The organism is Methanoculleus sp. UBA303, from assembly GCA_002501655.1.
Taxonomy (GTDB): domain Archaea; phylum Halobacteriota; class Methanomicrobia; order Methanomicrobiales; family Methanoculleaceae; genus Methanoculleus.
In genome coordinates this window covers 5,358-59,896 of record DANY01000048.1, presented here as the reverse complement: position 1 = coordinate 59,896, position 54,539 = coordinate 5,358, and the positions used below count along the sequence as shown (strand labels likewise).

Here is a 54,539-nt window from a genome sequence, read left to right as displayed (position 1 = left end):
AAGGTAGCCGGTGATTCCGTGGTGCCACGGATAATCGGTAGGGGCCGCGTCAACCGGCCCGTGCGAATAAGGACAACCTATGAACCGTCACCCTTCGCACAGATTAAAGTGCAGCCCTGTGCCTCGCAAGGGGCCCCAGCTGCAAGCCCCCTCCGTTAGGGGGGTAGTTGACAGGCTGCCTCAAATTGAACAATCATGGGGTGGACTCCTGGGCCTAATAGGGAACTTGAAAAGTGAATATTACAACCTCAGCGATATCTGTCTGCGGCATACAATCCTGTCAAAAATGTTATCTGAGGGCCCTATCGAGAAGCCCGTCGACATCATAACTCTTTATACTGAGAACGTTCCCGGCTCTATCCGTCATATCGGTTGAGGCCGCCACCACTCTCAGTCTCACCCCGGCCTTCTTCTCGACGCAGGCATCCACTTCCTCGGTGGATTTCAGCCTGTTGATGCTGACCCCGTACCTCTCCTCGAAATCTACCGTCCGTCGCATCATGACACAACCCCTGCAGCAAGCATCGATCCTTGCGTTGCACCTACCGATCTCACGCCGAGTCCGGGTTCAGGTTATATCATCGTATAATCGCTCATGCCATATACTTTTCGACATCCATCGAGTTTAACCGGATCGAGTGGGCATGGCCTCCCCGACCGACAGCCGGATGCTCCGAAACTCCCGTTGCCTCTCATCGGTTCCCCACATTCTCGCGGGCCGTTTCGTTCTCACAAAGGTAGTCGAATCTCAGGAACATCGGTCTTCGCGGCTTCACGTGAGTTAACAGATACAGATGGCAATACAGTCTCACGTCAACTATCCCCCCTAACGGAGGGGGCTTGCCACCGGGGTCTGGAGACCGCAAGGTTGCACTTTAATCTGTGCGAAGGGTGACGGTTCAAAAGTCGTCCTTATTCGCACCGATGAAATTGCAGCCCTGTGCCCCGCAAGGGGCCACGGCAGCAAGCCCCCTCCGATAGGTGGGGGTAGTTGACACCCTATAATGGCCTATAGGCATTGACATGTCCGCCACTACTGTCTGGATCACGCCGGAGAACAAGAGCCGCCTGGAGGGCCTGAAACGGCATCCGAAGGAGTCGTACAACGATGTTATCGGCCACCTGATCGATATGGCCGTTGACGACGAGCCCCTCTCGGAGGAGGCCATCCGGGGCATCGAGGAAGCAATGGAGGACATCCGATCAGGCCGGCTCTACTCTGAGGATGAGATCCGAAAGGAGTTTGGTGTGGAGGAATGACCTGCACGGTCACCTACACCGCCCGGGCCCGGCGGGACCTCCGCAGTCTTCCCGCCGAGGCGGCCCGCCAGGTCATCCGGTCCGTCGCCGGAATCCGGGAGAATCCCTACCAGCATGTCCGTAACCTGGGCGGGTTCCCCGGAACGCCGGTCTACCGGCTCAGGGTAGGCCAGTACCGGGTCATCCTCACGATCGAGGATGAACACCTTCTGATTCTTGTACTTGAAGTAGGACACCGGAGCAGCATCCACCGGTAGGAAGGCGGCCCTGCGGGCCGGGGGTGCCCGGCTGGCGATGGCCGCAACCGGTTGTACGGGAAGTTGCAACCGCCGCCCGGGGTGTGGCAGGGGGGGCGAGACCCTGGCGGATGGTTGGGCACCGCCGGAAGCCCCCCATACGAAGTGCGACAGTCAAAAAGAGAGATTATGGATTGCTTTACAGATATCGGGCAAAATCCTCAGGTTCGATCTTCGCCAACCGCAGGATGCCCCGAAGAGTACCGATCGTTAACTCCCTATGGAGCGGGACAACCGTTCCCACTTTCCCCTGCGGGGTCTGTTTCGAGAGCCGCACATGACTCCCGGATTGTCCGCTTACGGCGAATCTGTATTCTTTCGTGAGGATTTTTATCACGGTCTCGCCTGAGACCGGTTTAAGTCCCGGCACCCACGGCCACCTCAAACATCGTGATGATCGGCCTTCGTCCGTCTTCCAGTGGAAATTCTTCCAGGTACAACTCCGTTGCTTCCTTGAGGTTTGCTACTGCTTCTTCTACGGTCTTGCCCTGACTGACGGTGCCGACTTCCGGACACTCGGCTACGTAAACGTCTTCTTCCTTATACAGCACGGCCGTGAATACCCTCATGCTCTCACCGATACTGTGTGATATTACCCTTCAGGGTGATAATACTGATCGAATCTCGGCCCGGAATACTTCCATCAGGATGATGCCGGCCGGGCTCCGGGGGAACCCCTGCCCGCACGTCGGTAACCAGGCCGGGTTCCCCGGAACGCCCGCCTGCCGGCTCGGGGTCATCCTCACGATCAAGGGCGAACACCTTCCGGTTCCTGCACCCGGGGCAGCATCCGCCGGTAGGAAGGCGGCCCTGCGGGCCCGGGGGGGCCCGGCCGGCGATGGCCGCAACCGGTTGTACGGGAAGTTGCAACCGCCGCCCGGGGACTTCGTCGAATGCACTGATTCTCAATGAATAGTACAACCAGAGAGGATACGGATCGGATTTTGCACTGTTGTACAGAAGGTCGCATCGGGGGTACGCCCGGGCGCTCCTGAAGCAGCACCGGATCTCCGTCCGCATCCCCTTCGCCCGGCGGATAGGGTTCTCGAACACCGCGAACTGCAGGAACCCCGCGATGCTCTTTGACCTGATCAAGTGCCACGCGGCGCTCCGGTTCCTGCAGCGGGAACGGGAGGAGATGGGCGGCGAGGTCCGGATCGAGGCGAACCCGCCAGGACTTCGATGCGGCGGTCCGCTTTTATTCCGCGATCAACCGGGGCGGCGAGCGGGACTCGAAGATGACCGGGAACGGCGGCGGCGCTCCAGACCATCGCCCGGATGGGCTGGGAGCAGTTCACGGTCCGGATGCTGCTGCAGGCGACCGGATCGCCCGGGCGAGCGGATGGGCACGGGGACATGATGCCGGGTGTGGATAGTATCACAGAGTTTCGACAGAACAGGCGCCGCTCCTGCTCCGGGTGCGGATAAAGTGTGGATACATGGGTGCGGTAGAGCAGCGCACTGGACGATAACCCTCGCGCGAGAGGGAGCGGCGTCCGGGGGCGAGGGTGATGACCCGCACGCTCCTGACCGATTATAAAACCCGCGGCAGCCCCGGGCCGGCCCGTGGTCGTTTCAGGCCGACCGGATGCACAGCGAGCGCGACCTCTCCTGGGTTGCCGGCTGCGCCCGGATGGAGGCGCTGCTGCACCCTGGACGGTCGGTGAAAACCGATCTTCCCCCGTTCTCCGGGGAACTCCCGTGAGGGGAGGCGGTTCCGGATCTGTTGCGAACGAAAATATCGAAGATTCTGATTTATCGAGGAATTGGAAATATATCGACGTAGCACAGAGTTCGAGCGCGAAATGTCTTTGCACCCCTTTGCAACCGGATTTAGATGTTGCAAACGGCGGCCGGTTGTCCGGGGCCGGCGAGGGGTGACGCGGGAGAGCGTGATCGTTGCACGCCATGCGGAGAGTGCGGCCGAAGGCGAGTCGGCCGTACAATAGCCTCCGATGTCATGAAAGAACCTCTGTGTACGGGGAGATGGGGCGACTCAGAATCTTCTGCGTGCGGGACGGGGGTTATGCGGCGTTCTCGATCGTCTTCCTCAGCCCGGGTGCGAACGTCTCCGCCGGCATACCCGGGGGCCGCCCGCTCCTCCCGCCCCATGACTCGCACCCGGCGGTGCTCACGCTCCGCTCCCGGCGAACCATCGCGCCTGCAGCCCGGTTGTATGGGGAGTTGCGACTCCCGTCCGGGGCCTTGCGGTGCCCGGCCGCGCCTCCGGGAGAATCCCGCTCCGCACTCCCCAAAACCCGGCGCGTCCCTGACGTATATGCCGGGCGTGGCGAGCCCGTGTTTTTCCTGAAACGCCGATCCTGACCCGGTTTTTTGTTTCAACAACTCATTTATAGCACGAAAGATTCTTTCACGCAGGCGCGGGTGATGATATTAAATCGTTCGGGAAAGAATATCTACGACATCTTTATATATCTTGACAAAGGACCTAGTTTCGTTAATTCGTAGCCCCATCGGGGCCATGAGAACAGAGAGGTGTATGTAAGATGAACTTCAGAGAGAATGAAGACGCAGTATCACCGGTGATCGGGGTCATCCTCATGGTCGCGATCACGGTGATCCTCGCCGCGGTGATCGCGGCGTTTGTGTTTGGGATGGGATCGAACATCGGGACGACGAAGACGGTTGCGGTTACGGCCGGGCAGAATGGCGATAATGTCGTCCTGACCTATCATGGCGGTGCTGATGCAGCCACACTGGAGTACTTGAAGGCTACTGTAACGGAAAATGGTGGGAGCCAGGTAGTGACATATATCTACTCAGATAATAGCGAAACAGCTGCAACAAAAAACACACTCTCTGATGTGCGGTCAGCGGAGAAGAAAGATTTTCCCATAGGTGTCTCGATTAGCCTTTCGGGAGGGTCTCCTAAACAAGATCATGTCGTGGTCACCGGTTACTTCAAAGATGGTTCCGAACACGTCGTGCTCGACACTTACGTGTAAGCACTCCCCATGAACAACCATCTTTTTTTGAAGAAAGCGCTACTCATCACGTTCCTCTGCTGTCTTCTCTCCCTCACCATCGGTTATCCCATCCTCTACATCACCGACGAGTGGATCACCGCCGACCAGTTGAACCACCTCGTCACCGGGAACGACCTCCTCTTCGGCTACACTCCCTACGGCAGCGCCGGCTACGCCGCCTCCCACCACGACACCCTCTGCTACACCCTCGCCCTCCCGGTCGCCTCGCTCCCCGCCTACCACCTCTTCTCGCTCTTCGGCGATGACTTCCGCTTCGCCGTGCTCCTCCTCTGGTCCGCCCTCCTCCTCGCCGTGCTCCTCATGGTCGAGTTCTGGTATCCTCGATACGCCCGCTTCCGGGGGATCCCCTGGACCTGGGCCGGGATCATATCCTGGGGCGTGCTCTTCATCCTCAACGCGGCGCTCTACCGGCCGTTCTGGTTCGTGCGGGGGGTGCAGCCCTATGACGTGGGCGTCTACCCCGAGGTCGCCGCGATTGTCTTCACGAACAGCGTCGTCTTCGCCCTCCTCGCGGTCGTCGCGTTCCTCATCTTCCGCGAAGTCCTCGGGTCCGACCGCTGGGGGGTCTTCGGGCTCGCCGCGACGGTCTGCTGCTCCTCGTACCTCTTCTGGTCCGGGAACGCGAAGGACCACGCGCTCGTCGCCCTCCTCTTCGTCGTCGCGCTCTACTGCTTCACCCTCTACCTCTCCCGGGAGAACCCTCTCTACCTCTTTGCGTCGTTCGTCGCCGTCGGGTGGACAGCATGGGCGCGGCCGGAGCTCGGGCCGGCGCTCGCCGCCGGGTTCTTCCTCTTCGGGATCGCCGTCGCGGCAGGAAAAGGGCGGCGAGAGGTCGGCAAAACCGTCCTCGCCGCTGCCGGGGTCCCGCTCGGCGCCCTCCCGCTCATCGTGAACAACTGGGGACTCTCCGGCCACCCGCTCGTCCTCCCCTGGGTGGCGGGCTACGCCGCAGCCGGGGGGAAAGCACTCCCCTCCGGGTCGGAGAGCCTCTGGAGCACTCTGATCGGGCACTACACCCCCCCGCCCGGCGACCTCCTCTCCGGCCTCTACGGCGCCTTCTTCGACCCGGTCCGCGACGGCTCCGCCGCGTTCTTCCAGGTCTCGCCGCTCTCGTTCTTCGCCCTCCTCCTCGCCGGAGCGGCCGGCTACGCCCTCATCCGCCACAGATCGACCGGGATCCCCTCCCGGGACGCCCGGTTCCTTGCCTTCTTCGCCCTCGCCGCCGCCCTTGTGGTGCTCGCCTACGCCCGCTCCCTCCCGGGGATGTCAGCAAGCCCCGGGATCGTCCCCGACATGCGCTACCTCTCGCCGGCTTACCTCCCCCTGCTCGTCATCGGGGTCTACGCCCTGAAGCACGCCGGTCTCGACGGCGACGGGGTCGGGGAGGCGCTCAAGGTCCTCTTCTGGCTCGCAGTCGTCGACCTCCCGCTCATATTCATCATCCTCCAGGTCATCGCCGGCAACAACCCCGCCGGGCAGGTCACGTTCATCACGACCCTCACCTACCTCTTCCTCGCCGGAGCCGCGGTGCTCTACATTGCCGTGCTCGCAAAACGCGCTTCCCCCCGCCTCCTCGCCTATGCCGTCCCGGTGCTGATGCTCTTCCCGCTCGCCTGGGAAGTCATTGTCGACTTCCGGTTCGCCACCAGTTGCTGGGAGGGCTACCACTTCTGGATACCCGTGGTGCAGTACATCTGGTACATCCAGTATGCGATCTTCCCGCTCTGAAGGGCAGGAAGTTGACGTTTGCAGGTTCGTCGCAACCCAGGGTACGGCCCCACCCTCCACGGCCCGACGGGGTTTGCCGTCCCGTCGGGGTGCCGCTCATCCTCGCCGTCGCGGGGTACATCCTGGAGACCGAGGGCGCTGAGGATGAATGCGACGATTACGAGGGAGAGACGGGAAGTGAGGAGTGATGCGCTCCCCGCTTCTCCGTCGTGCCTTTGCGGGGGTGGAGTTTGAGCACCGGAGGTGCGAACGGCAGAGCAAAAAGACCCCCTGCGCAAAGCCGGGGGTGGTTCACGCGGTTTTACAACATCACCGTCGGGCTGAATAATTGCACGATAGGGTTAACAGTTGACCCCTGGAGTTAGAAACGCCCATACCACTTGTGCGCTCGCTCGATCGGCATCACGGCGATAACATGAACCTCCTGCTCTGCCTCATGGATGCGATAGAATGCCGTGAAGGTATGGCTTATATGAAGGCGATAGGTGTCTTCCCGTCCCTGAACATACAGACGTTCCTTATCGCTTCCGCCACCGGGGAACGGATCTTCTTGAAGCATCTTCAGTTTCTCCATGACGATCTGCCGGCTCTTCGGGCGGAAACTCCGGATACTCTCAAGGACCTTGCGGTTAATCAGTATCCGGAACGTCAAAATTCAGCTCCACGAAATCCCCCTCCGCCTCGATACGATCCATATCCTCGATGAACCGGCGCTTCTTCTCCAGTTCCACCATGTGGGAGAGGAGATCATCGAACGTCTGTCCCGGGCGCTTGAGATCGGAGATGTCCTCCCATACACCTTCTGAGACCGGTATCCGCTTGGTTGCAACCATGACAATACTGTAAGTGCTGGTCATATTTACAATGGTTGGTGAAGACTCTTCCGGCGTTCATCACGACCCTCACTTATCTCTTCCTCGCCGGTGTTGCGGTGCTCTACGTTGCCGTCTTCGCACCTAACGGTGCTCACGCTCCTGACCCGAAACCCTTCGGGTTTCTCCAGCTCCGGCCCTTCAGCCCATCGCACCCTGCGGCCAGTCGCTCCTCGCCCGCCGCGCCTCCCCCCGCCTCCTTGCCTACACGGTCCCGGTGGTGATGCTCTTCCCCCTCGCCTGGGAACTCGTCGTCGACTTCCGATTCGCCACCAGCTGCCGGGAGGGCTACCACTTCTGGATACCCGTGGTGCAGTACATCTGGTACATCCAGTATGCGATCTTCCCGTTCTAAGAGTGGAGCGGCCAGGGCCCTTCGGCCCATCGCATCCTGCGGACAGCCGTTCCTGCCGGAGCGTCGTCACTCGAAAACCCTCCGGGTTTTCTCGAACTCCGCCTGCCCTCGCAGCCTCGCGGTGCTCGCGCTCCGGCCCTTCGGCCCATCACACCCTGGCGGGGCACGCGTCGTTAATCGCAAAGATCGGACGAGCCAGACTCCGCCGCCGCACCAGAGCCCCTGGACGGAGGTGGCTCGATGCGCCGCGAACGGCCGGGGTTATTGCAGAAATGGGATAATAGTTCCTGAACGCGAAAAACACATGGTCTTACAGAGCGTTGCTATCCGTTACTGCTCGTCCTTATGGTAGAGATCGAGAAAGATCAGGAGATCCCTTCGCTCATCATAGCAGTATGACAACCGGAATGGAGGGATATATACCTCCCTCGTCTGCTTTCTGCCATATCTCATCGGTTTTCCGATCACCGGATCGTTGATGATCTTAAGGATCTGTTGTTTCACCCGGTCCTTTATTCTGCCGTCACGGATCTTCCTGATCGTTCTCTCAAAGGACGCGCCGTAGGCAACAGTCACCATGATTCAAGATCACGAACGAAATCGGCATGGTCCTTCTTGACAAATTTGCCCTCTTTAAACTCCTGGAGCGCCCGCTCTGTCCTTTCTGCAAAGAGAATATCCTCTTTCAGCTCCGGCTCCAGTTCATCAAGCGGTTTTACAATAAAGCGGTCCCCCTCCCTGACGATGAGCAGTTGTGTACCCTCAGGAAACCCCCTCCGCATGAATGCCGGAATGACAATCTGCCCCTTTGAACTCAGCCTGGTGATACCGATATCCATAGATCCTCGTAAGATACATCTTACCCAATCCCATATGAGGTTTTGCATGGCACCAGGCACACCCTTCAGGAACCCGTGAGCGGGCGCCTGCTCGCAGGGTTGGAGGGGCAGGCGTGTTCTCCCATCCCGGGGCTGCCCGCCCGCAAGTCGGCGGTCATCACAAGTTCGCCCAAAACAGTTTGCGAATTTTCGGTGTACCGTACAGGGCTTCCGCCACCCGGACCATAGCCGGGGTCAGAACGCGGACCTTCAGCCCGACAACGACCCCCCCTCCTCGCCGCGGCGACTGGCTACGCCCTTATCCGCCGCAGACCGACCGGGATCCCCTCCCGGGACGCCCGGCTCCTCGCCTTCTTCGCCCTCGCCGCCGCCCTCGTGGTCCTCGCCTACGCCCGCTCCCTCCCCGGCATGTCGGCAAGCCCCGGCATCGTCCCCGACATGCGCTACCTCTCGCCGGCTTACCTCCCCCTGCTCGTCATCGGGGTCTGTCTATGCCTTAAAACACGCCGGTCTCGACGGCGACGGGGTCCGTGAAGCCCTCCGGACACTCTTCTGGCTCGCGGTCATCGACCTCCCGCTCATCTTCGTCGTCCTCCAGGTCATCGCCGGCAACAACCCCGCCGGGCAGGTCACGCTCGTCACAACCCTCACCTATCTCTTCCTCATCGGGGCAGCGGTGCTCTATATCGCCGTCCTCGCCCGCCGCGCCTCCCCCCGCCTCCTCGCCTACACGATCCCGGTGCTGATGTTCTGCGGGCTCGCCTGGGAACTCGTCGTCGACTTCCGGTTCGGCATCATCAGAGGCTGGGAGGGCTACCACTTCTGGATACCCGTGGTGGAGTACATCTGGTACATCCAGTACACCATCTTCCCGCTCTGATGAGGAGAGCGGCCCGACGAAGAACGAGACGGCGGCGCCCGCCGCCAGCGCCCGGATGGGGCAGGAGACGTTCACCGCCCGGCAAGTTTCAGGCGGCCCCTCAATGGCTACGTCGACCGGGTGTGGCCTCCCCCCCTCGAATAATGCGAGGGAGGGGGTGCGGGGAACGACTTCCCCGCAGGGGAAGGAGTTAGAGCACCGCGAGGCTGCGGCGAATCCGTGGCGTTTCAACCCCCACGAAACACCGATCCTCTCAATCTCAGGTGGCAGATGTCGGACACCTCAAAACGGAAGATGTCCGATATGTCCGATAAATGTCCGATAAATGTCCATTATCTATCAGGCCCTGTCATCGTATCAGGCGTTCCAGGGAGGCAACCGGGCTAAAACTTTGGGGATGGGAAAGTCGTTCGCCTCACTCCCGGGCCAGCCAGGTGGTCAAACTTTATCTTCCTTCTGGCTAACACAATTATCCAATACATGATCCCGAATGAGGAACCTTCCGTCAAACCCCTCTTCTGCGACCAGCATCTGCCCGATGAGGTGATGGAAGTTGCCGAACCGGACTATCCAGGACAGTATCCATACACCTCCCTCGAGGAGTTCCTGTCACTGCACGAGGGGAGATACCTTGACTTCAAAGAGACAGTATCGGAATCGTTCTTTAAACTGCTCTCCGCCTTCTCGAATACCGAGGGCGGATTCGTCATACTTGGTGTCAACGACAAAACCCGCAGAGTGACAGGCTTTGGCTGCAGGGGAGAGAGACTGTCTGAACTCGCAAACCGGATCAGCGACGGCCTCGGCATACACCCGGTCATCGATGAGATACCCGCGGACGGCAGGACGATCCTCATCATCACGGTAAGCCCCCAGAAAAAGCCGATCTCCTACAGGGGAGTGATTACACCCGGGTCGGCGATACCGTCCGGGAGATCGATCCTGACGAACTCAGGAGAAAGTTTCTGGAAGACTCCAACTGGGAGGATCTCGTGGGCGGTTGTACCCTCGACGATATTGACGATGAGACAGTACGGGACTTCATGGATCTTATCAGGGGCCGTGCTGTAGGTACCGGGATACCCGACATAAAAGACAAAGAATCCATCCTCAGACGCCTTGGCCTGATCACCCCGGATGGAAATATCACCCATGCTGCATGCATTCTCTTCGGAAAGAATCCTCAATCCCGTTTCAAAAATACAGGGCTCAAGATCACCCGAATAAATAGTGAAACCGTACTCATCAACCCAAAAGACCTTTCCGGGAATCTCTTCCAGCTTCTGGAACTTGCAGAAAAGTATCTTCTTACATCGCAAGCGGTCATCTACGACCCGTCCAGCAACGCAATTGTCGACTCTTTCAGGAGAAAGGAGATTCCCGAGTATCCGAAGGCCGCGCTCCGCGAAGCACTTCTGAATATGCTCATCCACCGGGACTATTTCAATAGCAGAACCCCGAGTATCGTACGGATATACGACGATCGCATTCAGTTTCTGAACCCTGCCTGCTTCCCTGCAGACGTTACACTCGAAAAGATCCTCTCGCAGCATTACCCATACCATCGAAACCCGAAGATCGCGGATGTCTTTGCAAAAGCGGGATATATGGAAAAGTTCGGTACCGGTCTAGAAAGAATTCAAGCCGAGTTCGACCATGCAGGATATCCTCCACCGGAGTTTGATTACACGTCCCTTGGGTTCAGCCTCGTCCTCCGGAACGATCCGTACACCGGAGAGCGGTTTGATTCACTCGGGCTGAATGAGCGGCAGATCGCTGCCGTAAACTACCTGAAGAGACAGGGTTCCATTTCAAACCAGGAGTACCAAAAACTCAACAACGCGAAGAAGGCGACCGCAACACGGGATCTTAAGGCGATGGTTCAAAGCGGCATTCTTCGCAAAGAGGGAACAACCGGGCCAGGCGTGCGCTACTCGCTGATGTATGCAGAGATGGATAGCAAGAGATCATAGAAGGATCGCAATAGGATCAATGGGATCATAATGGGATCATATTAGGATCATAATGCCTGTCCTGAACACATTTGGACAAACGTTATGCCTTAGATACGCAAAATACCCTTTTTCCTCCATTTTGTAATGGGATCATGGCCTCCGCCGAGCACCCGCACGATCACCGCCACCACCCCGCCGGCCCCGACATGCGCTACCTCTCCCCGGCCTATCTCCCCATGCTCGTCATCGGGGTCTATGCCTTAAAACACGCCGGCCTCGACGGCGACAGGGTGCGGGGAGGCGCTCCGGACGCTCTTCTGGCTCGCAGTCATCGACCTCCCGCTCATATTCATCATCCTCCAGGTCGTCGCCGGCAACAACCCCGGCGAGCAGGTCGCGCTCGTCACGACCCTCACCTCCGTCTTCCTCGCCGGGGCCGCGGCGCTGTATGCCGCCGTCCTCGCCCGCCGCGCCTCCCCCCGCCTCCTCGCCTACGTGGTCCCGGTGCTGATGCTCTTCTCGCTCGTCTGGCTCGCGGTCGTCGACTTCCGGTTCGCCACCAGTTGCTGGGAGGGCTACCACTTCTGGATACCGGTGGTGGAGTACGTCTGGTACATCCAGTACACGGTCTTCCCGCTCTGAAGGATGAGATCCCGACGGCCGCGAGACCGGATCAACGAGGCGGCAACGGGACTCCCCTACTGGAAGACCCGGCGGCTCCTCATCTGCTCTCGCCTCCAGGAGAAGTGCCCTGCCGTCAGTGGGGTGGACTCGACGGTCATCGGCGACTCCGCCGGGACGACCGTCCGCCGGCATGAACTCCACTTCCGGTTCGACGCCGGGCGCTGCCGGGAGCGGGCGGCAGAACTCGCGATCCGGCTGGAGGACGACCCCGACGATAGGGGCAACGACCCGCATGTTTACACCTTTGCACCAGGTTTGCACCGGAATTCCGGGGAACGTGCAAACGAGGATACTGGCTGGAGTGGCGGTGATTCTTCTATCGGAGAGATATGTACAGATCAGAATGGTAATTTACACCATTTACCGGGAACGGAGAGTCTGCGTGCAGGAGCGAGTGACCCCCACTCCCGGTCTCTGTGAAATCCGCAGTGGTGCAAACATACAAACTATTCGGGAGGAGACCCTCCCGATCCGGGAACAGCCTGCAACCTGCAGTTTTCCGAGGTGTAAACCAAGGTGCAAAGGTGTGTAAACCGGTGTAACTGTGCAAACGAATACCCCGGTCAACCCCGAATCCCCAGGTTGCTCCGCGCAAGACCACGTCACCGTCCCCGCAACCGTTCCTTCCCGCGAAATGAGAAGGGCGCCCACCACCTCCAGAATACTTTTATTTGAACAGACGGTTAGTACTACTCATGACACCGGCTGTCACCATCGATGACCTCTATCTTGAAATCAAAAAGATACAGGAGACTATGGTCAGGCGGGAAGATCTTGACGCCCTTCTTGATACCGTTGAGATTCTCAGCAATCCCGAAACTATGGCGCAGATACGAATGAGCGAAGAAGACATCGCAGCCAGACGATATCGGGAGATATCTTCAATAGACGACCTGCTCGGCGAGCTGTCCTGATGGAATGGACGATCCGGAGGACCGATACATTTGTCGAGAGCCTCTCAAAGGTCAAAGGCAACAAAGAAGTAATAATCGAACTCGGAAAAAAACTTCAACGCCTGAAACAGGACCCCCTCAATACGGGCGGTTGGCTTTCGGGTGCATTACACGGGAAGAAAGCAACCAGGATTGCAAAGCGTTATCGACTGATATTTCTTCCCGACGAAAGAGAAAGAGCAGTGTACCTGATAGCAATTGATCACCGCCAGCACGTCTACAGGTTGCGGTGAAGACCTGCGGCATCACGGATATGCTCCATATAGTCGTCAGGCGTCCTGCCCCGGGTAAGATATCCGGTAATGCTCTCCGAAACATCCAGTGACGAAAACACCCTCACTGCATGAGTTTTTGCTATGAGAACAGGTTATCGCTCAACGTGATCCAGTCAGATTCAGTTCTACCCTGGAGCACTGCCTTGCTCCCCTCTCCTGTCCCCTTCGCGCCAACGCGAGAGCCCCCGTCTCCGTCCCCACAACCGCTGCCTCGCGCCCGAAAAAAGGCCCTGCCCGCAGATAACGATCGCTCGATACGTTAGACCGTCTTATCCAGCACTATCCACAACTCACCGTCAGCAAACGTCCCGACGACGATAGCCCTGACCGCCTCCTTCGAGGTATACGTCTTCGTCGCCCCGGCCCAGGTCTCAAGCTCGATATCCTTGTTCCCCTGGCCCACCCCGCCGATCCAGCAGCGGATCTCCGCTACCTTATCCATATTCATCCCGCCGTGGTTCGTGAACGTGATCACGTCCCCCGACCGCGTCGCCGTCACCACAAGGGTCTTGGACTCCTCGGGGAGTCCTATCCCGAAGACCATCGATCCCGCAATCGCTGCAAGGGCCACCACGACCGCCACCATGAGAAGGGCGCTCACCACCTCCGAGACCCCGCCGTCCCGGTCCTTACACGCCATAGAGGGGATAATCGCCAGTTTTGATATAAAAACCTTGCTCATATCGCACCGGCTGGCAGGGGTACTCCCCGTGCCGATAGAACCCCGGCCAGTGCAGGAAGGACCCCCGGCCCCACACCCGCCGGGAGAGCACCGCCCACCCGACCAGGACCGACATCTTCTATCTGAACCTGCCGTTTTACAACGAGCATTCTCTATCACGCTGCACGGTTAAATCATAAAATATATCATTGCTCTGACAAAAAATCCCCGCATTGATATCGTCAGGTGGTAATAGTGTCAAACTTCTGTCCGGAGTGTGGAAACAAACTCATCAGCCCGAACGCCGAGATCTGCCCGGGGTGCGGGGTCCGGCTCAGGGGGAGCACCGAAAAGAGCCCCGGCCTTGCAGCGCTCTGCGGCCTCCTCTTTACCGGTATGGGGCAGGTATACAACGGGGATGTCAACCGGGGATTTCTTTTCCTCGCTGGAGCTGTTGTCGGCGGTGCGTTCTTCATCATCCCCGGCCTGGCCGTGGCGATCTATGGCGTCTACGACGCATATACAACGGCAAAACGGATGAATGCGGGGGAGATCCCTTACCGGGAGACGAGTGCCCTCCATATGCTCCTGTTCCTGATAGCCTGGGTCTTCGGCGTCGTTGCGTTCCTCATCCTGACCCTGCTCGTGACCGCAACCCTGGTCGCAGTGTTGTTCTCCCTCTGACGGCCGGAGTGATGGAGCAACCAGCCCCCTTTTCTCCTCCGGGCCGTATAACCCGCCGCAGGCATAGAATCCTCCCCACCCATAGCCACGCTTTTATATCTTATAGCAATCCATAACTCATTATGCCCGAGGAGACAACCACGATCGAGATCACCAGATCCGACCGGGATCGGCTGAACCGCCTGCGCCGATACCCCAGAGAGCCATACCGGACCATAGTTCGCCGGCTGCTGGACCAGAGCGAAGACCCCGAGCCCCTGAGCCCTGAGACGATCGCCGACATCCAGGCATCGCTCGACGAGATCAGGCGGGGCGAGTTTGTGACGCACGAGGAGTTGAAGCGAGAGTTGGGGATCGAGTGAGATACTCGCTCATCTACTCGAAAAGAGCCCGGCGCAAATTAAAGCACCTCCCAAAGGAGGCTGCCGCCAGGATAATCAGAGCGCTTGAACTGCTGGCTGAAGAAGAATCTCCTCACCTGCAGGTGAAGCGCCTGACGAACTCACCGCTATTCTCCCTGCGCGTAGGGGTGTACCGGGTGATCCTGGCGTTTGAGCACCGGCAACTTGTTATTATGGCGGTCGATCTCGATCATCGAAAGAATGCCTATGATAACCTGTGAGATACCCCTGATGCTCATGCCCTCGAACCCGTGCCGGGATCCAGACAATCGAGGCCCCGCCATCGGAATAAGCAAGCGCCCGGGAGAAAACACTCAGGGCGCATCCCCCGGCTGGCTCTCGTAGCGGCCGGCGTGCTCGATCACCGCGAGTTCGAGCAGGTAAGGGTCGAGCCCGGCCGGTGCAACCCCTCTGACTGGAGGAGGGCGATCTACCGCTCGCGGGCGGCTGGGCATCGACGATCAGACTACTCTATTGCATCCCGCATTATCAGTGAAGTCGTCCCAAAAATGCTCAGCGATCGAAGATCTGCCTGGTGTAGAGCACTCTTACGCAGATTTCCGAAGAGATTGGCATTATACAGCGCCGAATTGCTGATACGGCTTCCCACTGGGTATCGCAACTCGGGGGAGGAACCGGGAGGGGGCGTCCCCCTCCCGGCTGAGGGATTTTGTGACGACCTCAGTGATACAATGGCGGTGGGTCACGCTCGTCACAACCCTCACCTACGCCTTCCTCGCCGGGGCCGCGGCGCTGTATGCCCCCGTTCTCGCCCGCCGTGCCTCCCCCCGCCTCCTCGCATATGCCGTCCCGGTGCTGATGCTCTTCTCGCTCGCCGATAAACGTACGGAAAACACCGCCTGCCATAACTACCTGAAGAGACAGGGTTCCATTTCAAACTCGAAGTATCCGGATCTCGCCCAGCGAGGACGACACCGTCCGGCCAGCAGTGCAAGCGCCTTCGGCGGACGCCGTCCCCGCCCTGGCGTGGAGAGGGGAATGGCAGTCCCCCACTCAATTTTTTCTCAGTGCCGGGGCGAATCTATGCCCCGGTAAACAACCCCTCTTCAGACAGAGATATGTAGATAAAAGCACCAGAGGATCATATACCGCAGAGGTGAGGTTGCCATGACCCGAGTAAAAGAGGAGATCATCAGTGAATTGAACGACCTCCCGCCCCGGACATACGGTGAGGTGCTTGATTTCATCCGGTACCTCAAGTCCCGGCGCCGGAAGGCTGCCCCGGACACCGCCCTCGCGAGCGAGCCCGCGCTCCGGAAAGACTGGCTCCGACCCGAGGAGGAAGAGGCTTGGAGCGATTTGTAAAGGGCGATGTTGTCGTTGTACCGTTTCCCTTCTCGGATCTGTCGACGGTGAAGCGGCGCCCGGCTCTTGTTGTCGCGGCACCTGGTGGGAACGATGTCATCCTCTGCCAGATCACAAGCCAGCAGATCCAGGATCGCTACGCCGTCGGCATCACCGACATGGAGTTTACAGAGGGAACACTCCGCAAACCAAGCAACATCCGGCCAAACCGGATCTTTTCGGCCAGTGTCGACCTGATTCTTTATCGCGCCGGCCATCTCAACGACCAGACCGTCACGTCGGTTATCGATGGGATCATCGGGATCCTGCAGGCGGAGTAACTTCCTGCCCCAACGTTCTGCCAGGATCCCGTAGTTTTTGCCTTCGCACCCCCTTCACGTTCAGCCCGCGTTCATCCCCTGAAGTACGCCGGTCTCGACGGCGACGGGGTCGGGGAGGCGGCGAAGACGTTATTCTGGCTCGCGGTCGTCGATTTCCGGTTCGCCACGAGCTGCTGGGAGGGCTACCACTTCTGGATACCCGTGGTGGAGTATATCTGGTACATCCAGTACACGATCTTCCCGCTCTGAGGGGCGGGAGGATCTCCGCGCCGAACCCCCCTGCACACAGACCCTGTCCCCCCTCGAAAGCGCTGAAACTGCATATCGGGTAACGGTACACTTTCACCAGGCTCGGCTCTCCCTTATAACCTCCCCTCATCGACTTCTTTTATGTGCGGGAACCGGCCAGGGGCCAATTGACCAACCCCCGTCCATTTCGGTAGCGTTGACCCGCCCGCACAGGGGAACAGCATGAGAGAAACGATCCAGAAAGCACGCAACCCGGCGGCAGAGCCTCCCCGGGGGAACCGGGCCGGTGGTAAAGCCAGATTGATAACGTTCTACAGCGAGGAAACAGAATGCAACGCAGAGACAGAATAGGCGGCAGCCCACGGGATGAAGCGTGCGCCAACATTGATTCACACGGGACTGCCGATAACTCTTCTCCCTCCAGGGCACCAAGAGCAGCTACCGAGGAGCGACATGCCGGCGTCATCCCGCTCTTCCTGATACCGCGGGTCGCGGCCGATGAGATCAACCGGTGCGGCCGTGCGGGATCGGGGGGGAGGAGCTGACGGCTTCTCCCCGGGATGTTCTCCGGAGCGGAGCGGGGGCACGGCACGTTGCGGCATTGCGGCAGATTTACCGCAGGATTCCAGCACCGGCTGCAACGATCAGACGGCCGGGAACGGCGCCGGATCTGCCAACATTTGTACAGATAGAGAGAGGCATCTCCCTCTCAGTACTGAAGTACAGCAGAACATACACACAGCCACCGATACCGGTTCCGGGGTGGGTGAGTGTGCGGGTGTGTGCGAGATCCCGAATGCCGAAACTGATCCCGGGATATGGGCATTACGGAACGGAAACTTCAATCCCAGGTCATTTAATCGTCATCTGATTGACGTCACCGGCTGCAACACGCTGAAAAGGGATGTAAGGCGAGGGTCTGCGCTGCAAGAGCCTTTATCGGGGATTCTCGATCACCGGGAGTTTCTCCGGGTAAAGGTCGAGCCCGGCCGGTGTGATATCTGCAATACGGCAAAAGCAGTCTGCCGCTCGCGGGAGGCACAGACGACGATCTGTGAGGGGCACTACGCCCGGCTGGTCCGGGAGGGAAACGGCCGGGAGGGGGTGCGGTGAACTCGTGGCGTTGCAGTCCTCCATGAACCGGAGTATTTCTTCAACGCCAGATGTCGGATACCCAAGGGGTAGAGGATATCCGATATGCCCAATAAATGTCTGATATCATACAGGATGTACTCCCGGCACATCAGGCCTGCCGTTGCGAGATGAAACCGCATTGTGAGGTAGCAGTTGACGCTGTCCGGTGAGAGTACCTGCTCTATCGGGGTGCTCATTCGGGCACATTTATTCATTATGGCAAATGTGCACATCAATAAATACCAGAACGATCCACAGAGATGCATGTCTTCTGCCACAAGCGATACCGGCAGCCAGATCAAGCGCATTCCCGTGAAAGAACCCACCTGGAGGGATCTGCACGACCTCAAAGAAGCCGGAGAGAGCTACGATGAGCTGCTCAGCCGGATGATCCGGCGCGAGCGTGACTATCGCGACTGGAAGATGGTTGTCGAGATCGAGGAGGCCGGCGAGTTCGTAGCCTTCGATCCGGACGAGATCCTGCGGGACGATTGAGGGGCTGGAGAGCAGGAGAGCGTGTTCACCATTCTGATCGAGAGGAAGGCACGGGAGTTCTTAAAGGGGCTCCCCCCAAAAACCCGACGCATCATCGTTGAAAAAATCCAGGACCTCGCGGATGACCCGTCTCCGGGAGGAAACAAGGAAAAACTTGAGTATCCCCATCCCCCTGCAGTCTACCGCCTCCATATCGGCAGATCCTTCACCGTCTTTTACATCATTGAGCACGAGGAGAACGTCGTCAAGATCGAGAAGATCGTGACGATCGAGAGGGCCCACAAGGAGTATTCACGCCGGTGAGGTCCGGCCCGGGACCGCGGCGCTCTCCTCCTCCGGAGCGACCGCCGGCCCTGCCGCGAAGAGTGTGGCAAGCGGTCTACTGGAGCAGAGAGAAGGTCGGGGAGGAGAACCCGCCCGAACAGTCGCCCTGCTCCCTCCAGCGGATGGGGTTCCGGAGGACTACAGCCCGAGGTTGGACTACCCGGGATGATCGTCGGGGCGCCGCCCGAGCGGCCAGTGATACTTCCGCTCTCCCTCGCTGATCGGGAGGTCGTTGATGCTCGCATAACGACGGCGCATAAGGCCGGCGTCGTCGAACTCCCAGTTCTCGTTTCCGTAGGAGCGGAACCAGTTCCCTGAGTCGTCGTGCCACTCATACGCGAACCGCACGGCGATACGCGCTTCGTGAAACGCCCAGACCTCTTTTATCAGGCGATAATCGAGTTCTTTTGCCCATTTCCGTCGCAAGAACTCGACAATCGCCTCCCGACCGTTCACGAACTCCGTTCTGTTGCGCCAGACGCTGTCAACGCTGTACGCGAGCGAAACCCTTTCGGGGTCACGGGAATTCCAGGCGTCCTCGGCCATACGAACTTTCTGCACCGCCGTTTCATACGTGAACGGCGGTAACGGGGGACGACTCTTCTCGGTCATACGGGTATCCATTCCCCATGTGTTTATAATGGTATAGCCGGCGTGACCGATGCGCATGACTACGGGCAGAGACCCGGGAAAGGTATACCCCGGCTTGCGGGAGACTATCCATGAAGACCGGTTCTGCCTCCAGGAGCAGGGTATGCGCCGCAGAAAGGGAGGAACGAAATGAGACTGCAAATCGTGCAGGACTTCGGAACCGGCGATATCGAGACGATCGAGATCTCGCCCGCAGCCCTGGCGATAGAGGTAGATCCCCGTATGGCCGGGGAGGTAGACCGGATCCTTATGATCTATTCGGTCCCGGGGAGGTTTGCCTGGATCACAGAACCGTTCCCCGGCAGATTCCGTCTCGATATAGATGAGTTCAGCGACCTTGACCGCATCGGCGAGGCCCTCTTTGAGATCGCGGAACTCGGGGGCGACGACCCCGCCGCCGTCCGTGCCCTCATCAGGGATCTTCACCGGCGGCGGGAGGAAGCGATCGAGCGGAAGGAGGCCGATTCCATCGATGACGAGATCGCTCTGGGGCTCTACGGCGACGACGAATACTTCTGATCGCACCGCTGTCCCTCCTGCGGCAGGGGGAACTGCCGGGAAAAACCGGCGGCCCATGCGCATACGGCATCCTCCCTGAAAACCACGCTGCTTGAGAACTTATATCAAAATCGAAGCGCCCCGGCCGGGATTCGAACCCGGGTCGAAAGCTCCGGAGGCTTTCAGGATATCCACTACCCTACCGAGACTGCCATATTATATTGTTGGGTATGGTATAAAAGGTCAGCGGAGAGAGGGGCCTGGCGCTCTCCTCGACTCGTAGAGATGCCATATCTTGCACGCCCCCTCGTGGCTGACCATGCAGGGGCCGACGGGGGTGCGCGGGGTGCAGGCCTTCCCGAAGAGCCGGCAGTCGGACGGCCGGGCGACGCCGCGCAGCACCTTATCGCAGATGCAGGCCGAGTGCTTATCCACGTGCCGGATAGCGACATCGTACTTCTTCTGCGCGTCATAGCCCTCGAACTCCGGCTTCAGGCGGAGGCCTGATGCCGGTATCACCGGGAATCCGCGCCACTCGACGTCGAACGGCTCGAAGACCTCGTACATGAGACGTTTCGCCTTGACGTTCCCCTCCCGGGTGACCACGCGCGGGTAGGCGTTCTCCACCCGGTGCGCACCCTCGCGGACCTGCTGCACCGCCATGAGGAGGCCGAGGAGGATATCCTCCGGCTCGAACCCCGCGACGACCTGGGGGACTCCAAACTGCTCGTACTCCACGTAGCCCATCACCGCACAGACGTGCCCCGGGAGGATGAACCCGTCAAGCGCCGCCTCCCCCTGGGCGAGAAGCCACGCCATCGCCGGCGGGACGAGCCGGTGGCACGAGAGGATCGAGAAGTTCTCCGGCGGACGGGAGAGGATCGTGGCGGCGACCGTCGGCGCGGTTGTCTCGAACCCGACCGATATGAAGACAACGTCCCGGTCAGGCTCCCGTCTCGCGATCTCCACCGCCTTGTGGACGCCCTGCACCACCCGGACGTCCCCGCCGCTCGACTCGAGTGACCCCTTCGACCCCGGGACGCGCAACAGGTCGCCATAGGTGGCGACCGTGCAGCCCCGCCCCACCAGGTCGAGCGCGGCATCGATCTCGCCCTGCGGCGTGATGCAGACCGGGCACCCCGGCCCCATCACGATCTTGAGGCCCTCAGGAAGGACGCTCCGGAGCCCGGCGCGGGCGATCGCCGCCTCGTGGGTTCCGCAGATGTGCATGAGCGTTATATCCCGGTCGACGAGAGCATGAAGCGTCGTGAGTATATCCTTACCAACCGCCATGGATCCTCATAGGTATCTCTCGCCGGTACGGCATATTCGTGCCGGTGGCGGGTACGGGCCGGGTTCAGGTCGCCCGGTAGAATACCCCTCTCTCCTCTCGCACCGGCTCGACTGCCCCCCTCTCCTCCAGGATCCGGAGATACTTCGTCACCTCGGCCGGCCGGAGGCCGGAGATCCGGGCGAGGTCGGTGACGGTGCAGGGGCGGCGCCGGAGCGTGGCGAGCAGGGTATCGGCGACTTCTCTCGCCTCCGGCACCATCGCCGGTTCATCCGGCGCCGCCCCGATCACCTCCGCGTTCCCGCCGAGGACCGCTGCGACCCGCTCAAGGGTCCGGGGCGATGCCGGTCTCACCCGGATATCGGTGCCGGGCCGATCGAGGGTGTTCACCTGGACGCGGTCGGGACCGATGGCAGCGACGGCGTCTCTCAGGAGGAGGAGTTCCTCTTCCGTGTCGTTCTGGCCCGGGACGATGAAAACCTCAAGCCAGACTTCGCCGGGAAACTCCCGGGAGAAGGCAGTGAGCCCCGCGAGGACCCGCCCGGCGGTGATGCCCGGAGAGGGGCGGTTGAGCTTCAGGAAGACCTCTTCGGAGATCGCATCGAGCGACGGCACGACAAGGTCCGCCAGCATCAGGGCGGCCCGGACAGCCGGGTCCGCGAGGAGCGCGCTTCCCGTCAGGACCGCGACGCGGTAGCGGGGGTAGCGGTCCTTGATGAAGGCTATAACCTCGCCGATCCCGGAGTGGAGCGTCGGTTCCCCGGAACCGGCGAACGTGACGTAGTCGAGGTCCGGCGCCGTCGCGAGGTAGTCGTCGACCTCCGCGATGACCCGGTCCGTCGGGACGTACTCGCGCCGCTCGCAGGTGAGGTTGGTCGTTTGCCCGCACTCGCAGTAGACGCAGTTGAATGTGCAGGTCTTCTGCGGCACCAGGTCGATCCCGAGCGATCTGCCCAGGCGCCGGGAGGGGACCGGGCCGAAGAGGTAACGGTATGCCATGGTGGTATCAGCAGGCAGGTTGGCGGTGAGGGCTCATCAGGGTTCACCCCGGGGCAACGGCGGGCGATCTGCTCTCACGTATCGCCGATCTTGAGCATCCTCTTGCAGAAATGGTCGACCGAGGTGAAGACCGCCTGGTTGACGCCGTCCGGGCAGGCAGGGGCATCACCGGCGGCGGTGACGAAGAGGAGCAGGTCGGAGTAGTAGTTCATCGAGGGGTATCTCCTGCGGAACTCGTCAAGGCAGAGGCCCGCCTGCCCCCGCCGTCCCCGGAGAAAGGCGTATGCGTAATCGATGAGGCAGAGGACGTGCCCCGGCATCTTCCTCTCTTCCGCAAGCGTCCGGAACTCGTTGAACTCTCCCTCCCGGGGGAGGTAGAGGGCGGTCCGGAGACCGTAGTAGACCGGCTCGGGGTCGTCGGGGAACCGTTGCAGCATATCGCGGATGAGGCCCAGGGCATCGGCGAGGTCGCCCTGGTCGAACTTGAGGTGGTAGGCCTCCCGGTAGAAGAGCATATCGGCGGGAAACCGTATGAGGCCGATCTGCAGCATCTTCACCAGCGCCACGTTATTGTTATCCCCTTTTGCCCGTGAAAGCCCGATCTCCAGGAACCAGCGGTTATCCGGCACCCATTCGGTCGCAAGGAAGATCATCACCCAGAACGGCTCGGCAAGCCACGGGTCCTGCTCGAGTTCCCCCCTGACCAGCCGCTGGAGTCCCGGCCGGAGCTGCCCGAGTTCCTCCAGATACTGGCGTGCGGCCTTCAGGTAGTTCCACCGTTCCGCGGCCGAGTAGCCGGGCTCGGCCGACCCTTCCTTATAGAGGATGTAGTAGCAGTAGGCGTGCCAGCACCCCACAACAGCGTCGTGCTTCCGGTACGGCTGGAGGTAGGTCGCCGCGCGAAGCGGCATACCGATCTTCATCAACTTGACGGCGGCTGCAAGATAGACACCGGCCTTCCGTTCTTTCTTCCGCTTCATACCGCAGGCGATATCGCAGACACGGCTGACAAACCTCGCGTCCTCTGCCCGCGAGCTCGCGTCGAAGACCCGGTAGACGATTGCATCGATGAACTCGTCATGCGGCTGGTCGGGGATGGGGACGCCTGCACGGTCGAGGATCGTGACGACTTTTCCGAAGAAGGAGGGGAAGTTCTCGTCGATGGCTTCGGCATTGGACTCGATGAAGGAGTAGAGCTCGGCCTTTGATCTCTCGAGCTGGTTTGAGATGACAACCTCCGGGATGAAGCCATCGGTCATATCAATCATATTGGAGGGATTTATCATAAACCATGCGGATTGGTTCTCCGCGCCGCCGGTGCAGGTCATGGGCATTCCCGCCCGGCCCTGACGGATCTTGCGTGCCGGATCGCCGGGGAAGGCCTTCTCCGGCACGGCGGGTGGGCGGATGGCACCGGTCACGGCCCCTGGTCCCCAACCGCGCCCGAAGGCGTATATTCCGAATCTATTTAACGTCCCGGCCGGAAGATCCTGTATGTTTGGCGTCTCCACCTACTGCCTTCACCGTGAGCCGCTCCCTGCGGCACTCGAGAGACTCGTTCCCATAACCGATTGCGTGGAGGTGATGGATGAGGGGCTGCACTACCTGGAGAGCGCAGAACCGCTTGAGAGTTACTCGTATCTCTACTTCATCCACGCGCCGTCCCGGGGAGTCAACATCGCAAGCATCCTTGAGCCCATCCGGCGGGCGAGCGTCGAGGTCCTGACGCAGACGTTCGCTATCGCCGCCGAGGTGGGGGCGGACGTGGTCATCCACCCGGGCTACTATGCGTGGAGCCAGGAGCGGGAGCGGGCTGCAGGGAGGTTCCGGCAGTCGCTCGGCGAGCTTACGGCGGCGGCCGACGACCTCTCGGTCACGTTCTTCGTCGAGAACATGGGGAACTGGGAGTACTTCTTCCTGCGCTCCTGCGAGGACCTGCCGCTCATCGACGGGATCGGGTTTGCGCTCGACGTCGGCCACGCGAACCTGAACGGGTGCCTGGACTGTTTCCTCACCCACCCGGCGGCGCACTTCCACCTGCACGACAACAGCGGCACCGAGGACACGCATTCACCGGTCGGCGCCGGGACGATCGATTTCGTGGCTGTTATGGATGCTGTCGCGAGGAGCAACGTCATCCCCATCGTCGAGGTCGAGACCCTCGACGGGGTGACCGCAAGCATAGCCGCTCTTGAGGCGATCGGTGCCGCGGCACGGGGTGGATAGGACCGGTCTTACCCCGTTCATCCCCGGGGATCAGCCGTAACCTTTTATAGGGTGAACCTCCAACATAATTGGTGCGTCAAGCCTCAGTGGCTCAGCTGGTAGAGCGCGTCCTTGGTAAGGACGAAGTCGCGAGTTCAAATCTCGCCTGAGGCTTAAAGAACCTGGGTTCCTAACCTTTTCCTGAAAAGAACTTCTGAAGTCTGGGATCTACGTGCTCCTCGATGCTGCCGCTATAGGCGTCAACGTGGTGGAACGCGAAAGCATATCCTTCTCCCGTCCTGCCCGGTTCATCCTGGTCGGCACCATGAACCCTGAGGGGGGAAACTGCGGCCGCAACTGCTGGACCGGTCGGGCTGCAGGTGACCGTGGAGGGGATCGAGGACCCCGCCGGGCGTGTGGCGGTCATCAGGGCAACCGCCCCGCACCAGTTGGTGCGCGACCACAACGGGATGGCAGTCGCCGTCCAGGAAGAGGATATCCGCGAGCGGGTCCGTGTGGGGAAGGTCTCCGTCGCGTGCGTCTTCGTGGTCGACGCCAGCGGTTCGATGGGAGCCACAAAGCGGATGGAGTCGGCCAAGGGCGCGGTCCTCTCGATGCTGCTGGACTCGTACCGGTACCGTGACCGTGTCGGTCTCGTGGCGTTTCGGGGGAGCAGCGCCGAGGTCCTCCTCCCGCTCTGCTCTAACTGGAATCCCGTCTCTTTATACCATTGCGAGCGAGGGGTCGGTCGGTATCGGCTGTCTGCGCTGGACACGCCTGCGGAACACCGATACATATCTTAGTTTCATGCCCTTTATTTACAGAACGCGAATAGATAGATAGACCGGTGAATACCCCCATGCACGAATCAGCACTCATCCGGTTCAGAAGCGAGATCCGGCACTTCTATGTTATTGCAATCGCGAACATTGTCTTTGCCGCACTTGTGATGGCGTTCGGCATCAGCGTGCTCATCGGGCAGGCGGTCTCCATCTACGAGACCTTCTCGACCGTGGCATACGTGATCTATTCGCCGGTAATTCTGTTCATCGCATTTGTTGCCGCCCTTACGGGCTTCACCTGGCTTCTCACCAGCGTCAGAATCTTTGAAGGGATCGAGACGATCAAGGATGACCTGGATGAGAAGGGAAGTAAGATCTCGGACGAGGCTCTCACCCGTCTCATCGTAAGTATGCTCTCTCATTACCGCGACAACCGCGCAACCATCCGCACCATGATCCTGGTCTGCACGCTCGGCGGCGTCAGTTCATTTGTCCTCGGGGTCCTCGGCAGCCTGGAACACCTGTCCGTCTCAACATACGGTATCGTCTTCACCCTCAACAACTACCTGGTCATCCCTTTCATGCTCCTCACGCTTGGGGTTGCCCTCGTCAGCCTTGCCTCCTCCTACTACTTCTCCCGGTTCGCAAGGGTCTGGGACGAAAGGCTTGACGAGATCGGGGAATCCGAGGCTCTCCTGAAAGAAACGCTGGAGCTGGATCGGCGATGAGCGGGCGCAGGACGGCGTTTGAGATCTACTGGGAGATCCTGGTCTTCTGCAGAACGCCGCAGTCGTTTACCGGCATCATCAACCGGTGCGACCTGAACTCAAAGACCGGCCAGGAGTATATCGGGTTTCTTGTGGAAAAAGGGTATCTCGTCGGAGTGGCCGAGGGGGATAAGACCCGGTACGTCTCCACCGAGAGGGCCGGGGAGTACATCGCACTCTTCAGCTCGCTGTACCAGAAGCTCTTCGATACCGCTCCGAGGTTCAAGTTGTAACATGTGGGGCCTTGGGGGATGCTTCACACTATCGAGTGTTACTCCATTGTCGCTGGAGGTCGATTGTATACTCTCGGGATCCGTTTTACAGTGCCTGAATCGCGGTGGGATCTCGCACTTCGCGTGAAGGTGCGAAGCAACGACGCTTAAGCCTGATCTAAACGACTGCCGCGTTGGAACCTTCCAGGGTGAAGCCGGTGTGTTCGGTCTAACTTATCGGTACTATTTATTATATAAATAAAAATAGATCGTAATACCGATGCAGGTACGTCGGGGAGCACGAAAGATGACGGTGAGAGAGGGAGGGATGTGTCGATAATCTCCACCGCGGTGAATGCCGTCCTGCTTGTCACGGTCGGGATCGTTCTTGCAAACATCCTTGCCGAGACCGGGATCTTCTCCCGTCTTTCTTCGTTCACCGGGCCGTTCTGCCGGGTCTCCGGCCTCTCCGACGCTTGCGTCCTCTCGATCGTCGCTATGGGGGTCAACGCCACGGCGGGGAAGTCGATGCTCGCCGAATACTACCATGACGGGACGGTGACGGAGCGGGAGGTGATCCCGGTCCTCATCATGGGCTCCTTCCCGGTGGTCCTCGGGGAGTCACTCTTCCGCGTCCAGCTCCCTGCGGCCCTGGTTCTCCTCGGCCCGGTCGTCGGGGGAATCTATACCGGGTTGAACCTCTTCTCAAGCGGCATCCAGGCACTCTTTGCCCTCCTCTACAGCCGCCGGTTCCTCGCGGTCCCTGCGCGCGCGCCGGCCCCGGTCCCTCCCGCACCGGCGACCGCTCTTGCGCTCAACCGCGAGGTCGCTATCTCCGGGTGCAGGAAGGCGGTCCCGACGCTTCGGCGGGTCGTCCCCGTCACCCTGGCTGCGCTGATTGTCTTCTCACTCCTCTCCGCCACGGGCGTCATGGACGGCGTCGCCGCCGCGTTCGACCCGCTCCTCAGGGCCATCGGCCTCCCGGGGGAGAGCGCCGCGGCGCTTGTGGCCCAGTTCGTCCACTTCTCGGCAGGCTACGCGATCGTTGCGTCCCTCCTCTCCGGCGGCATCCTCACGCTCGAGACGGCGCTCGTCACGCTCGTCCTCGGGAGCATGGTGGTCATCACCATGATCTACATCAAGTACTCGGTGCCGCTCTATCTCTCGCTCTTCGGCCGGCTCGGCGTCAAAATTGCGCTGGTCACGTACGCGGCAAGCATGGCCGCGAAGGTGGTCACGGTTGCGCTGGTGATGGTTCTGTTCTGAGGGGGTGCGGGGTTACCATGCCCGGGGGGTGCCGGGGAAAGCCTCCGGGCCGTTCGGAGGCTTTCCCGGAATCGGTCTCAGTACTTCATTATACGGATTTGTTGAGCCCCATCTGTACTGCCGGGTGAAGAACTATATGTTACCCACTGGAACGAGCTCTCCGCTGACAATGCAAGAACAGCGTGCGTCAGACGATCAAATCAAGAAAGAAGTCCCGATACTCATCTCCTGCCCCCGCAGGGCAATCTTCATCATCTCCTCGCTCCCAGGTACGATCAGGAGGGAGCAGAACCCGTATGGAAGCTCAGGTCCGCCGGGAGAAGAAGAGCATCTTCGTTGACAGGCTGGAAGAAGCACTCCCGCTGCTCCGGGAGCGGTTCGGCGTGGCGAAGATCGGCCTCTTCGGATCGACCGCCCGCGGCGAAGACCGGCCCGAGAGCGATGTGGATGTGCTGGTCGAGTTTGCACCCGGACAGACGACGTTCCGGAACTTCATGGAACTCGCGTTCTACCTTGAGGACCTCTTTTGCCGTCGGGTGGACCTCGTCACCGAGCAGGGGCTCAGCCGACATCTCCGATCGTATATCGAGAAGGAGGTCGTCTGGTGTGAGGCGTGACGATCTCTTTCTTCGGCACATCGCGGACGAGATTGCATTTCTCCGTGAAGTCGGCAGGGAACTGACGTATGAGAGGCTGCTTGCGGATCCGGTGCGGCAACGTGCAATCGTCCGCTCCATCGAGATCATCGGGGAAGCGACGAAGAACATCTCCGAACCCCTAAAAGAACAATACCCGGAGATTCCCTGGCGGCTGATTGCCGGTTCACGGGACAAGTTGATTCATGCTTATTTTGAGGTCGACTGGAGGATCGTCTGGAATATTCTCCAGAACGAGGTCACGGCCCTCGAACCACGAGTGCAGGCAATTCTTGCCGAACTCGACACACCGTCAGGGGATACCGAATAAGGGCCGCAGGACCCGGCCCGGACACCGTTGGTGGGGGCGAGCGCCTTGTTGATCTGGCGATACAGCCGCTTCTGCAAACCGATGCTGGAAAACTGCCGCTCAGAAAAAGGCAACCGGCGAGGCGGCGTTGCAGGCTGCATTGTACCACTCCATCGTGGCGAGCAGCATCCACCGTTCGTTGGGCCGTGAAAGTGTGTGGGAACATGGTGAGGGCCGATTCCTCCCTCGGCTTAAGCCGGGGGGCTCCTCGGTCCACGTTCCTGAAAGATTCCCCGGGATCGTTCCCGGGGCGAAGAAGAAGAGGGTGCGGGGTTACCGCTTCCTGAGGAAGTACCATCCCGCCGCCAGGCCCCCGGCGACCACCAGGCCCCCGGCCGCGATGAGCACCCACGGAATTTCGCCGTCTTTGGGCTGCTGCGAACCGGGTCCGGACGGGGTTTCACCGCCGGGAGTCGCGGCGGCCGGTGCGGCGGTCGCCTTCGCCGGGGGTGCGTCGGCCCACGTCAGGGCGAAGATGCTGAAGTGCGAGACCCGCGCTGTCACGGTCCGGGTTGCCGGGTCCACGGTTGCGGGCACCTCCTGCCACGCCTTCGACGCCGGGTCGTACCACATCACCTTCGGTGCGGCGCCGCCGATCTTCGCCCACTCCTCCGTGGAGAGGGTGTAGGTGAGGGTGACCGGCGGGTCGAAGGCGGCGCCCGCCGGTCCGCAGGTGAGGGCAAACCCGATTGTCGTCCCCCGGGGGGCCGGTGGCAGCCCGGCGGCGTCGGCGCGCGCTATGGTCACTTCGCCGAGCGGGTTTCCGTCTTTGTCGCGGGCACGCGTCCCCTCGCCGACAGTCAGCGAGCCGGCACCGTCGCCGGTCCTGACCGTCACCGGTGCGCTGACTTCGCCGGTCTCCGAGAGGGGGAGGGATGCCTGCCCGACGGACGTCACCGGTGCGGACTGGGTCGGGGCGGGGGTCGATGTTGACCCCTGCGACCCTCCACCGCCGCCGCCGTTACCGCCGTTGCCGGGCGTGGGCGTGCTCCCCCCGGCAACGGAGAGGTCCAGGCAGGTAGTGCTGTCCGGTGTGAAGGGTGCCGTCTCCCGCGCCGCCCGCCCGTTGACCAGGAAGGTGATCGTCTCCCCAGCATGGCCGTCGGTCGCACTGACCACCAGGCGACCTCCCTCATGCCGACTGGAACTGCCGTACTCCCCGGCTTTCGTCGTCACGATCGAACCGTATGTCGTCTCCCCGATCGTGGCAGTGATAGTGGTCCCGGCGGGTGCCGGGGCACCGTCGGTCGTCACACTGCCCCAGAAATCGTGAGGGAACGTGGGGGGGGAAGTCTCCGTCGCCGAGACCCCGGTCGCGAGGGCCAGGAGGAGGATCAGGGTCATTCCATGCTGGAATTTCATCGTCACGCCCCGATGGCGGCGAGGGTATCCGCGTCGTTCATGTAGAGCCAGTAGCCCCGGAAGGGGGAGAGCTCCCGCATCTCGCTGTGCCGGCCGGTATCGCCGCGGATGAACGAGACGTCGTAGGCCTGTTCGTTCGTCTTCCAGCCGAAGAGGGTCGCCCAGGCCGGCTCGGCCGTCCGGAGCGCGATGGCCGCGGGTGCGGGGACCGTGTCGGTGAACCCGATCGCGTTCCAGCCCGCATCGAGGTATTTTGTGGGCGGCGGAGAGTTCGAAGCGGCGGCGAAGGCCAGCGGGATCTCGTAGGTGCCGTTCGCAAAGATCCAGATCCCGTCGAGCGGTCGGAACGCCTCCTCCCGGCTCATCGCCTCCCACTGGTCAGTCCCGTTGTAATACAGCACCGGGCGCCCGTCGGTCTCCACGCCATCGAAGATCGCGATGGTGTCCTGGCCGGCGGCGAGCCGCTTCGGGGTCGAGACGAAGTTCCAGCCGGGCTGGAGGGTGATCGCCGACGTGTCAAGGTCGACGTGAACGGCAGCGATCTCTCCCGAGGCGACGGTCACGATCTCCTCTGCGTCCAGGTAGCCATCAAGGCTCACCCGGACGGTGTGGGTGCCGACCGGGACGTTCGTCAGCGTGGCGTTGGTGGTTTCCCCGGTCTCCGCGCCGTCGAGGACGATCCGGGCGCCGTCGGGCGACGAGGTGACGGCGATGATCCCGGCTGGCTCGGTCAGGGTGAAGTGGGCCACGGCGGTTCCGTCATCGACGACCGTCACGATCATTGAGGCGTCGGCGTAACCAGCCTTCTTCACGGTGACGGTGTGCTCGCCGGCCGCGACGTTCTCCAGGATGGCGTTGGTCGTCATGCCGGTGTCGATGCCGTCGAGCCAGATCGCCGCACCCGTGGGCGTCGAGGCGACGGTGATGCTGCCGCGGGCCTCGACGAGGTCCCGGTGGAGGGCTGCGGTCTCGCTATACGCGACGGTGACATCAGCTGTGGTGTCGGCGTAGCCGTCCTTCTTCAGGGTGACGGTGTGGGTGCCGACGGCGATCCCGTCGAGGGTTGCGTTGGTGACTTCGCCGGTATCAGCGCCGTCGATCAGGATCGCGGCGCCGGCGGGCGTCGAGGTCACGGTGAGGCTCCCGGTCAGGGTGGTCAGTTCAAGGATGACCTCCGCGGTCTCGCCGCTGACGACCGTGACCGGCGTCGAGGCGTCGGCGTAGCCGTCGAGTTTCACGGTGACGACGTGCTCGCCGGCCGGGACGTTCGTGAGGGTGCAGTCGGTGACTTCCCCGGTCTCCTCACCGTCGAGCCAGACCGTGGCGCCGGTCGGCGTCGAGGTGACCGCGATGCTGCCGGGTTCGGGGGCATACTCGACGATCAGGAAGGCTGCGGCAGCCTCCATGTAGTCGGCGCTGCTCTGGAACGCCGCGACGTTCTCGCCGGCGAGGAGCGAGGTCACATTGCGCTCGTCGACGCCGATCTGGCTCGTTCCCGTGTAGTTCCAGGCGTTCGTCCAGGTCTCGTCATTAAAGATCAGTTCACCCTCGTTCGGCCCGGCGCCGGGGGCGACGGTGACCAGGCGGGCGCCTGTGGCGTTCGCGGGGTCAAGGGTGAAGGGTGCATACGCCGTCGCCTCTTTGGGGGTGGTGCCCTGGGCCGTGCCGCCGTAGAGGAGGTCGAAGCCCTCGTTCATCAGCACCGTATGCGGGGCGGTGACGCCGTCGTCATAGACGACCGCGAGGAGCATCCCGCGGACCGAGACGTTCCCGCCGCCGGGGAAGGTGTTTGCGAGGACGGCGGCGTTGCCCTCAGGGCTGAAGGCGTCGGTGACGTTGTAGACGGTCATGCCGTAGGGATACGAGGTGCCCCATCTCTTCTCGTCTTCGTAGAAAGCGGCCTGCTCGACCGCTGCGCCGTTAAAGGTCAGGGCGACGTTCTCCGGGAAGACCGGGCCCTTGTCGTAGGTGTAGGGGACGTAGAGCCGGGCGCCGGCGATCGTGGCGCCTTCGGGGACTGTGAGATCGCTGGCGGTCCAGTTGACGGTGTAGTCGGCCCAGTTGGTGCCGGCGGAGAGGTAGGCGCCGTCACCGGCCGACCAGAGGAGGTCGCCGCGAACGTCGTAGGTTTTCGCGGTGGCGATGTCTTCGCCGTCGGTCCAGCGCTTGCCGCGGTAGCCGTTGTGGACGACGGTCTTCTCGATGCTGAGCAGGTTGTTCTCTTCGTTCGATTCGCCGATGAGACCGTCGGGATCGGCGACGGCGGTGATCGTCACGGCATCGCCGGCGTTGCGGATGGTCTCGTCGGTCCAGGTGACGGTGGTGTTTGCGCCCACGGCGAGGCCGTCGACCGCGACCGTGCCGGTTGCGCTACTGGCGTTGAATTCGACCGCGAACGCGCCGGCATCGGCGGTGCCGATGTTCGTGATCTTCGCGGTGTAGGTGTTTTCGGCTGCGGAGAAGACTTCACCGTTGTTAGAAGCGAGGGTGCTGACCGCGAGATCGGGGGCGTCCCCGCCGGAGGTCGTGTATTTTACGGCAAGTGTTGCAAGCGTGGTCTTGTACGATCCACCGTTCGGTACGTACGTGAAACTGCTGTCGCTGCCGGCGGTCAGGTCGTTCTTGACATCCCAGTTGTTCGTTCCAAAGTAATTCGTTGAATTTGCACCCGTATAGCCAGCCCCATTGAATGTATACAGGGCATCTTTGGAAGAGAGCATGACGTTTTGGAGGGTTGCATCCGTCCAGCCGGCGGTGAGCCCGCTGGTGGCAAAGGTTGAGGTAACCCCGCTCGCGCCGGATGCCTGGTAATCGTGTCCGTCATTCACCCAGTAGTGTACCACATCGCTGTCGCCATCATTGTAAGCAACCACGAGGACGACCTCTTTGATGCGGCCATCGAAGTTCGATGCCACCGGGGTTGAGACGACCTCTGCTTTCGGGCTCTGCGAACCGACGAGATCGGTCACGTCGTACCAGAGCAGGTAATCCGAATACTGGCGGTTCACATGATCGTTGACCGGGTAGACATTGGCTGTGTTGTCCCCGGCGGTGGCGAGGGCCTCGGTGCCGAGCGTATCGTATGTGCCGTCGCCGTTGCCGTCAAACCTGACGGTCGCGGTTCCTGTCCGGTTATCCTGACCTGAAGCCATGACAACCGTATACAGCCGTGCCCACTGGACATCGGTGTATGCCGGGAGGGTGAATGTTTGGGTAACTGTATTCGTTGTATACGAGATCCCGGAGCTGAATCCTTCGTATGCTCCCACGTAAAGATCGCCGGAAACCGTGCCATTCTGAACCGTGGCGAGGCGTTTTGCCCCTGCGGATGACGAGATGTACTGGGTCTTTGTTAGGGTATCAGCACCGTTGGCGTTGCTCACGGTGAGCCGGATGTCGTAGGCTCCTGCTTCAAAGGTGTATGTCGCGCTTCGGTCGGTAGAGAATGCAGTCCAGTTGTCACCTGTTCCGGACGGCCGCGACTCCCATGACCATGCGGTGGGGGTGTTGGTCGAGGCATCGGTGAAGGTGACGGAGAGCGGCGCTACGCCGATGGTCACGTTCGCTGCGAAGTTTGCAACCGGGGTGTCACCGCCGGATCCGCCTCCATACTCCACCACGAGGAAGGTCTGTGCCGCAACCATACACGGTGATTTCCAGGTATTGTCTCCCTGAATCGCCGCTTCGTTCCCGGTCGCGTTCAGGTACGCCGTCACCTCGCGCTCGTCGACGGCCACCTGCGGGTTGTCGGAGGCGCCGACTGCCCGCGGGCCGTAGTTCCATACTCCTGTTCCGATCTGCTCTCCGTTGAAGAAGAGGTTGCCTTCGGCGTCGTTGCCCCACGGGACGAACGTCGTCAGGTTCGCACGGACGACGCTCCCCGTATCGATGGTCGCGCCGGAGAACGGCACATACGCCGTCGCCTCGGCCATGCTCGTGCCATAGTTACCCTGGTCGGCGCCGAGGAGATCGAACTCTTCGTTGACGAAGATCTGCTTCCTGGTGGCGGAAGAGTCCTCGTAGATCACGGCGAGGGTAAACCCGGCCGGCGAGATCTTGGCGTTGGTGTCCGTCCGTGCGAAGAGAACTGTGTTGTTGACGTCCGTCTGGTAGAGGTCGGTCACGTTGTAGGTGAGCAGGCCGTAGTAATGGTCGGCATACGCCCCGAAGTTCGAGACATCGCTGTACCAGTTCACGTAGGGGACCCGGACACCGTTGAAGTCGATCGAGGTGTTTTCGGGCGCCGAGTAGGTGTTGTCCCAGCAGTAGGGCACGTAGAGCCAGGCGTCGTGAACCGTCGCGCCCGCCGGGAGCGGGAGGTCGCCCGCCGTCCAGGTCACGGTGTAGTTTGTCCAGCCCTCGCTGCCGAAACTGCCGGACATGTACTGGCTGTTGCCGAAGGAGTGGATGATGTCGCCGCGAAGGTCGTAGGTCCGCACCGTCGTGACGTTGCTGCCGCCCTCCCAGTACATCTTGCCCTTGTAGCCGTTGTAGAGGATCTTCTTATCGGCGAAACCGACCTTTACGTTGTTGGTCTCATCGGTCTCGGCGATGAGGTTGTCGGGGTCGACGATGGCGGTGTATCTCACCGTGCCGCCCTGGAGGTTGCGGATTGTCGGGTCGATGATGTTGATTATGGCGATCTGGGCGCCGCCCGCGATCGATTCGATGGTCGTGGTATTGACCGCGACGGTGCCGTTGGCGACGTCGCTTGCGTACAGGGCGATCACGATATCGGTCGCGACATCAGTCCCGGTGTTCTTGACGCTCCTGATCTGAACCTGGTTTGGTTCCCTCGCAAAGACCGCGCTGCCGGGTGTCGGGTTCACGACGCCGGCAATGGTGAGGTCGACCTGGGTGGCTGGGGTCACCGTCACCTCTGCGGTCCCGGTCACGCTCCCCGCAGCGGCGGCGACGGTTGTCGTCCCTGCCGCAAGGGCGGTGAAGTACCCGGTCTGGTTCACCGTGCCGACGGTCTCGTTGCCGCTCGACCAGGTGAAGGCGACGTTGGTCATCGCGTCGCCGTTCTGGTCTTTCGCGGTGGCTGTGAACTGCTGCTTATTACCGACTGCCAGGCTCGCCGTCGCGGGGGAGACCTCGATGGTCGTCAGGACAGGCGCGGCGCCGCCGGTGGAGTAGGTTACGTTCAGGTAGGGGCGTAGTGTGGCGTCGGAAGAGTCACGACTTGCCAGTTGAACCCTCTGTTCCGTGGAGGTAACTGATTCGTCGGGAGAAGCAAGTTTCCATCCATAATTTGGGGTATCTTCCGCATATGCCTGTAAATCCTGTGTGACGTTCCACGCAATCCAGACATTCGCTGCTGAACCAGGGTCAATTACGTCGGTCGGCTGCGTATCGTTGGAGGGTCCATTGCACCAGGTGACATTGGACTCGTTCCATGCTTCGGTCACGCGGTACGCGGCGACCTCCCTATCACCCTTCCTAGCGGTCATATAACCATAGAGTGTCGCCGATTCGATCGTCGCTCCCTCGGGAATCGAAGAGAGGTCGAAGTGAATAAGGCTCCTGTAGAGTGTTCCACCCGAGGTACCCCAGGGATCGCCGGATTGCCGAACAAAAAGACTCGTGGAATCACCATAACTCGTATTTCCTGGGAGAGAGCCCCATCGAATATACGCATCGGCGTCCGCCTGGAACGTCTCGGTGGTCGTTGCCGCCGCTACGGGCGCGGCGAGCGTGGTCATGCACAGCAGTGCAGCGATACAAACAATCAGCAATCTTCGTTGCATTTTCTATCAAGCTCCTTCTTCATCGTTTCATCTCGCCCGGCAGCACTGGCGCCCCTCCCCGGCGATCGGAGAGGGCGCCGATAGTCAAATTGGACGATCGGAAGATAGTATTTAGTAATATATAAATTGAGATCGTTCATACTGGATCATCACTTTAATAAAAAATGTATTAATTTAGGTACGTATTTTTGATATTCGTGCCACGCAAAGGCGAACCGTCCGGCCTATGGTCAGATCCCGCCGGGGGTGTGAGAGCCGGCAGTCCGCCGGTCCTCTGCGCGGCCGAAAAAAAGGGTGTGGCGGTCAGCCTTCCGGGTCGACCGCCGATTTCGCGTCTTTTGCCTCAATCCGGAACAGGTGTTCTGTCACGACATCGTCGTCGCGGAGGTGCGCGCTCACTCCTCCTCCTCCACTGTCAGCAGGGCGAGGGGGATCTTGAAGTAGCCGCTGTACGAGCCGGAGTCGGTGGAGTTCCGGTCAAACGTCATCGTACTGTCTCCGCCGGTGATGTAGTCGGTGACATTCCAACTCTGGTATCCTAAGTACGATCCCTGCTGCGGGTTGCTCCAGGGCAGGGCGTTGCCGTTAAAGGCGTAGTTCCCGTTGTAACTCGCCAGGTAGATGGCCGTGAGGTTCGCATCGACAGCCGTGATCCCCGATGTGCTGAAGTCAGTCTCTCCAATGTAGGAGTATCCTTCATCATCGGCAACGTAGGAGTCGGTGTCGTGGCCCTGGTTCACCCAGTAGTGGATCTGGTCAAAATCTCCGTCGTTATATGCCACTACCAGCGTGATCATCTTCACCCGGCCGTCGAACGGCTGGGTGCCATCCGGCTTGTGAGTCTGCACCCGTGCCGAAACACTTGATGAGTTGATGTCAGCGGTCACGTCATACCACATCAGGCAGTCGCTCGTCACCCGGTTGCAGTGGTCGTTGATCCAGATTGTCCCGTCCTCACCGCTGCCCCGCGGGAAGGTGTAGGTTGTGTTCACGATCTCGGTACCAAGTGTCTCGTATCCCGACCCGCCGTCGAACTCCACGGTCGTGTTCAGGGGGTAATTCGCTTGCATGTTCCCTATGTAGGTATCTACATAGAGCCGTGCCCAGGCGACGTTCCCGGAACTGCACGGGAGGGTGAAGTTTTTCACGATCGGGGCCGTATGTGCGTAGTCGAACCCGGGGTACGCGTCGAACCAGAGGCCGCCGGAGACCGTGCCGCTCGTCCCGTTCCCGGTGACGAGAGGGTCTCCGCCCAGGTACGGATCCGCCGACACCGGTGGTGTAAATGCGCACACCACCGTCAGTACCAGCATGCATGCCAGCATGCGCTGTATGTCTGTCTTCATTGTTCACTTCCAGGTTGTTTGTAGTTCCGGGAGTGTCCTGCCTCCCGGTAAGCAGTGGATGATCTCAGTATAACAAAAATCTTTTCATTTAACACTAGGTGCTAAAATAAATTGTTTCTATAATACCCGTCGGGCTGCTACGCCCGTGCTGCTACAGGCAGGAGCAAGCCATACGTAAGTTTCTCCTCTCTATCTCAGCCGGCATCGGGATCAGTCCTGGTACTGTTCGAAACACGGCAGTCAGGTAAGGGTTGCGTGTTCTGATAGCATCTTCGTGTCTCTCCCGGACGCGCCTCGGTCCCCTCCAGGCACACCCGGGTATACCCACCGGGGGGGCGGCGCTCCTTCATGGCAGGGGAGTTTCAGGACGACCTCGTGCGGAGAAGCCGCGTCCGAACCTCCTGGATGGGGTTATCCGGCAGGGTTCGTGGAGATGATCAGGAGCATTCTGCGGTTGGGACCGGAACTCTCGCTTCCGTGATTCCGTTTCCGGTGCAGCTACACTGAATGCCTGGACCCGCTCAACGGGGCCCCTGCAGGCGAACCTCTGCTGCCGGCGTTTGTATTCCTGCTTTATACAACTGCAGAGAGGCGTGAGCCCGAAATTTTTGGAATCGATGCGCAGCAAGTTCCGCACGAGAACAGTGAGAAAATATCCGGTCTTCTGGAACCAGGGGTTGGCCCTGCATCCAACCTGGAAGTGAACGGAGGAATGGCAGGGCCGAATATCAGGTTGGTAATCAGGGTAAATCATCCTGTCGGAACGGCCTGGCCCCGGAGAACCTGTCGGCGCGCCGGGAAAGACGACGAATATTCGGAGGATTCTCGCGTGCGGCTGAAACGGTCTTAGGATAGGGTTTCGGTGCACGCGGCTCTGTAGAATTCCTCCCATCAGAGGTCATATCCCCTGCGTTCTATTCCGGCAAAAAAGTGGATACCGGGGTTTTTCAGTCCCCTGAGAGGTCGGCATGGCATTCGGTGGTCACATGTGGCGAGACTATGACGTCTTCGATCGTCTTCGACCCGCTCTTTCCTACTACCTTCACCGGATAACTGCCGATATCAAGGTAGTGGAAGGTGTGGGGCGTCTGTTCTCCCGTATCCCGGCCGAAGAGGTAAATCTTGGCGCCCGCCGGGGTGCTTGAGACCTCAAGCGATCCCCAGGTATAGGGGTCGAGAGTGAACTTCACCGTGGCGTCCTTGCCGTGGTCCGTCAGCAGAACCTCCCGTTCCGCCGGGATATACCCCGGCTTTGAGATCGAGACCAGGTGTTTTCCTTCCGATATGTTGGTAACGACATACGGCGTGGCAAACCCGGTCTGGAACCCGTCGACCGATATCGTTGCCCCTGCCGGCACCGACGTCACGAGGAGACTGCAGGGTGCATCCGAGAAGACGGCGCTCACGGTGTCGTTCGACTCGACGGCGACGGGTAACCTGTAACTCCAGTAACTCTCGCCGTCGTAGACGGTGATATACGACCCCCCGATCCCACTGACCTCGACCTTCTTCGGGAACCGGTCGCCCAGGTACCTGCCGTTGATCGAGAAGGGTTTCTGCGCGTAGTCCTCCGACTCAAACGTGATCGAGCGCACCAACTCCGCGTTGCCGCTGGTGAACGTCACCCGGGCTATGGCGTTTTTCTCGATCCAGATCCGCTCTTTATCGGAGCTGAACGTGACCGTCTCTTTCTTCACCTTGATGGTGTGCAGCCCCTCCTTGAGCCCGTAGACGATGTCGGGAGTCTTCCGGTTCACCTTGCGGCCGTCGACGAGGATCTCCGCTCCCTCCGGGAACGAGTCGACGTAGACGCCGCCGTAGTGGTTCTGCTCCCAGGTCCGGAGCGGGCCCGGGGAAGCGAGACCCGGAATCTCGACAACGACCTCATCGTCGTGGTCGAGCAGGATTGTCCGTTCCGCCGGCTCGGCGCCGTCCATGCGCACCCGGACGGTATGGTTGCCGCCGGAGAGTCCCGTGAAGGCGGCCGGTGTCGTCCTGCCGGTGTACTCCCCGTCGAGGTCGATGAGCGCACCCGGGGGGTCGGAGAGCACCGAGAGGCCGAACCACATCGTGGTGATATCGACGGCCGGCGCCGCCGGCGCCGTGGGTGCGGGCTCGGCCCGGGCCAATCCGGGATCAGGCGCGGGCTCCGCCGCCGCCGGTCCCGGCTCCTCCTCGGCGAGGGTGAAGCCGAACAACCCGAAGAACCCAAGAATGGCATCAAAGACCCAGTCAAGTGGTCCTCCGGCCGCGGCGTCTCCGTCGGCCTCGCCATACCGGACCGCATAGACGCCCCCCTGCCAGATCTTTGCCGAGACACTGCCTTCCGCCGTGTCGGCCGTGGTTTTTAGCGGCTGCCAGGTGCCCGAAGAGCGGCCGTACCGGGCGATCACGCCTCCCGTATCGCGCACGGAGATGGTCAGCGTCAACGGCAGGTCGCTGATCATATCCTCGCTGCCGATCGCGTAGGCCGGCTCGGTATCCCCCGCGTCGTCGGGCCTGAGCCGTTGCAGCGTCAGCGCCGAGATCGGGCTCCCGGCACCGTCGGTGATCACTGCTCCCTCAGGGATATACAGCTGGACAGCCCCGCCGTCGGCGATGATGCGTGCAGCATCGATCCGACCACCCGTGACGTTCAGGGCGAACCGCGATCCAGTATCGCCGGAGGACGATGTCGTCGGCGTCCCGGGAGTGCTCGCCGTGGGCGTAGCGTTCGCCTCGTAGCCCGCCGGCGGGATGCCCTTCCTGACGACGAGGATGACGGCGCGGTTCTCCATATAATCCCCCTTCGTCGTGGTGATGAGGCTCTGGATCCCCGCCTCGTTCCCTGACTGCCGGAGGTATGGTCTCGCGTCCAGGTCGGCCACGCTGATCGCTGAAGAGCCGGCAGTGAGCAGGTTGAACCACTCACCGCTGTTGAAGAAGATCCGGTGCTCGTCGTCGTCCATCCCCGAACCTGCTGTGGTTACCAGGATGAGACGCGCCTCACCGGCTCCGGAGAGGTCGATAGACTCGTTGAAGATCGCTGTCGTGATACAGTCTTCAGACGTCGTGCCGAAGTCCGGGTTGGCATAGAGCGTATCCGATCCCTCCGCGATCCAGTAGGTCATCTCCGGTTCGGCAGGATCTTCGGTGACGACCAGGAGGCCGACGCCGTAGGCCGCAAAGACGTCGTCCTTCCTCCCGTCGTTTGTCACCGTCACGATGTGCTCTCCGGCGACGCCGCCCTTGATGCCGGTGACGTTGAACGCGTGGGTCTCGAGGAGATAGTTATAGATCCCCTCGTTCTTCCGGTCGTTATAGACATTGTCGGCTTTGATCTCGGCTCCATCGACTTTCAGGTTGATTCTGACCGGGGTGCCCTCCTTCCTCTTCTCGTCGTGCCCCCAGGTAGTGTAGATGTAAAGCCGCGCATACCCGATCGTGCCGTTTGCGGGGGCAGGGACGTTGATCGTAAACTCCTTGCCCTCACCGGCGTGGATGAGCCCGGTGTAACTGCTGAACTCGTAGTAGGTCAGGTTCCCGTGGACGGTTCCTGAGACGGCTACGTCCAGGTTCTTCCCGGTGTAGCCGTAGTCGGGGATCCCTCCGCCGTCGGAACCGCCGGACCCACCCCCGGACGTCGTGAGGTCGAAGTTAACGGAGGTGGTCTCGCCGTCGTTGACCGTAACCGTCCGGTAGTCTTCGTAGCCCTCCGCCCTCACCTCGACCGTGTAGTCGCCGATGACCAGGTTCTCCAGCGTCGCCGGGGTTACGACCGACCTGTTCACCCCGTTGAGGTAGACCCAGGCCCCGGGCGGCTCGCTCGTCACCTCGATGCTGCCCGTTATCGGTTCGAGATCGAAGTGGACCGTGGCGTTCGCGCCTCTGGTCACCGTGACCCACCGGTCGTCAGGTATCCGATAACGATCCAGCTCGACCCGGACCGAGTGGTCCCCGGCTGAGACGCCGGGGATCGTGGTGTTCGTCGTCCACTGGGTCACCTCGTCGTCGAGGAAGACCGCCGCGCCGGCGGGCGCCGAGGTCACCTGGATCGACCCGACCTCCTCCTCGGGATAGCGGACCGAGAGAAGAGCAAGCGGGATCTTGAAGAATGCACCCAGGAACCCTCCGCCGCTCCCGGTGACGCTGAGGTCCCGGGTGTAGGTGAGGGTACTCGTCGTCCCGGGTTCCAGGAGATCCGAAACGTCCCATGTCTGGTACCCCGAGTAGGCGCCCTGCGGCTCATTGGCATCGAGCGGTTCGGTGTTGAACGAGAACTCGCCGACCTGGCTTGCTATGTAGATGGCCGAGAACTCGGCCGCAAACTCGCGCTCGTCGTCTTCAGGGAGGTCCTCGGTCGAGAAGAGCGTCTCGCCCATGTAGGTCGCGCCGAGGTCCTCCTCGGTGTAGTAGGAGTGGACATCATGCCCCTGGTTCGCCCAGTAGTATACTTCGTCGCCGTCGCCGTCGTCGTAGGCGACGACAAGCGTGACGAGTTTGATTCGCCCGTCAAAGGTCCCCGTATAACCTTCCGGCTGCTCCGTCTTCACCTGGGTGACCGCATTCCTGCCGGTGATACGGTTGGTCACGTCGTACCACATCCAGTAGTCGCTCGTCACCCGGTTGCAGTGGTCATTCACCCAGACCGGCCCGTCCCCGCCATTAGCCGGGAAGGAGTACGACTTCCGGAGTTCCTCCACGCCGAGCGTCTGCATCCCCGACCCGCCATTGAACTTCACGGTCGCCCGGTGCTCGTAGTTGTTCTGCATGTGGCCGCAGTAGACAGCGACGTAGAGGCGCGCCCACTTGATCTTCGAGTAGGAAGGAAGTGAGTAGGTCTTCGTGACCTCATGCTCCTGCCCGACCCCCACGAACGAGTCATGCCACAGCCCGCCGGAGACGACGCCGCTTTCCACTGTCTCAAGCGGGATGCCGCCCACATACTGGTCAGCCGCCGCAGGTGCAGGCACGAGGGCCAGCAACAGGGCAAGAGAGAGGATAATTCCTGAAGTTACTGATCTTCTTCTCATACTTTCACACCCCCGTCCGTATCGCCGTCACCGGGTTGAGATGAGATGCTTTCAACGCCGGATAGAGGCCCGATACCAGGGAAAGGGCGATCGCGATCGCCATCCCGAGCACGAGGAGCCCGGGCGTGATCAGGGTAATCTCGGCGTCTGCGAACGTGGAGAACGTGTCGCCGAGCTGGGCGACGATGAACGGCTTGCCGAAGGTGTTGATCGCGCCCGAGAACGCGACGCCCAGGAGATCGCCGATCACACCCCCGATCAACCCGATGTAGAGGCACTCGGCAAGGACGAGGTAGACGACGTCGGCAGGGGAGGCCCCGATGGCCATGGTGATCCCGATCTCCCGCGTCCGCTCGAAGACCGACGTAACCATCGTGTTGACGATCATCAGCGCCCCCACGATCAGGGCGACCCCGGCAAAGAACGCCAGGATGAGGACGACAACGTCCATCAATCGGTTCACCGACTCGATCTGCTGGAACGCGCCCCGTGCGGTGAGGCCGAGCCCCTTGATGCCGTCCACCACACCAAAGACCGCGTCGGGGTGATCGACCCTGATCAGGACGCCGTCGAACGCCGCTTCGCCGCCGCGCAACTCCTGCGCGACCCCGCGGTCGATCAGCATCACCTGGTCGAACGCGTCGTCCCGCTCCTGGAGTACGCCGACAAGGGTGAAACCCACCTCTTCGTCGACCGGCATGCCGTCCTCGTCGTAGCGCCGGATCAGGATCGGGACAGTATCGCCGAGCCGGACACCCTCGTAGCGCTGGAGCGTCTCGGCGACGTCGTGCCCGAGCACCGCCTGCCGGGAGCCGGGAGCGAGGGATTCTCCTTTCAGGTACTTCGGCCTGATCGCGTCCCCGATCCCGCCGGGATCGACGCCCACGACCTCAAGGTAGGTCTGCCGTTTTGTGGCGTAGGCCTCCCTGACCACCGCCGAGGATGCCGCGACATGGGGGATGGCATCGAGTTCGCCGATCTTTGCCGGTGTGATGAGCTGGATCGCGCCGCCGCGGATATCAGCGGTCGCCTCGATGAGCGTGAGGTCGGACTGCTCCTTGATCGCCTCCACCGCCTGGTAGCGGATGCCTTCGCCCAGGGAGACGGTCCCGACGACCGCCGCAACCCCGATAGCGATGCCGAGGGCGGTGAGGAAGACACGCATCCGTTTCCGCGCGACCTGGTGGGCCGCGGCCATCAGATAATCGATCAGCCTTCCGACGATCACGATACCACGCTCCCGTCAAGGAGTTCGATGGTGCGGTCCGTCCGCTTCCCGAGTTCGCGCTCATGGGTGACGATCAGAAACGTCGTCTCCCGTTCCCGGTTTACCCGCCGCATCAGGTCAAAGATCTCGTCGCGTGTCCTTGAGTCGAGGTTCCCCGTCGGTTCGTCGGCCAGGACGATGAGGGGGTCTCCGACGAGGGCGCGGGCGATCGCCACCCGCTGCTGCTCGCCGCCGCTCATCTCCCTCGGGTAGTGGTGTGCCCGGTCCGCGAGACCGACGGTCGCAAGGAGATCGGCGGCCCGCTCTCTCCTCGCGGCCTTCTCGTGATAATTGAAGAGGAGGGGGTACTCCACGTTCTCCTGCGCCGTCAGCGCCGGGATGAGGTTGAAACTCTGGAAGATAAACCCGATGGCCTCCCTCCGGAGCGCGATGAGCGCTTTTCGGTCGCCGAAATCGACATTCCTGCCGTCGATCCGGACCTCCCCGGAGGTCGGGGCGTCCAGACCGCCGAGGATGTTCAGGAGCGTGCTCTTCCCGCTGCCGCTCCTCCCGAGGAGGGCGACGAACTCGCCCTTCCCGATGGCGAAGTTCACGTCCAAAAGAGCAGTCACCTGGTCGTTATATGCCTTGTTCAAGTGCATTGCTTCAATGATCGTCTCCATCTTCTTACCTCCGTTCGGCCCAGAGAACGGCGTTCGACAGGACAAGGTAGTCTTTCTCGTCCTGGACCTGCGCAAAATTCTTATCGGACCGCAGATAGGGCAGTACGTCCCGCCGGTCGATCCCGACCTGTTTCGTCTCGTCGGAGTCAAAGACGTTCACCCACTCCTTCCCGTTCGATCCCGGGAATATCGCCGAGAGGATCGCTTCAAAGAACGAGGGCATGCTGCTCGTCCCTTCGCGGTTGAAGAAGAGCCGGTTGATCACGGGGATGTTCTCCCGGGTATAGCCGCCCGAAGGGGCGACGAGGAAGAGCTCGGCAGACGCAAGACCGGACCGGCTGATCGTCCCGGGAAAATCGATCCTGCTTGACGCCATGGCAGGGGTGATCCCGTAACTGCTGTAGATGAGGTCGGCCCCCTCGCTCACCCAGGCGATCGCCTCCGGCGATCCCGGGCTCTCGTAGACAGCGAGCAGCCCGATCCCCTGGACGACAAAGGTTCGGTTGTCGGTGGCGTTGTTCTCGAGGATGACGGTAAAGGAGTTCTTCCCCCGGGCGAGATCCGTCGTCGTAAAGGCGTCCATACCAGAGAAGAAGTCGTTCTTGCTGACGAACCCCTTGGAGTCCGCGTAACGGGCGGTCTCCGTGAGGTGCTCACTCGTATCCGTACGGACGAGCGAGAGCGCCGGGTAGATCGCCTGCTGGTCGAGTTTGCTCCAGGCCCAGTAGACGTAGAGGCGCTGGTGCCGGATGGTTGCATCCTCCGGGATGTCGAGGTCGAACGAGACCGCATACCGGTCCCCGGGGTTGAGCGCGCCGCTATAGGTGCTGTTCCCAACCGTATAGACGTACCCCCCCCGGAACTCGTCGTGAAACACGGTCGAGAGCGGTTTATCCCCGGCATAGGTGGCTGCCGCGGGCACTGCCAGAAGAAGTCCGAGGACGATGATCAGCCCGGCAGCAACAGTCCTACGGGAAGACATACTCGCCCTCCGCCGCGTTGTTTGCCCGGTTTGAGTCTTTGATCGCGCCCTTCTCGTCCGCGACCACCCTGAGCCGGTGCTTCCCGGGCGTCGTGTAGAGCGGGACGTCGATCGTGACCGTTGCCCCGGCGCCGATCCCGTCGACGTGCTTTACCGCCGCCTTATCGCCGTCAAGGTAGATGGCAAGGTCGAAGGCGCCGACGTCGCTCCCCCCGCCGTTCCTGACCGTGATCGGGATGGTGTAGTCGGAAAACCCTGCGGCGGCCGCCGGCGGCGCCACCAGCGGGCATGCGGCGACGATGACCGCGCCCGCGACCAGAGCGATCGCTATCTTCCCGCCGGGCGGGCGCATCGCGGCAAGGAGCGCGGCGAGAGAGAGCCCTGCAACCAGGGCAACGAGCGGGGCTGGCGACTGTTGCGGCGATGCGGCATGCGCCTCAGCCCCGGCCCTGACCGGTGCCCCGATGGCGACGGAGAGGTCGGGGATCGTGCCGACCGTCAACTCTACCGACGCCTCGTTGTCCACCGGATCAGCGTCGCCGGTGGCATCGACCCGGACCGAGATTGTGTGCCGCCCCTCGGCGAGAGTGACGCCGGTCTCGACCTGCTGGACCCCGGACCTTGCCGGTTCGACCTGGACCGTCCTGACGGCTCTTCCGTCGACCGAGAAGACCACCGCGATCTTCCCGTCGGGCCGTGCGCCGTGGTTCCTCACCGTCGCCTGAATGGTTGCTTCTTCGCCGGCGTAGGCTCCCGTCGCCACAGGCGCGTCGACAGAGAAGTCGGGCGCGGGCGAGGCGCCGGGCCGTCGCACGGTGAGGATGACGGAGCAGGGGTGGATGTAGTCCTCACCCTCGGGCTTTGACCCGGTGGTGCTGATCTCACCGTCGCCGTCGAGGTCTCTTCCCCGCTCGAAGACAACGTGGTTAGTATCTTTCAGGAGGCGGCCGAGATCGAACGTCTCGACGTCGACGTAGCGGGCCTCGACCCCGGCACCGCCGTTCGCGTCGCCGATGCACTCGTTCCCGATGTCCCGCGCACCTTCGGGATAGAGCGAGAGGTCGGTCACCGGGACGCCCAGGTCTTCGCCGTTGAAGAGAACATAATCCGGCTGCCCCTTTGTCGAGGCAAGGAGGACCACGGTCAGGTCGGCGGCGGCGTTCTCTGCTAGAGGTGCCTTCTCAAAGGTTATCTCGCACGTGTCGTGGCGCGTGGGGTTTGTGCCGGCCCACCCCTCGCCGTGGAGGTTCTCGTTTCCTTCGGCGATCCAGTACCGGGTGACCGGTTTGCCGGCGTCCTCGACGACGGCCACAACGAAGATGCCGTAGGAGCGCCCGTCGATCCTGCTCTCGGGCTGTCCCCTGCTGGTCGTCAGTTTGATGGTGTTCTTGCCACCCCGGAGCTGGTCGGTGCAGTCGTGTGCGACCCAGTAGACGCCGTACCCTGAGACGTAGGTCTCCTCATTCCGGTCGTCTTTCCCGAAGAGATCCCGGCGGGCCGGGACACCGTTGTTGACGCTGATCTCCTCCCACCCGGTGTAGCGCTCGGTGCCGCCCCAGATGCCCGTGTAGACCCGCGCCCAGACTGGTTTTGCCGGGAGTGAGAATGTGCATTCGATAGGGGGGGCGGTGAGCCCGTAGGTCCCGAAGGTGAGCACGTCTCCCTGCACCTCGCCCTGGGCCGCTACGCGGAGCGGGATGCCTTCGAAGTCGTAGATTGCTGAAACTGGTGCTGTGATGAAGACAAGTGCGATAAGTACACATAACCAAGAGATATTTCGGAATATGTTCATACTATTCATCAGATAGTATCACTCAGTATTAAGACTTTTTATTTTTTTGTGAATAATAAGGGGCGAAAATTCTCTCTTCCCCGGAAATATGGGGCCGGATTGTTTGCAAGCCCCGATCCCCTGGCGCTCTGGCCGGCGTTCGTTAGCGTCCTTGAATTTTGTATGAATCATATCAGAGCCGGAGCCTGGAACGTTCGCGCTCCCGGGCACAGCTTCCCGGCGTCTGTCGTCCTTAGGGGGGTCGGACCTCCACATGATACCCACCACGGCCCGGTGTACCGGGACAGGCCCGGGGGAAAACCGGGTCCGATCCCTGCACCCGGCGCACCGATCTCACCGGTGAAGCCTGAGGTCGCATCCTATGGCCGGTTTGTGCGTTCTGCTTGACATCCGCTCCCGGACTCATGTGCGATTCGAGTTTGGGACCGGGAGGTGCCGCCCGCCATTCTGTTGGATCTCCCCTCCTGGTCCAGGTCTCAGGGCAACCTCGAACACCCCCGGCGGAGACAGGCCCCTGTCAACGCTCCTGGAGAGCCCCGCGGGAATTCACAATTTATATTGGTTTGTTCACACTCCTTTGGTTTAATTTCTCAATACCTTCGAATAAGTAACACAAATAAAAACATATTTACCACCACACGATAAAAATCCCTGCAATGCTACCGAAGAGAGCAGTACTCCTGTGCATCCTGGTCTTTGTGCTCGCGGCCCCCGCAGCGGCCGGGAGCATCGAGAGAATCGTCACGCCCTCAGGGAACGGTCTTGATATAACCCTCACGCTGACGGACATCCCCGTCGGGGGCATCGTCGAGACACTCCCCGACGGCTGCACGTGGACGGAGGCGGACCACCCGGAAAACCGCACCCGGGTCTCCGGGCAGCAGGTCGCCTTCGCCGTCATCGGCGAAGAGACGATCCGTTACCGGGTCCAGGGGCCGCCGGACGTCGCGGAAGCGTTTGCCGGCACATGGGAAGACCTGCTGACCGGTGAGTCGGGCACCGTGGGGGCCGGCGAGCCCCGGAACCCCGGACCTGGCGCTGCGACGGCGCCCGGCACACCCGGTTTCGGGTGTGCAGCCGCGATCGCCGCGCTTGCCGCTGCATACCGCTGGAGGTGCGGCCGGTGACCCGGCGCCTGCTCCTGCTCGCCTGCTCTCTCTGCCTCCTCGCAGGGATGGCGCAGGGGGTCCCGTGCGACCGTGACGGCGACGATACCCTGACGGCACCGGAACTCGCGACCGCAATCCTCGATTCGCTGGACGCCCGGTTCATGGGGGGAACGGTTGAAGCCCCGTCGCCCGTCGACCTCCGGGACGCCGCGTTCATCTATGAGCACTGGGACGGCCGGACGCTCACGATCACCGATTCATCAGGGCGGACGACGACGCTTTCCCGTCCGCTCCGGAGGATCGCGCTCTTCAACAGCGACACCCTCGAGATGATGCGGTCGCTTGGGCTCGAGCCCGATCGGGTCGTGGGCGTGAGCAAGTACGTCCTCGAGGACCCGGTCTTCTACCCCGAGTACCAGGGCACGGCGAACCTGGGCTCGACCTGGGCCCCCGACTATGAGCAGGCGGCCAGCATCCGCCCCGATGCGGTCTTCCTCTACGCCACCCTCTCCGAGAGTTCGTGTGCCGATATCGAAAAGACACTCCGGTCCATCGACCCCGGGATCCGCTTCTTCCGGTTCGACAGTTACCGCCCAGCGACCTACGCCGAAGAGGCACGGACGCTCGGGCTCCTCCTCGGGAAAGAAGAGGAGGCCCGGCGGTTCCTTTCGTTCCACAGGAACGTTACAGGTACCGTGGCAGGGGTGGTCGATGCGATCCCGGCCGAGGACCGGGTATCGGTCTACCTGGAGAGCTGGCACGACTACAAGAGCGCCGGAAAGGGCTCCGGCTACGACGAGAAGATCGAGCTTGCCGGCGGCAGGAACATCTTCGGCGAGAACCCGGTCGAGTACCCGGTGGTCGACCCCGAGGCGGTCATCAGCAGGAACCCGGACGTCATCGTGAAGATCGTGGGCGCCGGCGAACTGGCGTTCGGCGGCTACGGCGACGACGACCGGTCATCCTTCGAGACGGTCTGCCGCACAATCGGGAACCGCCCGGTCTGGGACAGGATCAGCGCGGTCAGGGACGGCCGGGTGCACATCATCCACTCCGACGTCATCGGGGGCCCCGAATACTTCATCGGCACCGCCTACCTCGCAAAGTGGTTCTACCCCGACCTCTTCACTGACCTCGACCCCCGCGCCGTCCACCAGCAGTACCTGGAGGAGTTCCAGCACCTCGACTACGACCTTGATGAACACGGAACATTCGTCTACCCGGCATGATGACCGATTTCGGCAGGGAGGAATACGCGCGGCTCGCCGAGAAGCGGGCGCTCTTCATCACGGGCCTCATCGTGATACTCATAGCGCTCGCCGGGGTCGCCGTGACGATCGGGTCGGCCGGCCTCTCGGTCGCTGACTCCTACATCGCGATCCTCGCCGGGCTCTTCCCCGGTGCGGTCGACCTGCCTGACCGGATGGTCGAGTCCAACGCCGTCGGGATCGTCTGGGGCTGGCGGCTGCACCGCGTCCTCTTCGCGGTCGCGGCAGGATTCGGGCTTGCGATCGCCGGCGCGGTGATGCAGGGCGTCCTCAGAAACCCGCTTGCAAGCCCGTTCACGCTCGGGATCGCCTCCGCCGCCTCATGCGGGGCATCGATCGCCATCGTCCTCGGTGCCGGCCTCCTCTCCGGCGGCCTCCTCGTCATCGGCAATGCGTTTCTCTTTGCCATGCTCGCCGCGGCCGCCATCTACGGCATGGCCCGCCTGCGGGGCATGGGGAGCGAGACGATGATCCTTGCCGGCATCGCGCTCATGTACCTCTTCTCGGCCATCACCTCGCTCCTCCAGTATCTGGGGACCGCCGACAAGGTGCAGGCGGTCGTCTTCTGGATGTTCGGGTCGCTGGACAGGTCCTCATGGCCGAAACTCGGTATCGTGACGGTCGTCCTTGCTGCCGTCGTCCCGGTTCTTCTCTGGCGCGCATGGGACCTCAACGCCCTCGCCGAAGGCGACGAGACGGCGAAGAGCCTCGGTGTGCCGGTGGAGCGGTCCATGGCCGGGTTCATGCTCGCCGCATCGCTCGTAACAGCGGTGATCATCTGCTTCACCGGCACCATCGGGTTCATCGGCCTCGTGGCGCCCCACATCACCAGGATGGTGATCGGGACCGACCACCGCACCCTCCTCCCCGCGTCCGGGCTCGTGGGTGCCGTCCTCCTCCTCGGCGCCGACTGCCTCGCCCGCACCGCTATTCCCGGGACCATCGTCCCGGTCGGGATCATGACGGCGTTCCTCGGCATACCGTTCTTCATCTACCTCTTCATGCAGAGGAGGGATGCCTGATGCCGCTCCTCTGTGCACGAGGGGTCTCGTTCTCGTACCGCGACCGCCGGGTGCTCGAGGACGTCTCGTTTACCCTCGATGCGGGCGAGGTGCTCGGGCTCGTCGGGCCGAACGGTTCGGGGAAGACGACGCTGATCCGGTGCCTGGGCCGGCTCCTCGACCCGGAAGGCGCCGTCCTCCTTGACGGGCGCGATACGCGCTCGATGAGCCGACCCGAGATCGCGCGGACGGTCGCCTACGTCCCGCAGAACGGCGGTATCTCCAGTTCAGCGACGGTCTTTGAGACCGTCCTGATGGGCAGGCGACCGCACCTGCGCTGGAGCGTCTCCGAAGAAGATAAACAGAAGGTCTCGGAGGCGCTCTCTCTCCTCGGCATCGGTGACTTTGCGTCCCGCAGGACCGACCGCCTCTCGGGAGGGGAGCGGCAGCGGGTGCTCGTCGCGCGTGCGCTTGCGCAGGACGCCCGGATCCTTCTCCTCGACGAGCCGACGAGCGCGCTTGATATGCGCAACCGGATCGAGGTGATGGCCCTCCTCGCCCGGCTCGCAGAAGAACACCGGCTTGCGGTGGTAGCGGCGATCCACGACCTGAATCTTGCCGCCCGCTACTGTCACCGGCTCCTGATCTTAAAGGACGGCCGGGTGCTCGGGAGAGGGACGCCGTCTTCCCTCCTGACCTCCGGGATGGTGCGTGCGGTCTACAGTATCGAGGCGGTCATAAAAGACGAGATGGGGGTGCCCTACGTGGTCCCCCTCCGGCCGTCAGAGAATGACAACCTGGTGAAGATTCTATGAAGATAACTATAGTTGCCTGGGGCAGCGAACTGCTGCAGTTTTCCGGTGCAGCGCGGGAGGCGGGGATCGACCTCTCCGCGTGGCAGGTACATGAACTGATAGATGATTCAGAGAAGCGGAAGCGGTGCATTGAGTCGTGCCGGGGATCAGACGTTGTCCTGGTCCACCCCTCGAACGACTCGGTCTGGGACGAAATCCTCGGCGGCCTCGCGGAGGGCATCCCGGTTATATCGTTCGGCTACACCGATGCCTGGTGGTCGGCCTCGACCGTCCCGCTCGCCGTCGTCTCCACCGTGAGCGCCTACTTCCTCTACGGCGGGCCTGAGAACATCAGGAACCTGATCCGCTACGTCCAGGCCGAAGTGGCCGGGATAGACGTCGCCTACGCCCCCCCACAGGGGACCCGCTGGGAGGGGATCTACCACCCGGACGCGGGTCGCGTCTTCGATGACACCGACGCTTACCTCGCGTGGTATCCGTCCCGGCACCCCGTCCGCGTCGGGCTCCTCTTCTCCCGGACGCACTGGGTGAACGGTGACCTTGCCGTCGAGGATGCCCTGATCCAGGAACTCGAGAAGTATTATGATGTCCTCCCGGTCTTCTGCTTCGGGGTCCCGGATAAGGAGATCGGGGCACGGTCCGACCGGGAGGTGATAGAGACCTTCTTTACAGCCCCGATCTCCGCGCTCATCGACGCGCGAACGTTCACGCCGCCCCGTGACACCGATGCCTTCACCGAGACGCTCGTGAAACTCGGCGTGCCGGTCTTCCACCCCCTGATCCTCTACCACCGGACTGAAGCGGAGTGGATGAGCGATACAGACGGGATGCGCGGGAGCGACGTCTCCTGGTACGTTGCGATGCCCGAGTTCCTGGGCGGGATCGAGATGGTGCCGATCGGTGCCGCGGAGAGCCGCGACCGGGCGGGCACCGAGGGCGAGCGGCACGTCCCCATAGACGAGCGAGTGGAGAAGTTTGTGGGCCGGGTCAGGAGGTGGATCGACCTTGCGCTAAAACCCGCCGCCGAGAGGCGGGTGGCCTTCATCCTCCACAACAAGCCCTGTGCATCGGTCGAGGCGACGGTCGGGGCCGGGGCGCATCTCGATACGCTGGAGAGCGTTGCCCGGGTCCTCGAGGCGATGCGCGACCGGGGGTATGCGGTCGAGTGCCCGGGGAGCGGGAGAGACCTGATCGAGACCATCATGAACAAAAAAGCGATCAGCGACTTCCGCTGGACGTCGGTTGAGGAGATCGTCCGGAGGGGGGGCGCCCTTGCGCTGGTTGAGCCGGAGGAGTATGCCGCCTGGTTTGAGACCCTGCCTCCCGGTGTCCGGACCAGCATCTGCAAGGCGTGGGGGCGGCCGCCGGGTGAAGAGGTGGATGGGGTCCCGCCGGCGATGGTCTACGAGGGGAAGATCGTCGTCACCGGGGTGCGCTTTGGAAACGCCATCGTCTGCGTCCAGCCGAAACGCGGGTGCGCCGGCCCGCGGTGCGACGGCGAGGTCTGCCGGATCCTCCACGACCCAGGCGTTTCGCCGACTCACCAGTACCTCGCGACATACCGCTACATCGAGGAGACGTTCGGTGCGGACGTGATCGTCCACGTCGGCACACACGGGAACTTCGAGTTCCTCCCCGGGAAGTCAGTTGCCCTCTCTGATACCTGTTTCCCCGATATCGCCATCGGGACCGTCCCCCATCTCTACATCTACAACGCCGACAACCCGCCGGAGGGGACGATCGCCAAGCGGCGGAGTTACGCGACCCTGGTCGACCATATGCAGACGGTGATGACCTCAAGCGACCTCTACGCCGGACTGAAGGAACTCGAAGAGCAGATCGCGGACTACAACCGGGCGAAGGGTGTTGACCGGGCGAGGGCGCACGCGCTCGAGCATACCATCGCCGATCTCCTCGTGCAGACCGGGATCGCCGACGAGATGGGGTTTCGCGCCATGCACGAAGACGGGACGCCGTTCGAGGAGGTGGTCGCCGCTGCCCATACCGCCGTAACCCGGATCGCCGATACCCGGATCCCCGATGGGATGCATATCTTCGGCGAGGTGCCGGAGGGCGAGCGCCGGGTGGAGTTCATCCATGCTATCATGCGCTACAACGGTGAGGTGAGGGGCGCGGTGCTCCGGATGACGGGGCATGACGCCTCGACTGCGGACGACGCCCTGCTGCGGGACGCCGAAGCCGCGGCAAAGAGCCTGATCGCCACGATCCTGGAGGGGGAGCCTCCTGACCGGGCGGCTGAGCGGGTTCTGGGTGATCGCCTCCGCCGGCTCGACCTGGAGGCACTTCAGAAGATCCAGGATGGCGTCCTCGACCTTGCAGCCAGGATAGACGACTCTGATGAGATCGGGAGCCTGCTTTCTGGTTGTGCGGGGGGCTACGTCCCGCCGGGCCCCTCCGGGCTGATCACGCGGGGCAAGCCCGAGGTGCTCCCCACCGGGCGAAACTTCTACTCGCTCGACCCCTTCCGTATCCCCACCCGGGCCGCGTGGCGGATCGGGACGCGGCTTGCGGAGAGTGTTATCCAGAAATACATCGAGGAACACAGGGCGATCCCGGAGAACATCGGTATGTACTGGATGGCATCCGACGTTATGTGGGCCGACGGCGAGCAGCTCGCGCAGGTCTTCTCCCTCATCGGGGTCGAACCGGTCTGGACCGATGGGAGAGTCAGGTCCTGTCGCGTGATCCCGCTCGAAGAACTCGGGCGGCCGCGGATCGACGTCACCATCAGGATGAGCGGGATCCTCCGGGACTGCTTCTACTCCTGTATCGAACTCCTGGACGACGCTATCCGGGAGGTCGCCGGGCTGGACGAGCCCCCTGATATGAACTTCATACGGAAGCACGCCCTCCAGGGGAGCGGGACGGCCCGCATCTTCGGGAGCAGGCCGGGCACCTACGGCAACGGCGTCAGTCTGGCGGTCTACGCGTCGGCCTGGAAGGAGGAGGCTGACCTTGCAGAGGTCTTTCTCCGGTGGAACAGTTACGCCTATGGACGGGACAACTTCGGTGAAGAGTCCCCGGAGACCTTCTCCGCGCAGCTTGCCACCGTCGACCTCACCTTCAACAAGACGGTGACCGACGAGTACGACCTCCTTGGGTGCTGCTGCTACTTCGGGGCACACGGCGGGCTGACCGGGGCGGTGAGGGCGCTCTCGAACCGGGACGTGCCCGCCTACTACGGCGATACCCGTGACCGGGACCGCGTGGAGGTCAGGACGCTTGCAGAGGAGATACGGCGGGTCGTCAGGGCGAAACTCCTCAACCCGAAATGGATCGAGGGGATGAAGCGGCACGGCTACAAGGGTGCCGGGGACATATCCCGGCAGGTGGGAACCGTCTACGGGTGGGAGGCGACGACACAGGAGGTGGATGACCGGATCTTCGACGACATCACCCGCACGTTCGTCCTGGATGCGGAGATGCGGCAGTTCTTCGCGGACGAGAACCCCTGGGCGCTCGAGGAGATCGGGAGGAGGCTACTTGAGGCGCACGAACGCGGTCTCTGGGACGCTGACCCGGACGTCCTCGAGGGGCTGCGGGCGGCCTACCTGGAGATGGAGGGCTGGATCGAGGACCGTATGGGAGATGCCGGCGGCGACGTCCAGGGCGGCGCGGTCCGCGTGGTGACCGTGGGGGATGTAAAAGCACTACGGGGAGCACGGGAGAAGGAATGAGCGGCGTGAAGACGGCGGATGGCGACACCTGTTAACGCGTCGCGCTCTATCATGCCACCGGTAAATCGCCTTCATGCGGCACGTTCCCGCTTTTCCCTCATTTCTGTTTTCGCAGTCTGAGTAGACATACCGTGAGAAG

Annotated in this window: 61 protein-coding genes and 2 tRNA genes; 39 read left to right on the top strand and 24 right to left on the bottom strand. The window is 61.8% G+C overall.

Features of this window, described 5'->3' with window-relative positions:
- Window positions 1-289: 289 nt before the first annotated feature.
- Entirely contained in the window at window positions 290-502 is a 213-nt protein-coding gene (locus BP846_RS12175) for a hypothetical protein (protein WP_292395794.1), read from the bottom strand.
- Window positions 503-1,023: 521 nt separating this feature from the next.
- Between BP846_RS12175 and BP846_RS12170 the strand changes: the two genes are divergently transcribed.
- Both BP846_RS12170 and BP846_RS12165 read left to right on the top strand, forming a co-directional pair.
- On the top strand, window positions 1,024-1,260 hold the full coding sequence (locus BP846_RS12170; RefSeq protein WP_292395791.1) for a DUF7557 family protein: 237 nt from the start codon (window positions 1,024-1,026) through the stop codon (window positions 1,258-1,260).
- On the top strand, window positions 1,257-1,517 hold the full coding sequence (locus tag BP846_RS12165) for a type II toxin-antitoxin system RelE family toxin (protein WP_292395788.1): 261 nt from the start codon (window positions 1,257-1,259) through the stop codon (window positions 1,515-1,517). The genes BP846_RS12170 and BP846_RS12165 overlap by 4 nt, the downstream gene beginning before the upstream one ends.
- 178 nt (window positions 1,518-1,695) lie before the next feature.
- Here BP846_RS12165 and BP846_RS12160 read toward each other — a convergent pair whose 3' ends face one another.
- Together BP846_RS12160 and BP846_RS12155 are read right to left on the bottom strand one after the other, a co-directional pair.
- Window positions 1,696-1,893 carry a type II toxin-antitoxin system HicA family toxin gene (locus BP846_RS12160; RefSeq protein WP_292395798.1) on the bottom strand — a complete coding sequence of 66 codons (198 nt, stop codon included), beginning with the start codon at window positions 1,891-1,893 and terminating at the stop codon, window positions 1,696-1,698.
- Window positions 1,894-1,912: 19 nt separating this feature from the next.
- Window positions 1,913-2,125: a type II toxin-antitoxin system HicB family antitoxin gene (locus BP846_RS12155; protein ID WP_292395786.1), complete on the bottom strand. Its 213-nt coding sequence runs from the start codon at window positions 2,123-2,125 to the stop codon at window positions 1,913-1,915.
- 79 nt (window positions 2,126-2,204) lie between these two features.
- Between BP846_RS12155 and BP846_RS12150 the strand changes: the two genes are divergently transcribed.
- The 6 genes from BP846_RS12150 (at window position 2,205) to BP846_RS12125 (ending at window position 6,480) form a co-directional block, all read left to right on the top strand.
- Entirely contained in the window at window positions 2,205-2,468 is a 264-nt protein-coding gene (locus tag BP846_RS12150; RefSeq protein WP_292395783.1) for a hypothetical protein, read from the top strand.
- A gap of 40 nt (window positions 2,469-2,508) precedes the next feature.
- Entirely contained in the window at window positions 2,509-2,916 is a 408-nt protein-coding gene (locus BP846_RS12145; protein ID WP_292395780.1) for a hypothetical protein, read from the top strand.
- A gap of 626 nt (window positions 2,917-3,542) precedes the next feature.
- Complete coding sequence (locus BP846_RS12140) at window positions 3,543-3,881, top strand: hypothetical protein (RefSeq protein WP_292395777.1); 339 nt, start codon at window positions 3,543-3,545, stop codon at window positions 3,879-3,881.
- 182 nt (window positions 3,882-4,063) lie between these two features.
- On the top strand, window positions 4,064-4,522 hold the full coding sequence (locus tag BP846_RS12135; RefSeq protein ID WP_292395774.1) for a type IV pilin N-terminal domain-containing protein: 459 nt from the start codon (window positions 4,064-4,066) through the stop codon (window positions 4,520-4,522).
- Between the two features lie 27 nt (window positions 4,523-4,549).
- Window positions 4,550-6,292 carry a hypothetical protein gene (locus BP846_RS12130; protein WP_292395772.1) on the top strand — a complete coding sequence of 581 codons (1,743 nt, stop codon included), beginning with the start codon at window positions 4,550-4,552 and terminating at the stop codon, window positions 6,290-6,292.
- A gap of 11 nt (window positions 6,293-6,303) precedes the next feature.
- Window positions 6,304-6,480: a hypothetical protein gene (locus BP846_RS12125; RefSeq protein ID WP_292395769.1), complete on the top strand. Its 177-nt coding sequence runs from the start codon at window positions 6,304-6,306 to the stop codon at window positions 6,478-6,480.
- A 173-nt stretch (window positions 6,481-6,653) separates the two neighbouring features.
- On the opposite strand, the gene BP846_RS12120 is transcribed toward BP846_RS12125, so the two are convergent.
- Both BP846_RS12120 and BP846_RS12115 read right to left on the bottom strand, forming a co-directional pair.
- Window positions 6,654-6,944 (bottom strand): type II toxin-antitoxin system RelE/ParE family toxin, encoded by a 291-nt coding sequence (locus tag BP846_RS12120; RefSeq protein ID WP_292395765.1) that lies wholly within the window; start codon window positions 6,942-6,944, stop codon window positions 6,654-6,656.
- A complete protein-coding gene (locus BP846_RS12115; protein ID WP_292395763.1) occupies window positions 6,922-7,125 on the bottom strand; it encodes a hypothetical protein in 204 nt (67 codons plus the stop codon). The genes BP846_RS12120 and BP846_RS12115 overlap by 23 nt, the downstream gene beginning before the upstream one ends.
- A 262-nt stretch (window positions 7,126-7,387) precedes the next feature.
- Here BP846_RS12115 and BP846_RS12110 point away from each other — a divergent pair, with 262 nt between their 5' ends.
- Complete coding sequence (locus BP846_RS12110) at window positions 7,388-7,519, top strand: hypothetical protein (protein ID WP_292395761.1); 132 nt, start codon at window positions 7,388-7,390, stop codon at window positions 7,517-7,519.
- Between the two features lie 330 nt (window positions 7,520-7,849).
- Here the strand turns inward: BP846_RS12110 and BP846_RS12105 are convergent, their stop codons facing one another.
- From BP846_RS12105 to BP846_RS12095, 3 genes are all read right to left on the bottom strand, one after another.
- Window positions 7,850-8,098, bottom strand: a complete 249-nt coding sequence (locus BP846_RS12105; protein ID WP_292395758.1) for a type II toxin-antitoxin system RelE family toxin — start codon at window positions 8,096-8,098, stop codon at window positions 7,850-7,852.
- A complete protein-coding gene (locus BP846_RS12100; RefSeq protein ID WP_074370364.1) occupies window positions 8,092-8,358 on the bottom strand; it encodes an AbrB/MazE/SpoVT family DNA-binding domain-containing protein in 267 nt (88 codons plus the stop codon). The genes BP846_RS12105 and BP846_RS12100 overlap by 7 nt, the downstream gene beginning before the upstream one ends.
- 489 nt (window positions 8,359-8,847) lie before the next feature.
- On the bottom strand, window positions 8,848-9,009 hold the full coding sequence (locus BP846_RS12095) for a hypothetical protein (RefSeq protein WP_292395753.1): 162 nt from the start codon (window positions 9,007-9,009) through the stop codon (window positions 8,848-8,850).
- Window positions 9,010-9,034: 25 nt separating this feature from the next.
- Between BP846_RS12095 and BP846_RS12090 the strand changes: the two genes are divergently transcribed.
- The 3 genes from BP846_RS12090 (at window position 9,035) to BP846_RS12080 (ending at window position 11,211) form a co-directional block, all read left to right on the top strand.
- Window positions 9,035-9,238: a hypothetical protein gene (locus tag BP846_RS12090; RefSeq protein ID WP_292395750.1), complete on the top strand. Its 204-nt coding sequence runs from the start codon at window positions 9,035-9,037 to the stop codon at window positions 9,236-9,238.
- Window positions 9,239-9,718: 480 nt separating this feature from the next.
- The gene (locus BP846_RS12085) at window positions 9,719-10,309 is read left to right on the top strand and encodes a helix-turn-helix domain-containing protein (RefSeq protein WP_292395747.1); all 591 of its coding nucleotides are present in this window, start codon (window positions 9,719-9,721) and stop codon (window positions 10,307-10,309) included.
- Entirely contained in the window at window positions 10,282-11,211 is a 930-nt protein-coding gene (locus BP846_RS12080) for an ATP-binding protein (RefSeq protein WP_292395744.1), read from the top strand. Before BP846_RS12085 ends, BP846_RS12080 begins: the two co-directional genes overlap by 28 nt.
- A gap of 242 nt (window positions 11,212-11,453) precedes the next feature.
- Here BP846_RS12080 and BP846_RS12075 read toward each other — a convergent pair whose 3' ends face one another.
- Window positions 11,454-11,609, bottom strand: coding sequence for a hypothetical protein (locus BP846_RS12075; RefSeq protein ID WP_292395741.1), 156 nt, complete (start codon window positions 11,607-11,609; stop codon window positions 11,454-11,456).
- A gap of 94 nt (window positions 11,610-11,703) precedes the next feature.
- On the opposite strand from BP846_RS12075, the gene BP846_RS12070 reads away from it, so the two are divergent.
- From BP846_RS12070 to BP846_RS12055, 4 genes are all read left to right on the top strand, one after another.
- The gene (locus BP846_RS12070; RefSeq protein WP_292395738.1) at window positions 11,704-11,835 is read left to right on the top strand and encodes a hypothetical protein; all 132 of its coding nucleotides are present in this window, start codon (window positions 11,704-11,706) and stop codon (window positions 11,833-11,835) included.
- Between the two features lie 3 nt (window positions 11,836-11,838).
- Complete coding sequence (locus tag BP846_RS12065) at window positions 11,839-12,297, top strand: hypothetical protein (RefSeq protein ID WP_292395735.1); 459 nt, start codon at window positions 11,839-11,841, stop codon at window positions 12,295-12,297.
- Window positions 12,298-12,572: 275 nt separating this feature from the next.
- Window positions 12,573-12,791, top strand: a complete 219-nt coding sequence (locus BP846_RS12060; RefSeq protein WP_292385550.1) for a hypothetical protein — start codon at window positions 12,573-12,575, stop codon at window positions 12,789-12,791.
- Window positions 12,791-13,063, top strand: coding sequence for a type II toxin-antitoxin system RelE family toxin (locus tag BP846_RS12055; RefSeq protein WP_292385548.1), 273 nt, complete (start codon window positions 12,791-12,793; stop codon window positions 13,061-13,063). The genes BP846_RS12060 and BP846_RS12055 overlap by 1 nt, the downstream gene beginning before the upstream one ends.
- A 301-nt stretch (window positions 13,064-13,364) precedes the next feature.
- Here the strand turns inward: BP846_RS12055 and BP846_RS12050 are convergent, their stop codons facing one another.
- Complete coding sequence (locus BP846_RS12050) at window positions 13,365-13,745, bottom strand: type IV pilin (protein ID WP_292395733.1); 381 nt, start codon at window positions 13,743-13,745, stop codon at window positions 13,365-13,367.
- 276 nt (window positions 13,746-14,021) lie between these two features.
- Here BP846_RS12050 and BP846_RS12045 point away from each other — a divergent pair, with 276 nt between their 5' ends.
- The 3 genes from BP846_RS12045 to BP846_RS12035 all read left to right on the top strand — a co-directional run bounded on the left by BP846_RS12045 (window position 14,022) and on the right by BP846_RS12035 (window position 15,072).
- Entirely contained in the window at window positions 14,022-14,450 is a 429-nt protein-coding gene (locus tag BP846_RS12045; protein WP_292395730.1) for a zinc ribbon domain-containing protein, read from the top strand.
- A 122-nt stretch (window positions 14,451-14,572) separates the two neighbouring features.
- Window positions 14,573-14,812 carry a hypothetical protein gene (locus BP846_RS12040; RefSeq protein ID WP_292395727.1) on the top strand — a complete coding sequence of 80 codons (240 nt, stop codon included), beginning with the start codon at window positions 14,573-14,575 and terminating at the stop codon, window positions 14,810-14,812.
- A complete protein-coding gene (locus BP846_RS12035) occupies window positions 14,809-15,072 on the top strand; it encodes a type II toxin-antitoxin system RelE family toxin (protein WP_292395724.1) in 264 nt (87 codons plus the stop codon). The genes BP846_RS12040 and BP846_RS12035 overlap by 4 nt, the downstream gene beginning before the upstream one ends.
- A gap of 93 nt (window positions 15,073-15,165) precedes the next feature.
- On the opposite strand, the gene BP846_RS12030 is transcribed toward BP846_RS12035, so the two are convergent.
- Window positions 15,166-15,306 (bottom strand): hypothetical protein, encoded by a 141-nt coding sequence (locus BP846_RS12030; RefSeq protein WP_292395721.1) that lies wholly within the window; start codon window positions 15,304-15,306, stop codon window positions 15,166-15,168.
- A 217-nt stretch (window positions 15,307-15,523) separates the two neighbouring features.
- Here BP846_RS12030 and BP846_RS12025 point away from each other — a divergent pair, with 217 nt between their 5' ends.
- The 6 genes from BP846_RS12025 (at window position 15,524) to BP846_RS12000 (ending at window position 18,678) form a co-directional block, all read left to right on the top strand.
- Window positions 15,524-15,907: a hypothetical protein gene (locus BP846_RS12025; RefSeq protein WP_292395719.1), complete on the top strand. Its 384-nt coding sequence runs from the start codon at window positions 15,524-15,526 to the stop codon at window positions 15,905-15,907.
- Between the two features lie 72 nt (window positions 15,908-15,979).
- Window positions 15,980-16,177, top strand: a complete 198-nt coding sequence (locus BP846_RS12020; protein ID WP_062263067.1) for a hypothetical protein — start codon at window positions 15,980-15,982, stop codon at window positions 16,175-16,177.
- On the top strand, window positions 16,162-16,497 hold the full coding sequence (locus tag BP846_RS12015) for a type II toxin-antitoxin system PemK/MazF family toxin (RefSeq protein ID WP_292395715.1): 336 nt from the start codon (window positions 16,162-16,164) through the stop codon (window positions 16,495-16,497). Before BP846_RS12020 ends, BP846_RS12015 begins: the two co-directional genes overlap by 16 nt.
- A gap of 578 nt (window positions 16,498-17,075) precedes the next feature.
- Window positions 17,076-17,291, top strand: coding sequence for a hypothetical protein (locus BP846_RS12010; protein WP_292395713.1), 216 nt, complete (start codon window positions 17,076-17,078; stop codon window positions 17,289-17,291).
- Window positions 17,292-18,144: 853 nt separating this feature from the next.
- Window positions 18,145-18,375, top strand: a complete 231-nt coding sequence (locus BP846_RS12005) for a hypothetical protein (protein ID WP_248536129.1) — start codon at window positions 18,145-18,147, stop codon at window positions 18,373-18,375.
- Between the two features lie 21 nt (window positions 18,376-18,396).
- On the top strand, window positions 18,397-18,678 hold the full coding sequence (locus tag BP846_RS12000) for a type II toxin-antitoxin system RelE family toxin (protein ID WP_292395710.1): 282 nt from the start codon (window positions 18,397-18,399) through the stop codon (window positions 18,676-18,678).
- 177 nt (window positions 18,679-18,855) lie between these two features.
- Here BP846_RS12000 and BP846_RS11995 read toward each other — a convergent pair whose 3' ends face one another.
- Complete coding sequence (locus BP846_RS11995) at window positions 18,856-19,311, bottom strand: nuclear transport factor 2 family protein (RefSeq protein ID WP_292395708.1); 456 nt, start codon at window positions 19,309-19,311, stop codon at window positions 18,856-18,858.
- A gap of 168 nt (window positions 19,312-19,479) precedes the next feature.
- On the opposite strand from BP846_RS11995, the gene BP846_RS11990 reads away from it, so the two are divergent.
- On the top strand, window positions 19,480-19,869 hold the full coding sequence (locus tag BP846_RS11990; RefSeq protein ID WP_292395706.1) for a hypothetical protein: 390 nt from the start codon (window positions 19,480-19,482) through the stop codon (window positions 19,867-19,869).
- A 116-nt stretch (window positions 19,870-19,985) separates the two neighbouring features.
- On the opposite strand, the gene BP846_RS11985 is transcribed toward BP846_RS11990, so the two are convergent.
- From BP846_RS11985 to BP846_RS11970, 4 genes are all read right to left on the bottom strand, one after another.
- Window positions 19,986-20,057, bottom strand: a tRNA-Arg gene (locus tag BP846_RS11985).
- A 34-nt stretch (window positions 20,058-20,091) separates the two neighbouring features.
- A complete protein-coding gene (gene hypD / locus BP846_RS11980; protein WP_292395704.1) occupies window positions 20,092-21,141 on the bottom strand; it encodes a hydrogenase formation protein HypD in 1,050 nt (349 codons plus the stop codon).
- Between the two features lie 64 nt (window positions 21,142-21,205).
- The gene (locus tag BP846_RS11975) at window positions 21,206-22,138 is read right to left on the bottom strand and encodes a radical SAM protein (RefSeq protein WP_292395702.1); all 933 of its coding nucleotides are present in this window, start codon (window positions 22,136-22,138) and stop codon (window positions 21,206-21,208) included.
- A gap of 74 nt (window positions 22,139-22,212) precedes the next feature.
- On the bottom strand, window positions 22,213-23,397 hold the full coding sequence (locus tag BP846_RS11970; RefSeq protein ID WP_292395700.1) for a hypothetical protein: 1,185 nt from the start codon (window positions 23,395-23,397) through the stop codon (window positions 22,213-22,215).
- Between the two features lie 235 nt (window positions 23,398-23,632).
- On the opposite strand from BP846_RS11970, the gene BP846_RS11965 reads away from it, so the two are divergent.
- From BP846_RS11965 to BP846_RS11930, 8 genes are all read left to right on the top strand, one after another.
- On the top strand, window positions 23,633-24,364 hold the full coding sequence (locus BP846_RS11965; protein ID WP_292395698.1) for a sugar phosphate isomerase/epimerase family protein: 732 nt from the start codon (window positions 23,633-23,635) through the stop codon (window positions 24,362-24,364).
- 80 nt (window positions 24,365-24,444) lie between these two features.
- A tRNA-Thr gene (locus tag BP846_RS11960) sits at window positions 24,445-24,517 on the top strand.
- Window positions 24,518-24,729: 212 nt separating this feature from the next.
- The gene (locus BP846_RS11955; RefSeq protein WP_292395696.1) at window positions 24,730-25,146 is read left to right on the top strand and encodes a vWA domain-containing protein; all 417 of its coding nucleotides are present in this window, start codon (window positions 24,730-24,732) and stop codon (window positions 25,144-25,146) included.
- Window positions 25,147-25,202: 56 nt separating this feature from the next.
- Window positions 25,203-25,853 carry a hypothetical protein gene (locus tag BP846_RS11950; RefSeq protein ID WP_292395694.1) on the top strand — a complete coding sequence of 217 codons (651 nt, stop codon included), beginning with the start codon at window positions 25,203-25,205 and terminating at the stop codon, window positions 25,851-25,853.
- Window positions 25,850-26,125, top strand: a complete 276-nt coding sequence (locus BP846_RS11945; protein ID WP_292395692.1) for a winged helix-turn-helix domain-containing protein — start codon at window positions 25,850-25,852, stop codon at window positions 26,123-26,125. Before BP846_RS11950 ends, BP846_RS11945 begins: the two co-directional genes overlap by 4 nt.
- 309 nt (window positions 26,126-26,434) lie before the next feature.
- The gene (locus BP846_RS11940; RefSeq protein ID WP_292395690.1) at window positions 26,435-27,370 is read left to right on the top strand and encodes a nucleoside recognition domain-containing protein; all 936 of its coding nucleotides are present in this window, start codon (window positions 26,435-26,437) and stop codon (window positions 27,368-27,370) included.
- 296 nt (window positions 27,371-27,666) lie between these two features.
- A complete protein-coding gene (locus BP846_RS11935) occupies window positions 27,667-27,987 on the top strand; it encodes a nucleotidyltransferase family protein (protein ID WP_292385023.1) in 321 nt (106 codons plus the stop codon).
- Window positions 27,977-28,336: a DUF86 domain-containing protein gene (locus BP846_RS11930; protein ID WP_292385022.1), complete on the top strand. Its 360-nt coding sequence runs from the start codon at window positions 27,977-27,979 to the stop codon at window positions 28,334-28,336. Before BP846_RS11935 ends, BP846_RS11930 begins: the two co-directional genes overlap by 11 nt.
- 312 nt (window positions 28,337-28,648) lie before the next feature.
- Here the strand turns inward: BP846_RS11930 and BP846_RS11925 are convergent, their stop codons facing one another.
- The 8 genes from BP846_RS11925 to BP846_RS11890 form a co-directional block, all read right to left on the bottom strand.
- Window positions 28,649-29,737: a hypothetical protein gene (locus BP846_RS11925; protein WP_292395688.1), complete on the bottom strand. Its 1,089-nt coding sequence runs from the start codon at window positions 29,735-29,737 to the stop codon at window positions 28,649-28,651.
- A 2-nt stretch (window positions 29,738-29,739) separates the two neighbouring features.
- A complete protein-coding gene (locus tag BP846_RS11920) occupies window positions 29,740-35,442 on the bottom strand; it encodes a DUF3344 domain-containing protein (protein ID WP_292395686.1) in 5,703 nt (1,900 codons plus the stop codon).
- Window positions 35,443-35,882: 440 nt separating this feature from the next.
- Window positions 35,883-36,833, bottom strand: coding sequence for a DUF3344 domain-containing protein (locus BP846_RS11915; protein WP_292395684.1), 951 nt, complete (start codon window positions 36,831-36,833; stop codon window positions 35,883-35,885).
- A gap of 947 nt (window positions 36,834-37,780) precedes the next feature.
- Complete coding sequence (locus BP846_RS11910) at window positions 37,781-41,845, bottom strand: DUF3344 domain-containing protein (RefSeq protein WP_292395682.1); 4,065 nt, start codon at window positions 41,843-41,845, stop codon at window positions 37,781-37,783.
- Between the two features lie 4 nt (window positions 41,846-41,849).
- Complete coding sequence (locus BP846_RS11905) at window positions 41,850-43,073, bottom strand: ABC transporter permease (RefSeq protein WP_292385013.1); 1,224 nt, start codon at window positions 43,071-43,073, stop codon at window positions 41,850-41,852.
- Window positions 43,070-43,735 (bottom strand): ABC transporter ATP-binding protein, encoded by a 666-nt coding sequence (locus BP846_RS11900; RefSeq protein ID WP_292385012.1) that lies wholly within the window; start codon window positions 43,733-43,735, stop codon window positions 43,070-43,072. Before BP846_RS11900 ends, BP846_RS11905 begins: the two co-directional genes overlap by 4 nt.
- A 4-nt stretch (window positions 43,736-43,739) precedes the next feature.
- Window positions 43,740-44,717, bottom strand: coding sequence for a DUF3344 domain-containing protein (locus tag BP846_RS11895; RefSeq protein ID WP_292395680.1), 978 nt, complete (start codon window positions 44,715-44,717; stop codon window positions 43,740-43,742).
- A complete protein-coding gene (locus tag BP846_RS11890; protein WP_292395679.1) occupies window positions 44,704-46,518 on the bottom strand; it encodes a DUF3344 domain-containing protein in 1,815 nt (604 codons plus the stop codon). The genes BP846_RS11895 and BP846_RS11890 overlap by 14 nt, the downstream gene beginning before the upstream one ends.
- A gap of 647 nt (window positions 46,519-47,165) precedes the next feature.
- Between BP846_RS11890 and BP846_RS11885 the strand changes: the two genes are divergently transcribed.
- From BP846_RS11885 to cobN, 5 genes are read left to right on the top strand one after another with little or no spacing between them, the layout of a single operon-like run.
- Window positions 47,166-47,636 carry a PGF-CTERM sorting domain-containing protein gene (locus BP846_RS11885; protein WP_292395677.1) on the top strand — a complete coding sequence of 157 codons (471 nt, stop codon included), beginning with the start codon at window positions 47,166-47,168 and terminating at the stop codon, window positions 47,634-47,636.
- Window positions 47,633-48,847 carry an ABC transporter substrate-binding protein gene (locus BP846_RS11880; protein WP_292395675.1) on the top strand — a complete coding sequence of 405 codons (1,215 nt, stop codon included), beginning with the start codon at window positions 47,633-47,635 and terminating at the stop codon, window positions 48,845-48,847. The genes BP846_RS11885 and BP846_RS11880 overlap by 4 nt, the downstream gene beginning before the upstream one ends.
- Window positions 48,844-49,908, top strand: a complete 1,065-nt coding sequence (locus tag BP846_RS11875) for a FecCD family ABC transporter permease (RefSeq protein WP_292395673.1) — start codon at window positions 48,844-48,846, stop codon at window positions 49,906-49,908. Before BP846_RS11880 ends, BP846_RS11875 begins: the two co-directional genes overlap by 4 nt.
- Entirely contained in the window at window positions 49,908-50,702 is a 795-nt protein-coding gene (locus BP846_RS11870; RefSeq protein WP_292395671.1) for an ABC transporter ATP-binding protein, read from the top strand. Before BP846_RS11875 ends, BP846_RS11870 begins: the two co-directional genes overlap by 1 nt.
- Window positions 50,699-54,400, top strand: coding sequence for a cobaltochelatase subunit CobN (gene cobN / locus BP846_RS11865; protein ID WP_292395669.1), 3,702 nt, complete (start codon window positions 50,699-50,701; stop codon window positions 54,398-54,400). The genes BP846_RS11870 and cobN overlap by 4 nt, the downstream gene beginning before the upstream one ends.
- Window positions 54,401-54,539: the final 139 nt, after the last annotated feature.

What these genes read in the sequence shown, in the direction of transcription:
- BP846_RS12140 (WP_292395777.1), top strand. Translation starts at nt 3,543, where the DNA reads ATGGGGCGACTCAGAATCTTCTGCGTGCGGGACGGGGGTTATGCGGCG.
- BP846_RS12020 (WP_062263067.1), top strand. Translation starts at nt 15,980, where the DNA reads ATGACCCGAGTAAAAGAGGAGATCATCAGTGAATTGAACGACCTCCCG.
- BP846_RS12150 (WP_292395783.1), top strand. Translation starts at nt 2,205, where the DNA reads ATGATGCCGGCCGGGCTCCGGGGGAACCCCTGCCCGCACGTCGGTAAC.
- BP846_RS11920 (WP_292395686.1), bottom strand. Translation starts at nt 35,442, where the DNA reads ATGACCACGCTCGCCGCGCCCGTAGCGGCGGCAACGACCACCGAGACG.
- BP846_RS11950 (WP_292395694.1), top strand. Translation starts at nt 25,203, where the DNA reads ATGCACGAATCAGCACTCATCCGGTTCAGAAGCGAGATCCGGCACTTC.
- BP846_RS12165 (WP_292395788.1), top strand. Translation starts at nt 1,257, where the DNA reads ATGACCTGCACGGTCACCTACACCGCCCGGGCCCGGCGGGACCTCCGC.
- BP846_RS12110 (WP_292395761.1), top strand. Translation starts at nt 7,388, where the DNA reads ATGCTCTTCCCCCTCGCCTGGGAACTCGTCGTCGACTTCCGATTCGCC.
- BP846_RS11900 (WP_292385012.1), bottom strand. Translation starts at nt 43,735, where the DNA reads ATGGAGACGATCATTGAAGCAATGCACTTGAACAAGGCATATAACGAC.
- BP846_RS12100 (WP_074370364.1), bottom strand. Translation starts at nt 8,358, where the DNA reads ATGGATATCGGTATCACCAGGCTGAGTTCAAAGGGGCAGATTGTCATT.
- BP846_RS11965 (WP_292395698.1), top strand. Translation starts at nt 23,633, where the DNA reads ATGTTTGGCGTCTCCACCTACTGCCTTCACCGTGAGCCGCTCCCTGCG.
- cobN (WP_292395669.1), top strand. Translation starts at nt 50,699, where the DNA reads ATGAAGATAACTATAGTTGCCTGGGGCAGCGAACTGCTGCAGTTTTCC.
- BP846_RS12010 (WP_292395713.1), top strand. Translation starts at nt 17,076, where the DNA reads ATGCAACGCAGAGACAGAATAGGCGGCAGCCCACGGGATGAAGCGTGC.
- BP846_RS11945 (WP_292395692.1), top strand. Translation starts at nt 25,850, where the DNA reads ATGAGCGGGCGCAGGACGGCGTTTGAGATCTACTGGGAGATCCTGGTC.
- BP846_RS12170 (WP_292395791.1), top strand. Translation starts at nt 1,024, where the DNA reads ATGTCCGCCACTACTGTCTGGATCACGCCGGAGAACAAGAGCCGCCTG.
- BP846_RS11990 (WP_292395706.1), top strand. Translation starts at nt 19,480, where the DNA reads ATGAGACTGCAAATCGTGCAGGACTTCGGAACCGGCGATATCGAGACG.
- BP846_RS11875 (WP_292395673.1), top strand. Translation starts at nt 48,844, where the DNA reads ATGATGACCGATTTCGGCAGGGAGGAATACGCGCGGCTCGCCGAGAAG.
- BP846_RS12175 (WP_292395794.1), bottom strand. Translation starts at nt 502, where the DNA reads ATGATGCGACGGACGGTAGATTTCGAGGAGAGGTACGGGGTCAGCATC.
- BP846_RS11975 (WP_292395702.1), bottom strand. Translation starts at nt 22,138, where the DNA reads ATGGCATACCGTTACCTCTTCGGCCCGGTCCCCTCCCGGCGCCTGGGC.
- BP846_RS12135 (WP_292395774.1), top strand. Translation starts at nt 4,064, where the DNA reads ATGAACTTCAGAGAGAATGAAGACGCAGTATCACCGGTGATCGGGGTC.
- BP846_RS12155 (WP_292395786.1), bottom strand. Translation starts at nt 2,125, where the DNA reads ATGAGGGTATTCACGGCCGTGCTGTATAAGGAAGAAGACGTTTACGTA.
- BP846_RS11910 (WP_292395682.1), bottom strand. Translation starts at nt 41,845, where the DNA reads ATGAGAAGAAGATCAGTAACTTCAGGAATTATCCTCTCTCTTGCCCTG.
- BP846_RS12080 (WP_292395744.1), top strand. Translation starts at nt 10,282, where the DNA reads ATGGATCTTATCAGGGGCCGTGCTGTAGGTACCGGGATACCCGACATA.
- BP846_RS12085 (WP_292395747.1), top strand. Translation starts at nt 9,719, where the DNA reads ATGATCCCGAATGAGGAACCTTCCGTCAAACCCCTCTTCTGCGACCAG.
- BP846_RS12055 (WP_292385548.1), top strand. Translation starts at nt 12,791, where the DNA reads ATGGAATGGACGATCCGGAGGACCGATACATTTGTCGAGAGCCTCTCA.
- BP846_RS12050 (WP_292395733.1), bottom strand. Translation starts at nt 13,745, where the DNA reads ATGGCGTGTAAGGACCGGGACGGCGGGGTCTCGGAGGTGGTGAGCGCC.
- BP846_RS11915 (WP_292395684.1), bottom strand. Translation starts at nt 36,833, where the DNA reads ATGAAGACAGACATACAGCGCATGCTGGCATGCATGCTGGTACTGACG.
- BP846_RS12105 (WP_292395758.1), bottom strand. Translation starts at nt 8,098, where the DNA reads ATGGTGACTGTTGCCTACGGCGCGTCCTTTGAGAGAACGATCAGGAAG.
- BP846_RS12005 (WP_248536129.1), top strand. Translation starts at nt 18,145, where the DNA reads ATGTCTTCTGCCACAAGCGATACCGGCAGCCAGATCAAGCGCATTCCC.
- BP846_RS11870 (WP_292395671.1), top strand. Translation starts at nt 49,908, where the DNA reads ATGCCGCTCCTCTGTGCACGAGGGGTCTCGTTCTCGTACCGCGACCGC.
- BP846_RS12070 (WP_292395738.1), top strand. Translation starts at nt 11,704, where the DNA reads ATGCTCTTCTCGCTCGTCTGGCTCGCGGTCGTCGACTTCCGGTTCGCC.
- BP846_RS12060 (WP_292385550.1), top strand. Translation starts at nt 12,573, where the DNA reads ATGACACCGGCTGTCACCATCGATGACCTCTATCTTGAAATCAAAAAG.
- BP846_RS11995 (WP_292395708.1), bottom strand. Translation starts at nt 19,311, where the DNA reads ATGACCGAGAAGAGTCGTCCCCCGTTACCGCCGTTCACGTATGAAACG.
- BP846_RS11970 (WP_292395700.1), bottom strand. Translation starts at nt 23,397, where the DNA reads ATGACCGATGGCTTCATCCCGGAGGTTGTCATCTCAAACCAGCTCGAG.
- BP846_RS12115 (WP_292395763.1), bottom strand. Translation starts at nt 7,125, where the DNA reads ATGGTTGCAACCAAGCGGATACCGGTCTCAGAAGGTGTATGGGAGGAC.
- BP846_RS12030 (WP_292395721.1), bottom strand. Translation starts at nt 15,306, where the DNA reads ATGCCCAGCCGCCCGCGAGCGGTAGATCGCCCTCCTCCAGTCAGAGGG.
- BP846_RS12065 (WP_292395735.1), top strand. Translation starts at nt 11,839, where the DNA reads ATGAGATCCCGACGGCCGCGAGACCGGATCAACGAGGCGGCAACGGGA.
- BP846_RS12040 (WP_292395727.1), top strand. Translation starts at nt 14,573, where the DNA reads ATGCCCGAGGAGACAACCACGATCGAGATCACCAGATCCGACCGGGAT.
- hypD (WP_292395704.1), bottom strand. Translation starts at nt 21,141, where the DNA reads ATGGCGGTTGGTAAGGATATACTCACGACGCTTCATGCTCTCGTCGAC.
- BP846_RS11925 (WP_292395688.1), bottom strand. Translation starts at nt 29,737, where the DNA reads ATGAAATTCCAGCATGGAATGACCCTGATCCTCCTCCTGGCCCTCGCG.
- BP846_RS11885 (WP_292395677.1), top strand. Translation starts at nt 47,166, where the DNA reads ATGCTACCGAAGAGAGCAGTACTCCTGTGCATCCTGGTCTTTGTGCTC.
- BP846_RS11890 (WP_292395679.1), bottom strand. Translation starts at nt 46,518, where the DNA reads ATGAATAGTATGAACATATTCCGAAATATCTCTTGGTTATGTGTACTT.
- BP846_RS11935 (WP_292385023.1), top strand. Translation starts at nt 27,667, where the DNA reads ATGGAAGCTCAGGTCCGCCGGGAGAAGAAGAGCATCTTCGTTGACAGG.
- BP846_RS11895 (WP_292395680.1), bottom strand. Translation starts at nt 44,717, where the DNA reads ATGTCTTCCCGTAGGACTGTTGCTGCCGGGCTGATCATCGTCCTCGGA.